57 protein-coding genes (2 of these 57 cut by a window edge) are annotated in these 57671 nt (G+C 61.5%); 42 read left to right on the forward strand and 15 right to left on the reverse strand.

Translation table 11 applies throughout. The annotated features are described in order from the left end of the window. The 32 genes from GPK94_RS09610 to GPK94_RS09765 all read left to right on the forward strand — a co-directional run. On the forward strand, positions 1–1156 hold the 3' portion of the coding sequence (locus GPK94_RS09610) for a bifunctional 4-hydroxy-3-methylbut-2-enyl diphosphate reductase/30S ribosomal protein S1 (RefSeq protein WP_101693135.1). Its footprint begins 800 nt before the window's first position; only the last 1156 of its 1956 coding nucleotides appear in the window; the start codon falls outside the window, past its left edge; the stop codon is at positions 1154–1156. A 209-nt stretch (positions 1157–1365) separates the two neighbouring features. Beyond that, positions 1366–1842 (forward strand): CarD family transcriptional regulator, encoded by a 477-nt coding sequence (locus tag GPK94_RS09615; RefSeq protein ID WP_101693134.1) that lies wholly within the window; start codon positions 1366–1368, stop codon positions 1840–1842. Between the two features lie 98 nt (positions 1843–1940). Continuing rightward, entirely contained in the window at positions 1941–2675 is a 735-nt protein-coding gene (gene ispD, locus GPK94_RS09620; protein WP_215655658.1) for a 2-C-methyl-D-erythritol 4-phosphate cytidylyltransferase, read from the forward strand. Further along, positions 2672–3142, forward strand: coding sequence for a 2-C-methyl-D-erythritol 2,4-cyclodiphosphate synthase (gene ispF / locus GPK94_RS09625; RefSeq protein ID WP_215655659.1), 471 nt, complete (start codon positions 2672–2674; stop codon positions 3140–3142). Before ispD ends, ispF begins: the two co-directional genes overlap by 4 nt. Before the next feature lie 57 nt (positions 3143–3199). Then, entirely contained in the window at positions 3200–3454 is a 255-nt protein-coding gene (locus GPK94_RS09630; protein WP_101693131.1) for a DUF3343 domain-containing protein, read from the forward strand. After that, positions 3451–4593 (forward strand): aminotransferase class V-fold PLP-dependent enzyme, encoded by a 1143-nt coding sequence (locus tag GPK94_RS09635; protein WP_193536785.1) that lies wholly within the window; start codon positions 3451–3453, stop codon positions 4591–4593. Before GPK94_RS09630 ends, GPK94_RS09635 begins: the two co-directional genes overlap by 4 nt. A 316-nt stretch (positions 4594–4909) precedes the next feature. After that, on the forward strand, positions 4910–5797 hold the full coding sequence (gene cdaA, locus GPK94_RS09640) for a diadenylate cyclase CdaA (protein WP_101693129.1): 888 nt from the start codon (positions 4910–4912) through the stop codon (positions 5795–5797). Further along, on the forward strand, positions 5775–7016 hold the full coding sequence (locus GPK94_RS09645; protein ID WP_215655660.1) for a hypothetical protein: 1242 nt from the start codon (positions 5775–5777) through the stop codon (positions 7014–7016). The genes cdaA and GPK94_RS09645 overlap by 23 nt, the downstream gene beginning before the upstream one ends. 77 nt (positions 7017–7093) lie before the next feature. After that, entirely contained in the window at positions 7094–7516 is a 423-nt protein-coding gene (locus GPK94_RS09650; protein ID WP_101693127.1) for a SoxR reducing system RseC family protein, read from the forward strand. 10 nt (positions 7517–7526) lie between these two features. Beyond that, the gene (locus GPK94_RS09655) at positions 7527–8414 is read left to right on the forward strand and encodes a DUF5685 family protein (protein WP_215655661.1); all 888 of its coding nucleotides are present in this window, start codon (positions 7527–7529) and stop codon (positions 8412–8414) included. After that, the gene (locus GPK94_RS09660) at positions 8411–9016 is read left to right on the forward strand and encodes a DnaJ domain-containing protein (RefSeq protein WP_186963816.1); all 606 of its coding nucleotides are present in this window, start codon (positions 8411–8413) and stop codon (positions 9014–9016) included. Before GPK94_RS09655 ends, GPK94_RS09660 begins: the two co-directional genes overlap by 4 nt. A 1-nt stretch (position 9017) precedes the next feature. Next, positions 9018–9545, forward strand: coding sequence for a hypothetical protein (locus GPK94_RS09665; protein WP_193536779.1), 528 nt, complete (start codon positions 9018–9020; stop codon positions 9543–9545). Positions 9546–9636: 91 nt separating this feature from the next. Further along, entirely contained in the window at positions 9637–10515 is an 879-nt protein-coding gene (locus tag GPK94_RS09670) for a YicC/YloC family endoribonuclease (protein WP_101693123.1), read from the forward strand. 15 nt (positions 10516–10530) lie between these two features. Beyond that, positions 10531–10800 (forward strand): DUF370 domain-containing protein, encoded by a 270-nt coding sequence (locus GPK94_RS09675; protein WP_101693122.1) that lies wholly within the window; start codon positions 10531–10533, stop codon positions 10798–10800. Then, positions 10797–11420 carry a guanylate kinase gene (gene gmk, locus GPK94_RS09680; RefSeq protein ID WP_101693121.1) on the forward strand — a complete coding sequence of 208 codons (624 nt, stop codon included), beginning with the start codon at positions 10797–10799 and terminating at the stop codon, positions 11418–11420. Before GPK94_RS09675 ends, gmk begins: the two co-directional genes overlap by 4 nt. Before the next feature lie 39 nt (positions 11421–11459). After that, positions 11460–11657: a DNA-directed RNA polymerase subunit omega gene (rpoZ, locus tag GPK94_RS09685; protein ID WP_101693120.1), complete on the forward strand. Its 198-nt coding sequence runs from the start codon at positions 11460–11462 to the stop codon at positions 11655–11657. An 84-nt stretch (positions 11658–11741) separates the two neighbouring features. Further along, a complete protein-coding gene (priA, locus tag GPK94_RS09690; RefSeq protein ID WP_215655662.1) occupies positions 11742–14216 on the forward strand; it encodes a primosomal protein N' in 2475 nt (824 codons plus the stop codon). A gap of 13 nt (positions 14217–14229) precedes the next feature. Then, positions 14230–14715, forward strand: coding sequence for a peptide deformylase (def, locus tag GPK94_RS09695; protein WP_101693118.1), 486 nt, complete (start codon positions 14230–14232; stop codon positions 14713–14715). Between the two features lie 4 nt (positions 14716–14719). Then, positions 14720–15643: a methionyl-tRNA formyltransferase gene (gene fmt / locus GPK94_RS09700; protein WP_215655663.1), complete on the forward strand. Its 924-nt coding sequence runs from the start codon at positions 14720–14722 to the stop codon at positions 15641–15643. A 40-nt stretch (positions 15644–15683) separates the two neighbouring features. Next, positions 15684–16373 carry a zinc metallopeptidase gene (locus GPK94_RS09705; RefSeq protein ID WP_215655664.1) on the forward strand — a complete coding sequence of 230 codons (690 nt, stop codon included), beginning with the start codon at positions 15684–15686 and terminating at the stop codon, positions 16371–16373. A gap of 3 nt (positions 16374–16376) precedes the next feature. After that, a complete protein-coding gene (gene rsmB, locus GPK94_RS09710; protein WP_215655665.1) occupies positions 16377–17708 on the forward strand; it encodes a 16S rRNA (cytosine(967)-C(5))-methyltransferase RsmB in 1332 nt (443 codons plus the stop codon). After that, the gene (gene rlmN / locus GPK94_RS09715; RefSeq protein WP_215655666.1) at positions 17705–18733 is read left to right on the forward strand and encodes a 23S rRNA (adenine(2503)-C(2))-methyltransferase RlmN; all 1029 of its coding nucleotides are present in this window, start codon (positions 17705–17707) and stop codon (positions 18731–18733) included. Before rsmB ends, rlmN begins: the two co-directional genes overlap by 4 nt. An 82-nt stretch (positions 18734–18815) precedes the next feature. Further along, positions 18816–19547: a Stp1/IreP family PP2C-type Ser/Thr phosphatase gene (locus GPK94_RS09720; protein ID WP_101693113.1), complete on the forward strand. Its 732-nt coding sequence runs from the start codon at positions 18816–18818 to the stop codon at positions 19545–19547. Between the two features lie 15 nt (positions 19548–19562). Continuing rightward, a complete protein-coding gene (gene pknB / locus GPK94_RS09725) occupies positions 19563–21686 on the forward strand; it encodes a Stk1 family PASTA domain-containing Ser/Thr kinase (protein WP_215655667.1) in 2124 nt (707 codons plus the stop codon). 2 nt (positions 21687–21688) lie between these two features. Continuing rightward, positions 21689–22570 carry a ribosome small subunit-dependent GTPase A gene (rsgA, locus tag GPK94_RS09730; RefSeq protein WP_186963823.1) on the forward strand — a complete coding sequence of 294 codons (882 nt, stop codon included), beginning with the start codon at positions 21689–21691 and terminating at the stop codon, positions 22568–22570. After that, positions 22555–23208, forward strand: coding sequence for a thiamine diphosphokinase (locus tag GPK94_RS09735; RefSeq protein ID WP_215655668.1), 654 nt, complete (start codon positions 22555–22557; stop codon positions 23206–23208). Before rsgA ends, GPK94_RS09735 begins: the two co-directional genes overlap by 16 nt. Before the next feature lie 97 nt (positions 23209–23305). Beyond that, complete coding sequence (locus GPK94_RS09740; protein WP_180956850.1) at positions 23306–23473, forward strand: hypothetical protein; 168 nt, start codon at positions 23306–23308, stop codon at positions 23471–23473. A gap of 427 nt (positions 23474–23900) precedes the next feature. Continuing rightward, complete coding sequence (locus GPK94_RS09745) at positions 23901–25433, forward strand: SPOCS domain-containing protein (RefSeq protein WP_215655669.1); 1533 nt, start codon at positions 23901–23903, stop codon at positions 25431–25433. A 181-nt stretch (positions 25434–25614) separates the two neighbouring features. Further along, on the forward strand, positions 25615–27093 hold the full coding sequence (gene spoIVA, locus GPK94_RS09750) for a stage IV sporulation protein A (RefSeq protein WP_346728011.1): 1479 nt from the start codon (positions 25615–25617) through the stop codon (positions 27091–27093). A 138-nt stretch (positions 27094–27231) separates the two neighbouring features. Then, positions 27232–27648 carry a hypothetical protein gene (locus tag GPK94_RS09755; RefSeq protein ID WP_101693107.1) on the forward strand — a complete coding sequence of 139 codons (417 nt, stop codon included), beginning with the start codon at positions 27232–27234 and terminating at the stop codon, positions 27646–27648. Continuing rightward, positions 27645–28529, forward strand: coding sequence for a DNA/RNA non-specific endonuclease (locus GPK94_RS09760; protein ID WP_215655671.1), 885 nt, complete (start codon positions 27645–27647; stop codon positions 28527–28529). The genes GPK94_RS09755 and GPK94_RS09760 overlap by 4 nt, the downstream gene beginning before the upstream one ends. Positions 28530–28702: 173 nt before the next feature. Continuing rightward, positions 28703–31489 (forward strand): FAD-dependent oxidoreductase, encoded by a 2787-nt coding sequence (locus GPK94_RS09765; protein WP_215655672.1) that lies wholly within the window; start codon positions 28703–28705, stop codon positions 31487–31489. 89 nt (positions 31490–31578) lie between these two features. On the opposite strand, the gene GPK94_RS09770 is transcribed toward GPK94_RS09765, so the two are convergent. Continuing rightward, positions 31579–32205, reverse strand: coding sequence for a Crp/Fnr family transcriptional regulator (locus tag GPK94_RS09770; protein WP_101693104.1), 627 nt, complete (start codon positions 32203–32205; stop codon positions 31579–31581). 113 nt (positions 32206–32318) lie between these two features. Here GPK94_RS09770 and leuC point away from each other — a divergent pair, with 113 nt between their 5' ends. From leuC to GPK94_RS09810, 8 genes are all read left to right on the forward strand, one after another. Beyond that, entirely contained in the window at positions 32319–33578 is a 1260-nt protein-coding gene (gene leuC / locus GPK94_RS09775) for a 3-isopropylmalate dehydratase large subunit (protein WP_101693103.1), read from the forward strand. Positions 33579–33610: 32 nt separating this feature from the next. Beyond that, entirely contained in the window at positions 33611–34096 is a 486-nt protein-coding gene (locus GPK94_RS09780) for a 3-isopropylmalate dehydratase small subunit (protein WP_186963826.1), read from the forward strand. 17 nt (positions 34097–34113) lie between these two features. Further along, complete coding sequence (gene leuB / locus GPK94_RS09785) at positions 34114–35196, forward strand: 3-isopropylmalate dehydrogenase (protein ID WP_186963827.1); 1083 nt, start codon at positions 34114–34116, stop codon at positions 35194–35196. Between the two features lie 101 nt (positions 35197–35297). Next, complete coding sequence (locus GPK94_RS09790) at positions 35298–36086, forward strand: type III pantothenate kinase (protein WP_101693100.1); 789 nt, start codon at positions 35298–35300, stop codon at positions 36084–36086. A gap of 231 nt (positions 36087–36317) precedes the next feature. Beyond that, on the forward strand, positions 36318–37508 hold the full coding sequence (locus GPK94_RS09795) for a pyridoxal phosphate-dependent aminotransferase (protein WP_235964215.1): 1191 nt from the start codon (positions 36318–36320) through the stop codon (positions 37506–37508). Positions 37509–37711: 203 nt separating this feature from the next. Then, positions 37712–38428 carry an N-acetylmuramoyl-L-alanine amidase gene (locus GPK94_RS09800; RefSeq protein ID WP_252192562.1) on the forward strand — a complete coding sequence of 239 codons (717 nt, stop codon included), beginning with the start codon at positions 37712–37714 and terminating at the stop codon, positions 38426–38428. 13 nt (positions 38429–38441) lie between these two features. After that, entirely contained in the window at positions 38442–39821 is a 1380-nt protein-coding gene (gene radA, locus GPK94_RS09805) for a DNA repair protein RadA (protein ID WP_101693098.1), read from the forward strand. A gap of 268 nt (positions 39822–40089) precedes the next feature. Continuing rightward, the gene (locus tag GPK94_RS09810) at positions 40090–41037 is read left to right on the forward strand and encodes a tyrosine recombinase XerC (RefSeq protein ID WP_252192563.1); all 948 of its coding nucleotides are present in this window, start codon (positions 40090–40092) and stop codon (positions 41035–41037) included. A gap of 54 nt (positions 41038–41091) precedes the next feature. On the opposite strand, the gene GPK94_RS09815 is transcribed toward GPK94_RS09810, so the two are convergent. Continuing rightward, positions 41092–41595: an amidase domain-containing protein gene (locus GPK94_RS09815; protein WP_215655674.1), complete on the reverse strand. Its 504-nt coding sequence runs from the start codon at positions 41593–41595 to the stop codon at positions 41092–41094. 122 nt (positions 41596–41717) lie between these two features. Continuing rightward, complete coding sequence (gene fba / locus GPK94_RS09820; RefSeq protein ID WP_186963831.1) at positions 41718–42683, reverse strand: class II fructose-1,6-bisphosphate aldolase; 966 nt, start codon at positions 42681–42683, stop codon at positions 41718–41720. Between the two features lie 183 nt (positions 42684–42866). On the opposite strand from fba, the gene GPK94_RS09825 reads away from it, so the two are divergent. Next, on the forward strand, positions 42867–44108 hold the full coding sequence (locus GPK94_RS09825; protein WP_186963832.1) for a 6-phosphofructokinase: 1242 nt from the start codon (positions 42867–42869) through the stop codon (positions 44106–44108). Positions 44109–44245: 137 nt separating this feature from the next. On the opposite strand, the gene pfkA is transcribed toward GPK94_RS09825, so the two are convergent. The 6 genes from pfkA to GPK94_RS09855 all read right to left on the reverse strand — a co-directional run bounded on the left by pfkA (position 44246) and on the right by GPK94_RS09855 (position 51018). After that, positions 44246–45253, reverse strand: a complete 1008-nt coding sequence (gene pfkA, locus GPK94_RS09830) for a 6-phosphofructokinase (protein ID WP_101693093.1) — start codon at positions 45251–45253, stop codon at positions 44246–44248. Between the two features lie 197 nt (positions 45254–45450). Then, complete coding sequence (gene purB, locus GPK94_RS09835; protein ID WP_215655675.1) at positions 45451–46887, reverse strand: adenylosuccinate lyase; 1437 nt, start codon at positions 46885–46887, stop codon at positions 45451–45453. Positions 46888–47019: 132 nt separating this feature from the next. After that, the gene (gene hydF / locus GPK94_RS09840; protein ID WP_215655676.1) at positions 47020–48219 is read right to left on the reverse strand and encodes a [FeFe] hydrogenase H-cluster maturation GTPase HydF; all 1200 of its coding nucleotides are present in this window, start codon (positions 48217–48219) and stop codon (positions 47020–47022) included. A gap of 18 nt (positions 48220–48237) precedes the next feature. Then, positions 48238–49656, reverse strand: a complete 1419-nt coding sequence (gene hydG / locus GPK94_RS09845; protein WP_215655677.1) for a [FeFe] hydrogenase H-cluster radical SAM maturase HydG — start codon at positions 49654–49656, stop codon at positions 48238–48240. A 71-nt stretch (positions 49657–49727) separates the two neighbouring features. Further along, on the reverse strand, positions 49728–50768 hold the full coding sequence (gene hydE / locus GPK94_RS09850) for a [FeFe] hydrogenase H-cluster radical SAM maturase HydE (RefSeq protein ID WP_215655678.1): 1041 nt from the start codon (positions 50766–50768) through the stop codon (positions 49728–49730). Beyond that, a complete protein-coding gene (locus tag GPK94_RS09855; protein ID WP_101693088.1) occupies positions 50761–51018 on the reverse strand; it encodes a TM1266 family iron-only hydrogenase system putative regulator in 258 nt (85 codons plus the stop codon). The genes hydE and GPK94_RS09855 overlap by 8 nt, the downstream gene beginning before the upstream one ends. 276 nt (positions 51019–51294) lie before the next feature. Here GPK94_RS09855 and GPK94_RS09860 point away from each other — a divergent pair, with 276 nt between their 5' ends. After that, complete coding sequence (locus tag GPK94_RS09860; protein WP_101693087.1) at positions 51295–51753, forward strand: YhcH/YjgK/YiaL family protein; 459 nt, start codon at positions 51295–51297, stop codon at positions 51751–51753. A 59-nt stretch (positions 51754–51812) separates the two neighbouring features. Here GPK94_RS09860 and GPK94_RS09865 read toward each other — a convergent pair whose 3' ends face one another. The 6 genes from GPK94_RS09865 to GPK94_RS09890 all read right to left on the reverse strand — a co-directional run. Beyond that, a complete protein-coding gene (locus GPK94_RS09865; protein ID WP_101693086.1) occupies positions 51813–52409 on the reverse strand; it encodes a manganese catalase family protein in 597 nt (198 codons plus the stop codon). Further along, complete coding sequence (locus tag GPK94_RS09870) at positions 52409–52909, reverse strand: spore coat protein CotJB (RefSeq protein ID WP_243207978.1); 501 nt, start codon at positions 52907–52909, stop codon at positions 52409–52411. Before GPK94_RS09870 ends, GPK94_RS09865 begins: the two co-directional genes overlap by 1 nt. 248 nt (positions 52910–53157) lie before the next feature. Beyond that, entirely contained in the window at positions 53158–55140 is a 1983-nt protein-coding gene (gene ligA / locus GPK94_RS09875; RefSeq protein ID WP_215655679.1) for an NAD-dependent DNA ligase LigA, read from the reverse strand. Positions 55141–55202: 62 nt separating this feature from the next. Further along, a complete protein-coding gene (gene yunB / locus GPK94_RS09880; protein WP_215655680.1) occupies positions 55203–55895 on the reverse strand; it encodes a sporulation protein YunB in 693 nt (230 codons plus the stop codon). A 52-nt stretch (positions 55896–55947) separates the two neighbouring features. Continuing rightward, positions 55948–57198, reverse strand: a complete 1251-nt coding sequence (locus tag GPK94_RS09885) for a methionine gamma-lyase family protein (RefSeq protein WP_101693083.1) — start codon at positions 57196–57198, stop codon at positions 55948–55950. 43 nt (positions 57199–57241) lie between these two features. Beyond that, positions 57242–57671, reverse strand: the final stretch of a protein-coding gene (locus GPK94_RS09890) for a M42 family metallopeptidase (protein WP_215655681.1). The gene runs 569 nt beyond the window's last position; the window shows 430 of its 999 coding nt (coding positions 570–999); its start codon lies off the right edge, out of view; it ends in the stop codon at positions 57242–57244.

Genomic DNA, 57671 nt, shown 5'->3' on the forward strand with positions numbered 1-57671 from the left:
GACACCCGGGTGGATTATAAAGGAGGTCTATGACAAAATGAGCGCAGAAAACATGGAGATCGAAGAATCCTTTGCTGAAATGCTGGAGAAGTCGATCAAAACTTTAAATACAGGGGAGAAGGTTACCGGCGTCGTCACTGGCATTACGCCCACCGAGATCTACGTCGATCTGGGTACCAAGCATGCCGGTTACATACCGGTGTCTGAGCTGACCGACGATCCCACTGTAAAGGTCGAGGACATTGTGAAGGTGGGCGACGAGATCGAGACCTACGTCATGCGTGTCAACGATCAGGAGGGTGTTGTCACCCTGTCCAAGAAGCGCCTGGATACCGTCAAGAGCTGGGACGATATCGAGCAGGCCAAGGACGACCAGACTGTGGTCGAGGGCGTCGTCACCGAGGAGAACAAGGGCGGCGTGGTCGTGAGCGTCAAGGGCGTTCGCGTGTTCGTGCCCGCTTCCCAGACCGGCCTGGCCCGCGATGTGGCCATGACCGAGCTGGTCAAGCAGCATGTCCGTCTCCGCATCACCGAGGTCAACCGTGCCCGCCGCCGCGTGGTGGGTTCTATCCGCGCCGTGGCCGCTGCCGAGCGCGCCGAGAAGGCCGCTAAGGTGTGGGAGGAGATCGAGGAAGGCAAGCGCTACACCGGCGTTGTGAAGTCCCTGACTTCTTACGGCGCCTTTGTGGACATCGGCGGCGTGGACGGCATGGTCCACATCTCCGAGCTCTCCTGGAGCCGCATCAAGCACCCCTCCGAGGTGGTGAAGGTGGGCGACACCGTCGAGGTCTATGTCATTGCCGCTGACAAGGAGAAGAAGAAGATCTCCCTGGGCATGAAGGACCGCACCGAGGATCCCTGGGCCAAGTTCACCGCTACCTATGATGTGGGCTCCGTGGCCAACGTCAAGGTGGTCAAGCTGATGACCTTCGGCGCCTTTGCCGAGATCGTCCCCGGCGTGGACGGCCTGATCCACATCTCTCAGATCGCCGATCACCGCATCGAGAAGCCCGGCGACGTGCTGAGCGAGGGCCAGATGGTGGACGTGAAGGTCACCGACATCGACTTCGAGAACAAGAAGGTGTCTCTGTCCATCCGTGCTCTGCTGGACGAGCAGGCCGATGCCGCTGAGGATGAGGACGGCTCCGCTGAGTAATTTCTCTATCTGATAAAAGCAGCTCGCTTTGAACAAAAGTGGGCTGCTTTTTTTGAAAACTGCTCATTTTCCTTGCAAAAGGCGGGGAAATGGTCTATAATACAATTAGTATTATGGGCTGTCTCCGACGCAGGGAACAAGCCCCATACCGAAATTGGCAAACAACGTGAGAATCATTCACAGGCTCAAACGGTTTGGGAGGTGGGATCATGTTTCAGGTAGGCGATAAAATCGTCCATCCAATGCATGGTGCTGGTGTCATTGACAGTATCGTGCAGAAGAAGGTCAACGGAGTGCTGCGGGAATACTATATCTTAAAGCTTCCTCTGAATGGGATGCTTGTCATGATCCCGACGCACAACAGTGAGGAGATCGGTGTACGTCCCATTGTGGAGGGGGAAGAGGCAGACCGTGTGATCGCGGCCATTCCCAGCATGGACGTGGAGATGGATTCCAACTGGAACCGGCGCTATCGGGAGAATATGCTGCGGCTGAAAAGCGGCGACCTCCTGGAGGTGGCCCGGGTGGTAAAGGGACTGGTGCGCCGGGACGGAGAGCGCGGCCTCTCCACCGGGGAGCGGAAGATGCTCCACTCGGCCAAACAGATCCTGATCTCGGAGATCGTCCTCTCCCAGAATTCCAGTTATGAAGCGGTAGAGGCCCGCATTGATTCTGCCCTGGCATAATAAGATGGGAGAGACGGCGACAGCGTGGACCCATCGAGCAAGAGGGAGCCTTCGGGCTCCTTTTCTTGTGGCCGGCAGAGGAAAGGAAGGAAACGAACATGGCAGAATGGCTCAAACGGCTGCTGAAGCGAAACCGGGAACAGCAGGCCTTTTGTACCGCGGTAGTCCCGGCTGCCGGATCCTCCACCCGCATGGGGGGACAGGATAAGATATTGCTTACGCTGGGGGATGTGCCGGTCCTGATGCACACGCTGCGCGCACTGGACAGCTGCCCCCGTATCCAGGAGATCGTGGTGGTCACCCGGGAGGATTTGATCGTGCCCATCAGCCAGCTCTGCCGGGAGGGTGGATTTACCAAGGTCAAATCGGTGGTCGTGGGCGGTGCCAGCCGGGCGGAATCCGTGCTGCGGGGCATCCGGGAGGCCAGCGAGGAGGCCGAGCTCATTGCCATTCACGACGGGGCCCGTCCCCTGGTCAGCCAGGCGGTGCTGGATGAGGTCATCCGCAAGGCGGAGGAGTGCGGCGCGGCGGCCCCCGCGGTGCCGGTCAAGGACACGATCAAGCAGGCAGTCGGAGGGATCGTGGAACGGACGCCCGATCGCTCAGAGCTCTTTGCAGTGCAGACGCCCCAGGTCTTTGATGCCGCGCTGATCCGGGGCGCGCTGGCTAAGGCGCTGGAGGAGGGGGCTGCCCTCACGGACGACTGCTCCGCGGTGGAGCGGATTGGAATGAAAGTCTCTCTGACCGGAGGGGACTATACGAATTTGAAGATCACCACGCCGGAGGACCTGGTCCTGGCGGAGGCGCTGTTGGAGTGGAGGGAGAAGCCGTGAGAATCGGACATGGTTATGATGTACATAAATTGGTGGAGGGACGCCGCCTCATCCTGGGCGGGGTGGAGATCCCCTATGAGAAGGGACTGCTGGGCCACTCGGACGCGGATGTCCTGACCCATGCGGTGATGGACGCGCTCCTGGGGGCCGCGGGGCTCTGGGACATCGGCCATGCCTTTCCGGACAGCGATCCGGCCTATGAGGGCGCGGACAGCCTGGTGCTGCTGGACCGGGTCATGGAGATGCTGCGTGGGAAAGGATACCGGGTGGGCAACGTGGACGCCACCATCCTGGCCCAGAGGCCCAAGCTGGCCCCCCACATTCCCCAGATGCGCGCCAATCTGGCCAAGCGTATGGGAATCGGGGAGGACCGGGTCAACGTCAAGGCCACCACGGAAGAGGGACTGGGCTTTACCGGCGCCGGCGAGGGCATGGCGGCTCACGCGGTGGCGTTGCTGGAGGAGTAGCCGTGGAACCGCACCTCCCGCCCCGGCATACGATGGGGCGAGAGGAGCGTTTGAACCATGGTCTATTATCTTATCGTCTGCCGTTCCCTGACCTATGCGCAGCGGACAGCCGCTGTGTTGGAGCGGGTAGGCATTACGGCGCATATCCTGCGTTCGCCGAAAGTGATTGCCGGAGAGGGATGCGGATACTCGGTCAAGGTGGCACAGCGAAACCTGTCCGACGCCCTGCGCATCCTGGTCCAAGCGGGATTGGGGCCGAAGCGGGTCTTTATTATGGAGAGCGACGGCAGCTATAAAGAGGTGCTGCTATGATTTACCTGGACAGTGCTGCCACCACGCTCCAAAAGCCGGACACCGTCGCAAGGGCCGTCGCACAGGCGGTCCATACCATGACCACCCCCGGGCGGGGCGGCTACCGCCCGGCCCAACGGGCGGCGGACACGGCATTCGCCTGCCGGATGGCTGCGGCGGAGCTCTTTGACATGCCGGAGCACCCGGAACGGGTGATTTTTACCAGCAATGCCACACATGCCCTCAATCTGGCCATCAAAACCCTGGTGCATCCCGGAGACCGGGTGGTCATTTCCGGCTATGAGCACAATGCCGTGACCCGGCCGCTGGTGGCCCTCGGCGCGGAGACACTGGTGGCGCAGGCCCCGCTCTTCCGGCCCGAGGTCCTGCTGCGGCAGATGGAAGAGGCGATCACCGACCGGACTGCGGCAGTCGTCTGCACCCACGTGTCCAATGTGTTTGGCTATGTGCTGCCGGTGCACGAGATCGCGGCCATCTGCCGGGAGAGGGGAGTCCCGTTTGTACTGGATGCCTCCCAGTCGGCCGGAGTGATCCCCATCTCCTGCAAGGAGCTGGGGGCGGACTTTGTCGCCATACCGGGACACAAGGGCCTCTATGGCCCCCAGGGGACCGGACTGCTGCTCTGCGCCCGGGAGGATGTGAACACCCTTCTGGAGGGCGGAACGGGCAGCGCCTCGGCGCTGCCGGGTATGCCCGAGGTCCTGCCAGACCGCCTGGAGGCGGGGACCCACAACATGCCCGGCATTGCCGGACTGCTGGAGGGATTACGCTTCGTGAAGCGGACCGGGATCGGCCGGATCCGCGCCCACGAGGAGCGCATGATCCGCACCGCGGTCCAGCTGCTGCGGGGGATGGACGGGGTGACCCTCTATGCCTCTCCCGACCCGGGACTGCAAACCGGCGTGCTCTCCCTGTGTATGGAAGGGATGGAGTGCGAACAGGTGGGAGAAGTGCTGGGGAAGCGGGGCGTGGCCGTGCGCGCCGGACTCCACTGTGCGCCGCTGGCCCACCGCACCGCCGGTACCTTTGAGACCGGGACCATACGGATGAGTGTTTCCGCCTTCACCATGGAATCGGAGATCCGGCGATTCGCCCACATGCTGCGGGAGATCCGGCGAAATGGGGCACAGGCGGTTTAAAAGGGGAGCTCCAGGCCCGGTGCGGCTTGGAGCTCCTTTCCTGTCATGATCGGATTGATATCACGCTAAAGAGAGGCGTGATGGGGAGAATTGGCCCCATCCTGCGAAAATAGGCGGGATGGGTCGGAAATGCTGTGAATAAATTGAAAATTATTTGTAAACAGACCGAAAGAACTAAAAGATTCCCGGCCTTACTTCTTGCCAATATTGCGGAAAGACAGTATAATAATGAAGTTAAAGGGCCCGGTATGTTTGTGTGAACGATCGGGTGAGCACAGGGCGCACACCATGCGTTCGACATGGGGAGTAGTGGGAAATGGAACATCTATACCAGTTTATGCAGGTTGTCCTCAATTATCTCCGTTTGATCCACGTCACCGATTTTATTGATATCGGCATCATGGCCTTTATCATCTACCGGGTGATCATTTTGATCCGGCGGAGCAGCTCCGGCCAGGTGGCCAAGGGAGTCGTTCTGATTCTGGCGGCCCTGTGGCTTTCACAGCTGCTGAAACTGAATACGGTGAACTACTTCCTGGGGAAGACGGTAGAGTGGGGCGTTCTGGCTCTGGTGGTGCTCTTTCAGCCGGAGATCCGGAAGATGCTGGAGCAGGTGGGCAACAGCCGCCTGGGAAATGTCTTTGGGAAAGCAGAGGCGCCGGATGAGATCGAGCATGCCATCCAGCAGACGGTGGAGGCCTATGCCTCTCTCTCCAAGAGCAAGACGGGCGCGCTCATGGTCTTTGAGCGGAAAAATCTCTTTGACGACTCCATCAAGACCGGCACTTCGCTGGACTGTTCGGTGAGCAGCGAGCTGCTGAAGAACCTCTTCTGGAACAAGGCGCCCCTCCATGACGGCGCGGTCATCGTCCGCAACGGGCGGATCGTGGGCGCCGGATGCGTGCTGCCCCTCTCCGGAAATGTGAACCTGTCCCGGGATCTGGGCATGCGCCACCGGGCCGGGATCGGCGCCAGCGAACATTCGGACGCGGTGGTGGCCATCGTCTCGGAGGAGACCGGCTCCATCTCGGTGGCGGTGGGCGGAATGCTCAAGCGCCATCTGGCCCCGGAGACGCTGGAGCGGCTGCTGCGCAATGAGCTCCTTCCCAAGAATGAGGAGGATGAGAGCCAGCGCTTCAAGCTCTTCAACCTGTTGAAAGCCATGAAAGGAGGTCAGCGTGATGGAGAACATAAGGGAGAGTAAGTGGCTCTATATCGTACTGTCTCTGCTGCTGGCCATCTTTCTCTGGCTCTATGTAGGCAGCGGAGAGGGCCGGGAGGAGATCAACACGATCCGCAACATTCCCGTGACCTTCACCAATGTGGAGACCCTGGAGGAGCGCGGCCTGATGATCTCGGAGGGCGCGGAGCAGACCATCACTCTGGAGATCAAATCCACCCGGAGCGTGGCCATGAAGCTGTCTGAGAAGGGGGCAGTCACCGCAGTGGTGGATGTCTCCAAGATCACCGCTCCGGGCTCCTATACCACGGGCTATCAGCTCAACACGCCCAGCAGCGTCAGCCAGATCAGCTACAGCGTGGTGGGCAATGTACAGAATATCTCCTACACCGTGGCCCGCCGCTCGGACCGGCAGGTTGAGGTGCGCGGCGTCTTCAACGGCGAGGTGGCCGACGGCTTCCAGCGGGGCGAATTCTCCATCACGCCGGGCAGCATCACGGTCAGCGGCGAGGAGGAAAATGTCAACCAGGTCGACTATGCCCTCGTGACGGTCACCCGGGAGGACGAGCCGCTCTCCGCCACCTTTACCGGAACCATGCCCTTCCAGCTGATCGGCTTTGACGGACAGGTGCTGGATGCCAAGGCGCTGAGACTGACCACCAATGTGGACATGGTGGACGTGACCCTCCCGGTGGTGAAGCTCAAGGAGATCCCGCTGACTGTGGATATCCTGCCCGGAGGCGGCGCCACTGCGGACAACGCAGAGGTCCACATTGAGCCGGAGACCATTACCGTTTCCGGAGATGAGGACGCGCTGGACTCCGTGACCAAGATCGTGTTGGGCCAGATCGACCTTCAGACGATCTTTGATCAGAACACGATCACCTTCCCCATCGACGTGGGCACCCATCTGGAAAATGTCAGCGGCGTGACCGAGGCCACCGTGACGGTCAAGATCACCGGACTGACCACCCGCACATTGGAAGTGGACAATATCAACTTCATCAATGTGCCGGAGGGATATACGCCGGAGAAGGTGACACTCTCCTGCCTGGTGCAGATCCGCGGGGAGGAAGAGGCCGTGAATGCGGTGATCCCGTCCCAGCTGCGGGTAGTGGCCGATCTGAAGGATGCCGGACCGGGCAGCCAGACGGTGAACGCCACGGTCTATCTGGACGGCAGCAGCAGCGTGGGCGTCGTCGGCGGAGACTACAAAGTGGTCGTCAATCTGCGGCGTAATTAAAGAAGCATACGAGAAACACGGTGGGACGGGCGCAATGCGTCCGTCCCACACAGCAACTAGGTAATAAGAGGTTAGATATGGAACAGATCGCAAGAGTAAATCGGGTGGTCAGCGACACCGTGGCAGAGATCGCTGTGAAGCGGAAATCGGCCTGTGGGCATGACTGCTCCCAGTGCGGAGGCGGATGCAGCGAGATGCTGGTACAGAGCGAAGTGACCGCCATGGCCTTTAATCCGCTCCACGCCAGGGCGGGGGACACGGTACAGGTAGAGAGTGAGACAAAACAGGTGCTCAGCATCGCGGCCATCGTCTATCTGGTGCCGCTGATCCTCTTTTTCCTGCTCTATGCCGTGGGGCGTATGATTGCACATGTGGAATCTGTCTCCATTGCGCTGGGCGGACTGGGCTTCTTTGTGGGGATCGCGGTTGCGGTCTATGCCAACAGCGTGGTCAAGCGCCGCCGGCTTACCTCCTTCCGGATCACCGCTATCCTGGACTGAGACAGAAGCGATGTTTGGATATGTCAGGCCGGTGCGGACGGAGCTGCGGGTATGGGAGTGGGAGCGGTACCGGGAGGCCTACTGCGGTCTGTGTGACACCATGGGCCGCCGCCATGGCTTTCTGGCCCGGATGTTCCTCAACTATGACTTTACCTTTTTGGCTATGCTGCTCCTGCCCGATCTGGGCCGGAGAGAGCGGAGCCGGTGCCGCTGTCCCGCACGGCTGTGGGTATGCCGGAAATCCTGTACGCCCCGGCATGAGATGATGGATCTGGCCGCCGATGAGAGCGTGATCCTCACCTACTGGAAGCTGCGGGACGGTGTACTGGACGGCTCCTTCTGGCAGCGGCAGGGAAGCCGGATCTTATCCCGCCTGCTGCGTCCGGCCTACCGGAGAGCACAGCGCGCCTGCCTGGGCTTTGCGGAGACCGTGGAGAACTGCCTGGAAGAGCTCCATGTACTGGAGCGGGAGCAGTCCCCCTCGCTGGACCGGACGGCTGATACCTTCGCCCGCATCCTGTCGGCCGCCGGGCCGAAAACGGGGCGTCCGGCGCGGGACCGGGCGATGGAGCAGCTGCTCTACCATGTGGGGCGGTGGATCTATCTGCTGGACGCCTGGGACGACCTGGAGGAGGACCGGCAGTCCGGACAGTATAACCCCATCTTGAAGCGCTTCCCGGACGGGGCACAGGACCACCGGGAGGAGATCGCGCGGACCTTGCTTCACTCCAGAAACCTGGCAGTATCCGCATATGCGCTGCTGGAGGCGGGCGACTGGAGCGGAATTTTAGAAAATATCCTTTACCTTGGCCTTCCCGCCATGGAGCGGAGCGTCTTTGCCCCATCCGACGGAGCGGGCCGACGGAATTCTTGCATGCATAGGAGAATGGACAGATGACGGATCCCTACCGTGTTTTGGGCGTGGAGCCCACTGCCAGTGACGACGAGATCAAGCGCGCATACCGGGAGCTGGCCCGGAAGTACCATCCGGACAACTATCAGAACAATCCTCTGGCCGATCTGGCGGAGGAGAAGATGAAAGAGATCAATGAGGCCTACGACCAGATCACGAAGCAGCGCGCCGGAGGGGGCGGGTACAATGCCTCCAATGCCGGCTACCAGCGACAGCAGAGCAGCTATCAGCAGCAGTCCTATTCCGGCGGAAGCGTGTACCAGCAGGCCCGGCAGGCCATCAACCTGGGCGACCTGGGCCGGGCGGAGCAGCTGCTGCGCACCGCGCCCGCCCAGAACGGGGAGTGGCACTTCCTGATGGGCAGCATCGCCTACCGGAAGGGGTGGCTGGACGAGGCCATGCAGCACTATCAGATGGCCTGCCGCATGGACCCCACAAACGGGGAGTACCGCCAGGCGCTGGCCATGATGCAGAACGGCGGGCAGGCATACCGTCCCTACGGATACGGGGGCGGCATGGACGCCTGCGACTGCTGTACCAGTCTGATGTGTCTCAACTGCCTGTGCGGCGGATGCGGAGGGTACTAAGGTGCCCCGCGCACGTTCCGGAGGCGCCAGGGAAGTGGCGCTGCCGGCGGTACTGGCCGCTCTTTCGCTGCTGCTGCTCTATGGGGCCTCCATTGCGCCCAGCGGGCGGATGGGCCTGGTAGCGCTCTCCGGTCTGGTGCCGGCCGCGGCGGTGGTCTCGGGCGGACTGCATGCCGGGCTGCTGTGCTATGGCGCAGCCGGGATCCTGGGTTTGCTCCTGGTGCCCGACAAGGGGAGTGCACTGCTCTATCTGCTCTTTTTCGGCCTATATCCGGTGATCAAGTCCCGGGCCGAGCGGCTGCGGACACGGCTGGCCGAGTATGGGCTGAAGCTGCTGTGCTTCAACCTGGCGCTGACCATTCTGTGGTTTGGCTTTCGGGGACTCTTTCTCCCGTTCCTGCCGGAGGCTTTGCGCATGACCGCGCTGGTCTACCTGGTGGGCAACCCGGTCTTTCTGGTCTATGATTTTGGATGCTCCAAGGTCATCAGCCTCTATGTGGCGCGCCTTGGCCGCCGGCTGGGGAAATGAGACTTTTCAAGCGGGAGAAATTCTGCTATAATATTCCGATGACTCTGTGTGATGCAGAGCCCCATTCTGAAGAGAAGCGAGGGGAAGCCCTTTGATTAAAAGTATGACCGGTTACGGAAGGGGAGAGGCGGTCCTCCACGGCCGTCCCATCACGGTAGAGCTGCGTTCCGTCAATAACCGCTATCTGGATTGCAATATCAAGCTGCCCCGTATCTATGTCTTTGCGGAGGACGCCATCAAGGCAAAGGTACAGGAGAGTATTTCCCGGGGCAAGGTGGACGTGTTCGTCACCATCGGGCCCTCTGAGGGGGGAGACGTCAACATCTCGGTCAACCGGCCGGTGGCCGACGGCTACTATAAGGCCCTGTGCGACCTGCGGGACAGCTATGGCCTGAAGGATGACATCTCGGTCTCGCTGCTCTCCCGCCTGCCCGACGTGTTCCTGGTGGAGAAGAACCAGGAGGACCTGGAAGCGGTGTCCGCCGACCTGTGCGAGGTGCTGGGCCTGGCCCTGAAGGACTTTGACGCCATGCGCGAGCGGGAGGGCGAGAAGCTGGTGCAGGATGTCCGCTCCCGGGCCGCCACCATCGCCGCCCTCACCGGGAAGGTGGAGGAGCGCTCCCCCGGGATCGTGGCCGATTACCGCGCCCGGCTGGAGTCCAAGATGGCCGAGGTGCTCCAGAATACCCAGATCGATGAGAGCCGCATCCTCACCGAGGCGGCCATCTTTGCGGATAAGGTCGCCGTGGATGAGGAGACCGTCCGTCTGCGCAGCCACCTCTCCCAGCTGGAGCATATGCTCTCCGGAGACGGCCCGGTGGGACGGAAGCTGGACTTCCTGATCCAGGAGTTCAACCGGGAGGCCAATACCATCGGCTCCAAGTGCAGCGATATCGAGACGGCCCGCTATGTGGTGGAGATCAAGGGCGAGATCGAGAAGATCCGCGAGCAGATCCAGAATATTGAGTAACGCGGAGGACGCGGTATGAAACTGATCAACATCGGCTTTGGCAATATGGTCTCCGCAGGACGTCTCATCGCCATTATCAGCCCCGATTCCGCCCCCATCAAGCGAATGATCCAGGAGGCCAGGGACAGCGGCTGTCTCATTGACGCCACCTATGGGCGGCGCACCCGGGCGGTGCTGATTATGGACAGCGACCACATCGTCCTCTCCGCCCTCCAGCCCGAGACGGTAGCGGGACGGCTGGCAGGGAAGGAGACCGGGCCTGAGCCGGAGGAGGATATGGAATGATACGAAAGAAAAAGAAGCGTGGACAGCTGATCGTTTTGTCCGGCCCCTCTGGCGTGGGAAAGAGCACCGTGATCTCCGAGCTGCTCAGTGAGCGCAGCGACATCCATTTCTCGGTCTCCTTCACCACCCGGCAGCCCCGGGTGGGCGAGGCCGACGGTGTGAATTACAATTTCGTCAGCCGGGAAACCTTTGAGGGGATGATCGCCCGGGAGGAGCTTCTGGAGCATGCCGAGTATGTGGGCAACTATTACGGCACCTCCCTCAAGGTCATCCAGGAGAAGCTGGACGCGGGCATCGACGTGCTGCTGGACATTGAGGTGCAGGGCGCGGCCAAGGTCCGGGCCAAGTGCCCGGAGGCGGTGCTGATCTTTATTATTCCGCCCAGCTTTGAAGAGCTCTCCCGCCGGCTCCACCGCCGGGCTACCGATCAGGAGGAGGTCATTCAGGGCCGCCTCCAGAAGGCCCGGGAGGAATACCGGCAGATTCCCAACTACGACTACATGGTGGTCAACGACAAGGTGTCCGAGGCTGCGGCCGAGATCATCGCCATCCTGACGGCCGAAGGTTGCCGTACCCGGAACCGGCTTCACCTGGTGGACGATGTCTCGCTGGACCGCTGAGACCACTGCTATACCAAAATAAAAGGAGTTTGATGCGTTATGATGCTCTATCCCCCCATGAATAAGCTGCTGGAGCAGGTGCCCAGCCGGTACATGCTGGTCAATGTGGTGGCCCAGCGGGCCCGCCAGATCGCCAGTGAGGCGGAGGAGAACGGAATCTCCCTGGACGATAAGCCGGTCACGCTCGCCATCCGTGAGGTGGCGGAGGGCAAGGTCACGCCCCAGGCCGCAGAATAACACGCACAGAAGGGCAAGCGTTGGGGCGGGAGCCCTGGCGCTTGCCTTTTCCCGGATTTGGGGCGGGGAGAAGGAGGAGAGAATATGGAGCAGTCTGTGGCGGCCCGGGTGGCCCTGTCCGCGGCTACCTACGCCATTGACAAGCCCTATACGTACCTGGTTCCCCCGGAGCTGCGGGAGACCCTGTCGCCCGGAATGCGGGTGATCGTGCCCTTCGGGGCGGGAAACCGGCGGACCGAGGGGATCGTGCTCTCCATCGATGAGATTGCCACGCCCGATCCGAAATGCAAACCCATTTTGACCCAGCTGGACGAGGAACCTGTGCTGGACGGAGAGGGGCTCCATCTGGCTATCTGGATGCGGGAGCGGTATTTCTGTACGGTCTATGACGCGGCCCGGGCCATGCTCCCGGCCGGACTGTACTTCTCCTTACAGGACCGCTACCGCCTGGCCCCGGGGATCGACCGGGAGGCAGCCTATGAGGCGGCCGGAAACTCGGAATATGCCCGCACCATTGTGGGGATGGTCTGTGCCTCCGGCAGCGCCGAGCTGGGACAGATCCGCGCGGTGTTCGGTACCCGAAACCCCGGACCTGCGCTCAAACAGCTGGTGGACCGGGGCATCCTGGTGTTGGAGACCAGCGCCTCCCGGGGCGTGGGGGACAAGACCGAGCGAGTGGCCGTCCTGGCCGTCCCGCCGGAGGACGCCATGGCACAGGTCACACCCCGCCGGCGGTCGGCCCCCATGCGCTATGCGGTGATGGAGCTGCTTTGCGCCATTGGAGAGGCCTCCACAAAGGAGCTGTGCTATTTTACGGGCGCCTCCATGGAGACCCTGAAATCCCTGCGCAAGAGCGGCCTGATCCGTCTGGAGGAGCGGGAGGCCTTCCGCCGGGTATCGGTGGAGCCCTGCGAACCAGCCGGGCCGGTCTATCTCAACGAGGAGCAGGAGGCCGCCTTTCAGGGACTGGACGCGCTGGCCCGGACCGGGACAGCGGCCGCGGCGCTCCTCTACGGAGTGACGGGCAGCGGAAAAACCCAGATCTACATCCGGCTCATTCAGGAGAGCCTGAAGCGGGGGAAGAGCGCCCTGGTGCTGGTGCCCGAGATCGCGCTGACGCCCCAGCTCCTGCACCACTTTTCCGCCCATTTCGGGGATGCGGTGGCGGTCCTCCACAGCTCGCTGCGGGCGGGGGAGCGCTACGACGAGTGGAAGCGGGCCAAAGCCGGGAAGGCACAGGTGGTGATCGGCACCCGCTCGGCGGTTTTTGCCCCCCTGCGCAATCTGGGACTCATCATCCTGGACGAGGAGCAGGAGGGGAGCTACAAATCGGAGCAGGTCCCCAAATACCATGCCCGGGATGTGGCGAAATACCGCTGTGCCCAGACCGGGGCACTGCTGGTCCTGGGATCGGCCACGCCGTCCATTGAGAGCATGTATCAGGCGAAACAGGGCGTGTACCACCTCTTCACGCTGCGGCGGCGCTACAATGAGCGGGCCCTTCCCCAGGTGCAGATCGCCGATCTTCGGGAGGAGCTGAAGGTGGGAAACGGCGGCTCCATTGGCCATGCCCTGCGGTCTGCCCTGGAGGAAAATCTCCGGCGGGGGGAGCAGTCCATTCTGTTCCTGAACCGGCGGGGGGCCAGCCGTATGCTCTCCTGCGGGGAGTGCGGCGAGGCACCCACCTGCCCCCGCTGTTCGGTGTATCTCACCTATCACTCCGCCAACGGGCGGCTCATGTGTCACTGCTGCGGCCACTCGGAGCGGGTCCCGGACGTCTGCCCCAATTGCGGCGGCACCTTCCATTTTATCGGGACCGGGACCCAGCGGGTCCAGGAGGAGCTGGAGGAGATGTTTCCCGGGGTAGAAGTGCTGCGGATGGATACCGACACCATTTCCGCGGTCCACTCCCATGAGAAGCTGCTCGCCCGGTTTGAACAGGAGCGGGTCCCCATTCTGGTGGGAACCCAGATGGTGGCCAAGGGGCTGGATTTTGAGAATGTGACCCTGGTGGGCGTGGTGGCGGCCGACCTGTCCCTCTATGTGGACGACTACCGGGCGGCGGAGCGGACCTTTTCCCTCATCACCCAGGTGGTGGGTCGGGCAGGCCGGGGCGAAAAGACCGGCCGGGCGCTCATCCAGACCTATACGCCGGAAAATGACGTGATTACCTTTGCGGCGGCGCAGAACTACGACGCCTTTTATGAACAGGAGATCGGCCTGCGGGAGCTGCGGGGCTGCCCGCCCTTCCGGGATCTCTTTGTACTCACCGCCTCGGGGACGACGGAGAGCGCCGTCTTACAGACCTGCATGCGCCTGCGGCGCAGTCTGGAGGAGTGGCTGCGCCAGCCGCCCTATGAGGGGTACCGCTCCCAGCTGCTGGGCCCGGCGCCGGCGGCCATCGCCAAGGTGAACAACCGCTACCGCTACCGCCTGACCCTGAGTACCCGAAATGACAAGCGCATGCGTGCGCTGGTGGCCCATCTGCTCTGCTGCGCACAGAAAGATAAAGAAAACCGGGGCGTATCCGTCTATGCGGATGTGAATCCCCTGGATTAGGAGGAAGATTACCATGGCACTGAGAACGATTCTGACAGACGAAGATCCGGCCCTGCACAAGGTCTGCCGGCCCTATACGGTTTTTGACGAGCGGCTGTGGTCCCTGCTGGACGACATGAAGGAGACCCTGGCCCACGCCAACGGTGCGGGACTGGCCGCACCCCAGATCGGCATTCTGCGCCGTGCGGTCATCGTGGTGGACGGCAACGACGAGATGCTGGAGCTGGTCAACCCGGAGATCATCTGGACCGACGGGGAGCAGGAGGGCTTTGAGGGCTGCCTGAGCGTCCCGGGCCGCTGGGGCGTGGTCAAGCGTCCCATGAAGGTGCGCGTCCGCGCCCAGGACCGCCACGGCAACTGGTTCGAGGCTGAGGGCGAGGAGATCGTGGCCCGCTGCTTCTGCCATGAGCTGGAGCATCTGGAGGGCCACCTCTTCACCGAGCGCAGTGACAAGCTCTATACCACGGAAGAGCTGGACGCCATGATGGAGCGTGAGTAAGAGTATGCGGATCGTTTTTATGGGTACCCCTGCATTTGCGGTGCCCTCTCTGGAAAAGCTAATCGAGGCCGGACATGAGATCGTCGGGGTCTTTACCCAGCCGGATAAACCCAAGAACCGGGGCATGAAGCTCCTTCCGCCGCCGGTGAAGGTGTGCGCGCAGGAGCACGAAATCCCGGTCTATCAGCCCACCAAGCTGCGGGACGGCACGGCGCTGGCCCAGATCCAGGCCCTCGCCCCGGAGCTTATCGTGGTGGCCGCCTACGGGCGCATTCTGCCCGATGAGATCCTGGATTACCCGAATCTGGGGTGCATCAATGTCCACTCCTCGCTGCTGCCCCGCTACCGTGGAGCGGCTCCTATCAACTGGGCCATCCTCAACGGGGATGAGAAAACCGGCGTGACCATCATGCACATGGCCACCGAGCTGGACGCGGGAGACATCATTACCCAGGCGGAGACCGCCATCGACCCGGATGAGGACGCGGAGACCCTCTATCAGCGTCTGGCTGACATGGGCGGCGCGCTCCTCATCTCCGCGGTGGAACAGCTTGCCGCCGGGACGGCCACCCGGACGCCCCAGGAAGCGGCGGGCGTGACCCTGGCCCCCATGCTGGGACGGGAGCTCTCGCCCATCGACTGGAAGCGCTCCGCCCAGGAGATCCACAACCAGGTACGCGGGCTGATCCCCTGGCCCACCGCCACCACGGACGCCATTACGGGCGACACCATGAAGATCCTGGTCACACAGCAGACCGGGGAGCAGACCGGCGCCCCTGCCGGAACCGTGGTGGCCGCCGGCAAGCAGGGCATCGACATGGCGTGCGGGGATGGGAAAATCCTGCGGATCGTGGAGCTCCAGGCAGCGGGCAAGAAGCGCATGAAGGCCGCAGACTACCTGCGGGGCAACCCCATTTCCATTCCCTGAGCGGGAACGGAGGCCGTATCCGGTCAGAAAGGAAACAGCCATGTTTTATTATGATCCTACCTATTGGAGCATCCTGGTCCCCGCCATGCTCATCGCGGCGTGGGCCCAGTGGCGCGTGAGTTCCACCTTCCGCCGGTTCTCCGGCGTCCGCGCCTCCCGGGGCTATACCGGGGCACAGGCCGCCGAGGCGGTATTGCGGGCCCACGGGGTGTACGATGTGCGCATCGAGCGGGTGTCCGGACGGCTCACGGACCATTTTGATCCCCGGAGCAATGTCATCCGCCTGTCGGACAGCGTATATGGCTCCAACAGCGTGGCCGCCATCGGTGTGGCGGCCCACGAGGCAGGGCATGCAGTACAGTATGCGGTGGGATACGGTCCCATCAAGCTGCGCAACGCCATCATCCCAGTGTGCAACCTGGGTTCTCAGCTCTCCATTGTCTTCATCCTGCTGGGACTGTTTCTCTATATCCAGCCCCTCTTTGCCGTGGGTATCCTGCTGTTCTCGCTGGCCGTGGTGGTGCAGCTGGTCACGCTGCCGGTGGAGTTCAATGCCTCCCACCGGGCGCTGGAGACCCTGAAGAGCACTCATCTCCTGGACGGAGAGGAGCTGAGCGGGGCCCGCAAGGTGCTGGGTGCGGCGGCCATGACCTATGTGGCGGCCCTTCTGGTCTCCCTGGCCCAGCTGCTGCGCTTCCTGCTGGCCTTTGCCGGACGTCGGAGGGACTAAGCGATGGCGCGAGAGAGAAAAAAGAGCGCCCGTGAAGTGGCTCTCCTGGCGCTGCATGCCTGTGAGCAGCAGGGGGCCTGGTCCGACGGCTTTTTGAAGAAGACCATCCGGGAGGCCGGGCTGGACAGCCGGGACGCCGGGTTCGCCTCCAGACTCTGTTTTGGAGTTTTGCAGAACCGGATGCTTCTGGATTTTTACCTGGGACAGTTTTCCAAGCTCCCGCTGGACCGGCTGGAGGCAAAGATCCGCTCCTGCCTGCGTCTGGGCGCCTATCAGATTTTGCTGCTGGACCGTGTGCCGGAGTCGGCAGCCGTCAATGAGTCGGTCAATCTGGCACGCCAGTACGCAAAGAATCCCAGAGCGGCCGGGATGGTAAACGGCATTCTGCGAAACCTGATTCGCAGCCGGGAAACCCTCGGCCTTCCAACCCAGCTGGACATCCGTTATTCCCATCCCGCATGGCTTGTAAAGGAATTTGACCTTGCACTGAATGGGGAGGGCGTGGAGGCCCTGCTGGAGGCCGACAACGCCATTCCGCCCACTATGGCCCAGGTCAACACCACCCACTTCTCCCAGGAGGAGGTCGTGGAGCTGCTGCGGCAGGAGGGGGTGGAGGTACAGCCCCACCCCTGGATTCCGGACTGCCTCCTCTTGCAGGGAACGGGAGATCTGGAGCGGCTGGAGAGCTTCCGCCGGGGTGCGTTCTATATCCAGGACGGCGCCGGAAAACTCTCTGTCCTGGCGGCCGACCCAAGGCCGGGAATGCAGGTGCTGGACGCCTGCGCCGCGCCGGGCGGCAAGAGCTTTGCTGCGGCCATCCGAATGGGCGGACAGGGGGAGATCTGGTCCTGCGACATCCACCCCCACAAGCGGGGATTGATCCAGGCGGGGGCCGAGCGGCTTGGATTTTCCGAGCTGATCCATCCCGCCATTCAGGATGGAAAGCAGTGCCGGGAGGAGTGGATCGGCCGGTTTGACCGGGTGATCGCCGATGTGCCCTGCTCCGGGCTGGGCATCATCCGTAAGAAGCCGGATATCCGCTATAAGGACCCGGAGCCCCTGGCAGGACTCCCCGCCATTCAGAGCGCGATCCTGGAGAATGTATCCCGCTATGTCAAGCCGGGCGGGGCGCTTCTCTACTCCACCTGTACCTTGCTCCGGCGGGAAAATGAGGGTGTGGTGGAGGCTTTCCTTGAAAAGCATTCTGACTTTACATTAGAGCGTTTTCAACTGCCCGGACCGGTTGGAGCGGTCGAGGGCGGCATGCTGACCCTCTGGCCGCACCTGCATGGGACAGACGGATTCTTCTTTGCGAAATTGAGGAGGGCGACATGACCGATATCAAATCCATGAATCAGGAGGAGCTGTCCTCCTTTCTCAAAGAGCTGGGGCAGCCGGCCTTTCGGGCCAAGCAGGTCTTCCAGTGGCTCCACCGGGGCGTCCGCTCCTTTGACGAGATGACCAACCTCTCCAAGGCCCTGCGGGAACAGCTGGCTCAGAGCTGCCTGCTCGCGCCTCCTACGGTAGAGCGCAAGCAGGTCTCCGCCCTGGATGGGACCATCAAGTACCTGTGGCGTCTGCACGACGGAAACTGCATCGAAACCGTTCTGATGCGCTACAAACATGGGAATACTGTGTGCATCTCCTCCCAGGTGGGATGCCGGATGGGATGCGCTTTCTGCGCCTCCACAATCGCTGGCAAGGTAAGAGACTTGACACCTGCTGAAATGCTGGATCAGGTCCTGTTCACCCAGATCGATTCGGGGGCACCCATCTCCAACATCGTGCTCATGGGCATCGGCGAGCCGCTGGACAATTTCGACACCGTCATGCGCTTTCTGGAGCTGGTCAACCACCCGGACGGGATGAACATCGGCATGCGCCATATCTCGCTGTCCACCTGCGGGTTGGTCGACCGGATCGATGAACTGGCCAAACGGCAGCTCCAGCTGACCCTGTCCGTCTCCCTCCACGCACCGGACGACGAGACCCGCTCCAAGATCATGCCGGTGAACAAAAGTGTGGGGGTGGAGCGGCTCTTTGCCAGCTGCCGGCGGTATTTTGAGCAGACCGGCCGGCGGATCTCCTATGAGTATGCCATGATCGACGGAGTCAACGACACGGACTGGCAAGCGGATCTACTTGTCAGCCATTTGAAGGGAACGCCGGGGCATGTGAACCTGATCCCGCTCAACGAGGTCAAGGAGAGCCCGCTGCGTCCCAGCCGCCGGGTGGCTGCATTCCAAAAACGTCTGGAGTCCCAGGGCGTGACCGTGACGGTACGGCGCAAACTGGGTGGCGATATCGACGCCTCCTGCGGGCAGCTCCGCCGCAAGCAGATGCTGGAGGAGCAGGCCTGAGAAGGGGCTGTGCGACGGGCTCATCCCGATCCGCATGGGATGGGCTGCGGAAAAATCGATGTGGAGAAGAAGGCTGTTTACTATGATAAAAGCATGGGGAATCACACATAAGGGCTGCGTCCGTCCGCAGAATCAGGATACTTACTACCTGGACGTTCTGTCGGAAGACCTGGCTGTGGGCCTGGTCTGTGACGGTATGGGCGGCGCGCGCGCCGGAAATATCGCCAGCATGCTGGCGGTGGAGGCATTTGTCGAGGCTTTGCAGGATCTCCCGCCAGGCACGCCGGAGGATCCGGAGGCCCTGCTGGCACAGGGCAGCGCCGGGGCCAACACGGTGGTGTACCACCGGGCCAGAAGGGACCCGGACTGCCATGGGATGGGGACCACCATGGTGGCAGCTCTGGTCCTGTCGGATATGGCGTACCTGTTGAACATCGGAGACAGCCGCGCCTATTACATCTCGGGGAACGGGATCGAGAAGGTGACCCGGGATCACTCCCTGGTGGAAGATATGGTCCGGCGGGGGGACATCACGCCGGAACAGGCGCGCAACCATCCGCAGAAGAACCTCATTACCCGCGCCCTCGGGACCGAGGAACATGTGAGGGCGGACTTTTACCGTAAGAAACTGGAAAGCGGAGACTCGCTTCTCCTGTGCTCGGACGGACTCTCCAACGTGGTCAGCGATCAGGAGATGCTCTATGAGGTACTCCACGGCGGTCCGGTGGGCGAATGCTGCCACCGGCTTTTGGACATCGCGTTATCCCGGGGCGCACCGGATAACGTGACCTGTGTCCTGTTTCAGTTTGAGTAAGGGAGGGTAATGACTATGGATCAATACATAGGGAAGTTACTCGACAACCGATATGAGATTTTGGAGCGGATCGGGACCGGAGGCATGGCGGTGGTCTATAAGGCCCGCTGTCACCGGCTCAACCGTCTGGTGGCCATTAAGATCCTCAAGGAAGAGCTGGCCCAGGACGCAGAGTTTCGCCGCCGCTTCCACGATGAGTCCCAGGCCGTGGCCATGCTCTCCCACCCCAATATCATGGCGGTGTACGACGTGAGCAAATCCGGCGACGTGGACTATATCGTCATGGAGCTGCTGGAGGGCATTACCCTCAAGCAGTATATGCAGAAGAAGGGCGGAAAGCTGAGCTGGAAGGAATCCCTCCACTTTATCATCCAGATCATGAAGGCTCTCTCCCACGCCCACAGCCGCGGCATCATCCACCGGGACATCAAGCCCCACAACATCATGGTGCTGCGGGACGGCAGCATCAAGGTGGCCGACTTCGGCATCGCCCGGCTGACCTCGGCCAGCCAGAATACCATGACGCAGGAGGCGCTGGGGTCGGTACACTACATCTCTCCGGAGCAGGCCAGAGGAAGCCACATCGACGCCCGCTCCGACATCTACTCCGCGGGCGTGGTGCTCTACGAGATGCTGACCGGAAGGCTGCCCTACGAGGGAGATTCCCCGGTGGCGGTGGCTATCCAGCACATCAACTCCATTCCGCTCTCGCCCCGTGAGCTGGAGCCCGGGATTCCGGAGGCGCTGGAGGCCATCACTCTGAAGGCCATGGCCTCGGATGTCAACCAGCGCTACATTTCGGCCGACGCCATGCTGGCCGACCTGGAGGAGTTCCGGAAGAATCCCAACATCAACTTTGAGTTCCGCCCGGAGGACGTCCGGCTGACCGACGAAGCGGATGAGCCAACCCAGATCATCGGAGCCAATACGCCCAGCGCCATGACCGGCGGACGCCGCCTGCCCCATCCGGGCGAGGCGGAGGATGCCACACAGCGCATTCCGCGCCACAGAGGGCCGGAGTCCGGGGTACGCCACAGCGGGGACACCGCGGGCAGCCGTCCGTCCAATCGTCCGTCCAGCCGCCGCAGCGAGGACTATTACGAGGAAGAGGAGGAGCCGGCCAGCAAGTGGCCCATTATTGCCGCGGTCGGCGCTATCCTGATCTTCCTGGTGGGTATCGGTATTTTTCTGGTCAGCATCTTCGGAAATGCCTTTCCCGAGACCCAGGACATCACCATTCCCGATGTAATGGGCTATACCCTGGAAGAGGCACAAGAACTGGATGCTGTAAAGGAAGGCGGCTTTACTATTGAGGAAGACGGAGAGGCCATAGAGAGCTCCTATCCGGAGGGGACGATTGCACACCAGTCGCCCGGCGCCAACACCACCCTGCGGGACACCACGGAAAATCGGGTCATCAAGGTCCAGCTCAGTGCCGGCAGTGAGGTCCCGAAAATGCTGGATCTGGTCAACCAGGAGCAGGCACTGGCCCAGCAGAAGCTGAAGAACCAGTTCCCTGACCTGAACTTGACTGTGGAGGTCGAGACGGAGCCCTCGGAAGAGGTGGAGTCCGGCTATGTCATCCGTACCGACCCGGAGGCCGAGAGTGAGCTGCGTGAGGGACAGACCATCACGCTCTATGTCAGCGAGGGCAAGCCGAGCAAGATGATCACCATCCCGTCTCTCATCGGGCAGACCCTGAACAAGGCCCAGGAGATGCTGAAGGAGTATAACCTGGTGGTGAAGGTCTCTGAGAAATATGACGATGTGGCAGAGGCCGGAATCGTCATCGATCAGTCCATCAACCCCAATGTGGAGGTGCAGGAGGGTGCGACCCTCACCCTCACGGTGAGCAAGGGACCGGAGCCCAAGCCTACCGACACGCCCACGCCGCCGGAGGTATCCGATGACCCGGGCGGAGAGACGCAGCCCTCCTCCCATACCATCACCATTTCGCTCCCCCAGGACGGCCGTGAGTATGTCATGGTCCGGGTCATGGTGGGCGACAGCGAGGCCTTTGGAGAGGAGGTTGCCACCAGTCAGGGGAGCATTCAGGTGCCTGTCACGGGAACCGGCTCTCAGGAAGTGGTGGTGTACATCGACGGACAGATCTCCAGCAGCGAGATCATTGATTTTTGAGTATGGCAGAAGGAACGATTTTGAAAGCCCTGAGCGGCTTCTATTACGTTGACACCGGTACGGCGGTGGTCACCTGCCGGGCCCGGGGAAAATTCCGCCACCAGAAGCAGACCCCTCTGGTGGGGGACCGGGTAGTCTTTACCGACCTGGGGGATGGGAGCGGCGCGCTGGATGAGATCCTGCCCCGCAGAAACCAGTTTTCCCGCCCGGCGGTGGCCAACATCGAGATGCTGGTGGTCATCGCCTCCGGCGCCATCCCGGTCACCGATCCCTTTTTGATCGACCGGGTGGTCTCCATTGCGGAGAGCCGGAACTGCGAGCCGGTGATCTGTATCAATAAATGCGATCTGGATGCGGCGGAGACCCTCTACCAGACCTATCTGGCGGCGGGCTTCACCACCCTCCGCGTGAGTGCCGAGACCGGGGAGGGGATCGACCGCCTGCGGGAGGTCATTGCCGGCAAGTCCTGTGCTTTCACCGGAAACTCCGGAGTGGGCAAGTCCAGCATCCTCAATGCGCTGGAGCCGGACTTTGGTCTGGAGACCGGTGCGGTCAGCGAAAAGCTGGGCCGCGGACGCCATACCACCCGCCATGTGGAGCTCTTCCGGCTCTCCAACGGGGCGGTGGTGGCAGACACCCCCGGCTTCTCCTCCTTTGACACCGAGCTGCACGAGCTTTGGCGGCCGGAGGACCTTCCCGGGACCTTCCGGGAGTTCCGGCCCTATCTGGACCAGTGCCGCTTTCAGGGGTGCGCCCACGTGAAAGAAAAGGGGTGCGCGGTCCGGCAGGCGGTCAAAGAGGGAAAGATCGCGCCCAGCCGGCACGCCAGCTATGTACGCCTGTATGAGCAGGCCAAGGAGGTGCCGGAGTGGAAGCGAAAGTAAAGCGTGCCCTGGTATTTGGCTCGGTCCCGTGCCGGGACTGGTCCTTTCTGGAGGCATACCGGCGACCGGACCAGCAGGTCTACTGTGCCGACGGCGGACTGAATAACGCCCTGGCCGCCGGCTGCAAACCGGACTTTGTGGTGGGGGATTGGGACTCCGGCGGAGCGCCCCGTGCCGATGTGCACAGCGTCACCCTTCCTGTCGAAAAGGATATGACTGATCTTCAGGCGGCGCTGCACCACGCCCTGGCCGCCGGCTGCACGGAGTTTCTCCTGTGCGGCTGTCTGGGTGGGCGCCGCCTGGACCACACGGCATTCAATCTGGTACTGCTGGAGTGGCTGAAAGCCCGGGGCGGGCAGGGCATCCTGATCGACGAGGACAATGAGGTGCGCCTGTTGGAGCATGAGACCGTCACGCTCCATCCGGAGGAGGGGCCCCGCTACCGCTACCTGTCCCTGCTCCCGCTGGACCGCACCGTGGAAGGGGTCTCCATCGACGGAGTGAAGTATCCCCTAACGGATGCAGCCATCCTGCGGGGGGATACTCTTACCGTGAGCAACCAGCCCGCAGGGCCGGTAGTTTCCGTTACTGTGGGGGATGGGCGCGCCCTTCTCATCCAGAGTGAGCGGGACGCATAGCATACTGTACCGGGCAGACCGGTGAGAAAAACAGGCACAGATGACCGCTCTCTGCGTATACTGGGGATAGAAGCCAGTTGCGAAGGGGGCGGTCATTTTGCCGCAATGGCTGAACAAACAGACGGTAGGGTGGGCAGCCGGTACGGCGGTCACGCTTGCGCTGCTGCTCTATCCGGCCAGTCTTGTGACCTTGGGGATCGGCGCGGCACTGGGATACCGGGGACGCGCTTGGCTGGAAAAAACCGAAAGGAGTGCTCCGTCTTGAAAATTGTCGTTGTGCGGTCTCCCAAAGCGTTTCGGGGGATCCTCCGTACGCTGTTCGGTCTGCGGTAAAGACCGAAATGCTGCTGTTACATCCCTCTGCCCTGGAGAGCGGCCGGAATATTCCGGCCGCTCTCAGTGATTTTATAAGGAAGGGCCTCGCAGAGTTCCGTCGTCCGAAGACGACGGAAGGGAATCAGAGTGTGTTTTCCGGCGGCGTGTACGTCGGAAAACACTCCTATCAGGCTACAAGTGTGCGAGCGCCAGCGAGTGCGCGCAGTAGCCTGTATCCTCTCTCAAAAATGCCTGCATTTTTGAGAAGCGTGTCGAAGCTTTTCGACACGGTGCGGCCGGAATATTCCGGCCGCTCTTTTCATATAGTGTTTCAAACACGAAGGCGAACGTGCCTTTGCCAAAGGGAGTGGAACACTATGGAACTGGAATTAGAGCGGACTGAGCTGAGCGGCTATGAGACAGTTTTGAACACCACACTGTTTCAGGAAGAGACCATGGAGATGATCGTACCGGACGCCTGCCCGGATATTCTGCGTATCCTGGATACCGAGGGCTGGGTGGAACTGAAAAGCCGGGAGGCATCGGAGGGGCATGCGGCCGTCTCCGGTACCATCCGGGCATGTGTGCTGTACCTGCCGGACGGAGAAGAGGGGATCCGCCGGCTGGACGTCTCCATCCCCTTCAGCGGCGGCGTGGACGGGGCCAGGCTGAACCACCGGTGCAGTCTCGTCTCTCTGGGCCGGATCGAGGGGGCGGAGACCCGTGCGCTCAATCCGCGCAAGGTACTGGTCCGGGTGGGGATCGCCGTGGAACTGCAGGGGTACGCTCCGCTGGAAGAGGCGGTGTGCTCCAGCGTACACGCCGAGAGCAAGACCGGGGTGGAGCAGCTCTGTGAGACCTGCCACACCTACGGCGTGGTGTGCGTACAGGAAAAGCCCTTCCAATTTTCCGATGAGGTGACCCTGCCGGGCAGCAAGCCCCAGGCCGCGGAGCTGCTCAAACAGCGTGTGACGGTGGTATGCACCGAGTCCAAGGTGATCGGGAATAAGCTGATCTTTAAGGGAAATGTGAATCTTCAGGTCCTCTATCGCAGTGTGGACCATCAGATCTGCGACAGCCTCTTTGAGCTTCCGTTCTCGCAGATCATGGAGGTCTCGGGCGGCGGGGAAGAGGCCGACTGTACCCTGGAGATTATGGCCACCGAGGTCCAGTGCAGTCTGGAGTCGGGGGAAGACGGAAGAATCATCCATGTTGCGCTGGAATTGCTGGCCCAGGCCGTCCTGCGGGCCGAGCGCAGTGTGGCGGTCCTGTGCGATCTGTACAGTACCTCTTATCTGCTGGAGGCGGATCGCTGCACCCACTCCATGGAGCATCTCATCGACCGCAGCGTCAAAACGCCCGCTCTGCGGGAGGTGGTGGAGTGCGGAGAGTCCATCGACAACATTCTGGACGCCTATCTCTCGGTGGGGCGGATGGCACAGAACCGGGAGGGAGAGCGGCTGGTGCTGGAGGCAGAGGTGCGCGCGACCATCCTTTACCGCACCGAGGGCGGAGAGTCGGGCAGTGTATCCCGCGTCTTCTCGGTGCCGTGTAGCCTAGAACTGCCGGATGGGTGCAGCTGTACCTGCGTGTGCCGCTGTCCCGAGCCCGTCTTTGCCACGCCCACCGCAGGCGGGATCGAGGTGCGCTTTGCCGTGGAATTTCGCTATATGGCCCTGCGCAACGAGCCCATCACCGGGATCTCCGCGGCCCGGCTGGATCCGGACTCGCCCAGAGACCGGGACCACCAGCCCTCCATCGTGCTGCGGATGGTCGGACGGGGAGAGCGGCTGTGGGACATTGCAAAGTGCTATGGGACCACCATGGCCGAGATCTGCCGGGCCAATGCATTGGAGGAAGAGCAGGCCCCCGGCGGGCAGCTTCTTCTGATTCCCCGGAAACGTGCCTGATGGATACCGCCGCCGCAGCGGCACAGACGGTGGGCTGCGGCGGCGGTGTACCCGGGGCGGGCGTCTGATTTTCTGCCCGGTGAGGTATAAGTCAGAGCTTATCCCCATAGCTATATAGGGAAAACGACCGGCACACAAGATGCGGGGGAGCCCTCGTATCCGGCCGAAGGAGGAATTGCAATTGGAAGAGCGCAAGATCTATGAGGATATTGCTCTGCGTACCGAGGGTGATATTTACATCGGTGTGGTGGGACCGGTGCGGACCGGAAAGTCCACCTTTATCAAGCGGTTCATGGAGACCATGGTCATCCCCAACATTGAGAACGTCTACCGGCGGGAGCGGGCCAGAGATGAGCTGCCCCAGAGCGGCTCCGGACGGACCATCATGACCGCCGAGCCGAAATTCGTACCCGAGGAAGCGGTGGAAGTCACCATGGAGAATGGGGCGGCTTTTTCCGTCCGGCTGATCGACTGCGTGGGCTATCTGGTCCCGGGCGCGGTGGGACAGATGGAGGACGACAGCCCCCGCATGGTGACGACCCCCTGGTACGACTACGAGATCCCGATGACCGAGGCCGCGGAGATCGGGACCCGCAAGGTGATCGCGGAGCACTCCACCATCGGGATCGTGATCACCACAGACGGCAGCATCACGGACATCCCCCGGGAGGACTATCTGGAGGCCGAGGAGCGGGTCATTTCGGAGCTGAAGGAGCTGGGGAAGCCCTTCCTGGTGGTGCTCAACTCCGCCTACCCGAATTCCGAGCGGGCGCAGGCCATCCGCGCGGATCTCTCCTCCCGGTACGATGTGACCTGTGTGGTGGCAAACTGCCTGGAGCTGGATGAGGCGGATGTCCGCGATATCATCAAGGGCGTGCTCTACGAGTTCCCGGTGAAGGAGCTGGACCTGTTCCTGCCCCCCTGGGTGGACGCACTGGACTATACCCATCCCATCAAGAGCAGTCTCTATGCGGCCATCCGGGAGGGTGCCAGTGGGATGCGCCGTATCCGGGACGTGGAACAGGCGGTCCACTCCATCGCCTCCTGCGAAAACGTCAGCAGCGCGCAGATCTCTGCCATCAGCCTGGGGACCGGCGTGGCGGCCGCCACCCTGGATCTGCCCCGGAGCTTGTTCTACGGGACTATCTCCGAGCAGTCCGGCTTTGCCATTCACGACGACGGCGATCTTTTGGGCCTGCTGACCGAGCTGTCCCATGTCAAATGTGAGTACGATAAGGTGTCCTCCGCCCTGGAGGACGTGAAGCAGACCGGCTATGGTATTGTGATCCCCAGCACGGATGAGTTGGTGCTGGAGGAGCCCGAGATCGTGAAGCAGGGCGGGCGATATGGGGTCCGTCTGAAGGCCTCCGCGCCCTCCATCCATATGATCCGGGCGGACATCGAGACCGAGGTCTCTCCCATTGTCGGCAATGAAAAGCAGAGCGAGGAGATGATCAATTATCTCCTCCAGGAGTTTGAGGGGGACACCAAGGCCATCTGGCAGTCCAATATCTTCGGAAAATCCTTCCACGAGCTGGTGAGCGAGGACCTCAATACCAAGCTCAAGCGGATGCCGGAGGATGCCCGCGGAAAGCTGCGGGAGACCCTCCAGCGGATCATCAACGAGGGGTCCGGCGGACTGATCTGTATTATTCTCTGAGTGTGATTGGGCATTCTTCCTGTCGCGGCCCGGGCCGACAGGAAGAATGCCTTTTTGCTGGCGTGAAAAGCACTTGCCTGGGGTGGACAAAGGGTGTTATAATCGGCACAAACCCTTTGGATGGGAGGCGGAAACGCGATGCATGTGATCGTTTGCCTGGATGACCGCGGTGGGATGCTCTTCCACCAGCGCCGTCAGAGCCGGGACCGGGCGGTTCAGAGCGATATCCTCCAGATGTGCCGGGGAGAGGTTCTATGGATGAACCGCTATTCCCAGGCCCTGTTTTCGGACGCGGAGGGAAATGCCATCCGGACGGCGGAGGATTTTCTGGAGCAGGCAGGAGCGGGCGAGTACTGCTTTGTGGAGACCTGTGCGTCCCTCCGGCCCTATGAGAAAAACATCGAGCATCTGATCCTGTACCGCTGGAACCGGCACTATCCCTCCGATGCCAGGCTCGATCTGGACCCGGCGGCCGAGGGCTGGCGGCAGATCGGCTGTACGGAATTTCCCGGCCACTCCCATGAACGGATTACGAAAGAGGTCTATACAAGATGAAACTGATCCACACGCTGTTCCTTCCAATCCTTCTGACCGGCAGCCTGCTTCTGAGCGGGTGTGAGACGGGCGGTCCGGCTGCCACGTCGGCCGGGTCCTTCAACCTGAGCGAAGTCCCGCCGTTTTCCGGCGAGCCCTATGTGGCCTTGAATGAGAACCAGCCCGATTTTCCCGAGGAGGACTTTACCACCAATTCCTTTGAGTCCTACGGGCCCCTGGACGAGCTGGGCCGCTGCACCACCGCCTATGCCAATATAGGGGTGGATCTGATGCCCACCGAAGAGCGGGGGAACATCGGACAGGTCAAGCCAACCGGGTGGCAGACCGTCAAATACGATATCGTGGACGGAAAGTACCTCTACAACCGGTGCCATCTGATCGGGTTCCAGCTCACGGGCGAAAACGCAAATGAGCAGAACCTCATCACCGGGACCCGGTATCTGAATGTAGAGGGGATGCTCCCCTTTGAAAATCTGGTGGCCGACTATGTGAAGGAGACCGAGCACCACGTGCTCTACCGGGTCACCCCCATCTATGAGGGGGACAATCTGGTGGCCAGCGGCGTACAGATGGAGGCCCAGTCGGTGGAAGATGACGAGGTCTGCTATAACGTCTATGTCTATAACTGTCAGCCCGGGATCGAGATCGACTATGCCACCGGGGAGAGCTGGCTGGCAGAGACGGCGGAAGAGCCGAGTCCCACCGAGAACACGGCTTCCGGGGAGGAGCGGTATGTACTCAACACCTCTTCCAAGAAGTTCCACAAGCCGGACTGCTCCGGCGTTCAGAGTATGAGCGAAGCAAACCGGCAGGACTATACGGGCGAGCGGGACGCCCTGTTGGAGCAGGGGTACCAGCCCTGCGGGATCTGCAAGCCATAAAGATAGCACACAGCGGCCTGTTTTTCGGGCCGCTGTGTGTGTTTTTGTGGGGAGTGGACCATACTAAGACCATACAAATGGCAGGAGCAGAGGGGAAATAGCTTGCACTTTTTGGTATATATAGTACAATAAACATGACCCACGCAAAATATGGTGGAAAAGGGGTGCCTCAAATGGAAGCATTCGAGTTAAAGCCGGGACTGTATTTTACAGGCGCGATCGACCATGACCTCCGGGTATTTGACATCATTATGTACACGGAGTACGGAACGACCTATAATTCCTATGTCCTGAAAACCCAGCACCACACGGTCCTCTTTGAGACCGCAAAGGCCAAGTGTCTGGAGAGCTGGCTCAAGAAGGTGGGGGAGATCACTCCCATTGAAGAGGTGGACTATCTGGTGGTCAGCCATACGGAGCCCGACCACAGCGGAAGCATCGAGCGGCTGCTGGAGCTCAATCCCCGCCTGAAGATCGTGGGGACAGGCTGTGCGCTGCAATTTCTCCGGGAGATCGTAAACCGTGATTTTTATTCCATTCCCATCAAAGACGGGCAGTCGCTGACGGTGGATGACAAGACGCTGGAATTTATCGTGGTGCCCAACCTCCACTGGCCGGATACCATGTATACCTATATCCCCCAGGATCGGGTCCTTGTCACCTGCGATTCCTTCGGCTCCCACTATGCCATGGACGGCGTGCTCCTCAGCTCGGTCACCGACCGGGAGGGCTACCGCCGGGCCGCCAAGTACTACTTTGACTGTATCATCGGACCCTATAAATCCTTTATGCGCAAGGCGCTCCAGCGGGTCAAGCCCCTTGCGGTGGACATGATCTGTCCGGGACACGGGCCGGTTCTGGATCAGGACATCGACTGGATGTTCCAGACCTATGAGGAGTGGTCTGCCGTCCGGAATCCCAACCCCAGACCGACGGTCATCATCCCCTATGTGAGCGCCTACGGCTATACCGGCATGCTGGCTCAGGCCATTGCGGAGGGCATCCAGGCAAGCGGCGCGGTGGATGTGCGCCTCTATGATATGGTAAAGGCAGATCCCGCTCAGGTGGGGGAGGAACTCCTCTATGCAGACGGAATTCTCTTTGGCACGCCCACCATTGTGGGGGAGGCCCTGCGGCCCATCTGGGATCTGACCAGCGGCATGTTCGCGGCCACCCATGGCGGAAAGCTGGCCAGTGCCTTTGGAAGCTACGGCTGGAGCGGCGAGGGCGTGCCCCACATCATGGAGCGCCTGAAGCAGCTGAAGCTAAAAACGGTGGAGGGCTTCCGGGTCCGCTTCAAGCCCAGCGAGCCGGAGCTGGAGCAGGCCAGGGAATTTGGCGTGCGCTTTGGTGAGACACTGCTGAAGCAGGCGGACGATGTGCCGCGGGCACCGGCGCGGAAGGTAAAGTGCGCCATCTGCGGCGCGGTCTTTGACGAGGGAACGGAGGTCTGCCCGGTCTGTAAGGTGGGCAAAGAGCATTTTGTGCCCCTGGCCGGAGAGGCCGCGGATCAGGAGAAGACGGAAAAGGTACGCTGCAAGATCTGCGGGGCCGTTTTCGACGGAGACAAGGAGAAGTGTCCGGTCTGCGGCGTGGGGCCGGAGTACTATGTCCCGGTCCGGGAGACCAAGCAGAAGGAGGAGAAGAAGCGGGGCCGCAAGCTGGTGAAATGTCTGGTCTGCGGCGAGATCTTTGACGCCTCCCTGGACACCTGCCCGGTGTGCGGCGTGGGCCGGGAGAAGTTTGTGGAGGTAGAGCTGGACGAGGTCACCTTCCGCAACGACACCCAGAACACCTATGTGATCCTGGGCAACGGCTGCGCGGGCGTCAACGCCGCGGAGGCCATCCGGGAGCGGGACAAGACCGGACGCATCCTGCTCCTGTCCGACGAGGGACCGTCCTACCAGAGACCCATGCTGACCAAGGCCATGCTCTCCGGCCTGAGCGAGGAGCAGATCGCCCTCCATCCCGCCGGATGGTATGAGGCCCAGCAGATCGTGCCCATCCTGCACCGCAAGGTCCTCTCGGTGGACACGAAGGGCAAGGAGGTCACCCTGGACGGGGATTACCGCCTGCCCTACACGAAGCTGATTTTTGCCCTGGGCAGCGAGAGCTTTATTCCGCCCATCCCCGGCCATGAGCAGGCGGGCGTGGTGGCCATCCGGCGCATCTCCGACGTGGAGAAGATTCAGACCATGGGGAACCAGCTCCGCCGGGCCGTGGTGATCGGCGGCGGCGTGCTGGGCCTGGAGGCCGCCTGGGAGCTGCGCAAGGCAAAATGCGAGGTGACCGTCCTGGAGCTGGCCCCCCAGATCATGGCCCGCCAGCTGGATGACCAGGCCGCCGAGCTTCTGCTGAAGCAGTGCGGCGGGCAGGGCGTGCGCGTGGAGACCGGTGTCAAGATCGCGGCCATCGAAGGGGATGGAGCGGTCAGCGGCGTGCGTCTGGAGAACGGGGAAGTCATCCCCGCGGACCTGGTGGTCATCTCCTGCGGCGTGCGGGCCAACACCGCCATTGCGCAGGAGGCCGGGATCACGGTGGACCGGGCCATCGTGGTCAACGAGTCCATGGAGACCAATGTGCCCGGCGTCTATGCCTGCGGAGACTGCGCGCAGTTCCAGGGCGTCAACTACGCCCTGTGGCCGGAAGCCCAGGCCCAGGGCAAGGTGGCGGGCGCCTGTGCCACCGGAGATCTGGTGACCTATCAGCCCATCACGCCGGTGCTGGCCTTCCATGGCATGGGGACGGAGCTCTTTTCCCTGGGAGACCCGGGCAAGACACCGGGTATATCCTATAAGACCGTGGAGATCCGCCAGGACACCCAGGGACATCTGGAGCGCTATTACTTTGCCAACGGCGCGCTGTGCGGCGTGATCCTGCTGGGAGATCTGTCCCGCATGGGCGAGATGATACAGGCCATCGAGGAGAAGCGGACCTTTGCTGAGGTCTTTCCCAGCTGAGTGACCGGATAACCGAATCAACCGATGAAAAAGACGCAGGTGAGGAGAGCATCCATCACCTGCGTCTTTCTTACGCCTTTCTTATCTTATCAGTGCGCTTCCTGGGAGCCGCGCTCCACCAGTTGTTCCAATGCCCGCCGGCGGAGGATCTGAACGGTGCGGTACCCGGTTTTGATCCAGCCCAGGCGGACAAATTCCCCCAGGACCCGGCTGACCGTCACCCGGCTGACCCCCACCGACGCGCCGATCTCCTCATGGGTACAGAGGATCTCCCCGCGGTCGGAAGCGGCGGAGAGGGAGAGCAGATGCCGTGCGATCCGCTGGTCCGCCTGGAGAAAGGTGCTGTCCACATGGACGGAGAGGAGCCGGACCGTCCGTGCCAGATACTCCAGCATGGGGATGGCAAGGTCCGGATGTTTTTCAAAGACCTGCTGAAGGTGTGCCCGGTCCACGACGACCAGGGAGCAGGGGGTGACCGCCACCGCAGAGGAGACCCGGGGCTGACGGTCGAAGAACGAGGCCTCTCCGATCAGCTCGCCGCCATAGTGAAAGGTCAGGATCCGCTCCTCTCCCGATTCTGCGCTCAGGAAGCATTTTACGGTCCCGTCCATGATGTAGTAAAATTGGGACGCTTCGGTCCCCTGTAAATAAATGAGTTGCCCCGGAGCGTAGAGCTGAGGCTTTTTGCCCTCGGCAAGAGGCGCCCATACATCCATATGCGAAGTCCTCCGATGTACTGTATTGTTTTAATTGTATCACAGTTTACATTCTTTCCGCAAGAAACCTGTCATAATAAAAAGCACAAAACCATACACAGGAGGAATGGATCATGGGAATGACAATGACCCAAAAAATCTTGGCAAAGCATGCCGGCGTATCCGCAGTGGAGGCCGGACAGCTGATTGAGGGGAAGCTGGATCTGGTCCTGGGAAACGATATCACGACCCCTGTGGCGATTACGGAATTTGAAAAGGCCGGCCTGACGCAGGTCTTTGATCGGGATAAGATCGCGATTGTTCTGGATCACTCCACCCCCTGCAAGGACATCAAGTCCGCGCAGCTGTGCGCCCAGGCACGCTCCTTTGCACAGCGCTTCCAGATCACCCACTTCTATGACGTGGGCCAGATGGGCGTGGAGCACGCTCTTCTGCCGGAAAAGGGCCTGGTCGCCCCCGGTGAGGTGGTGATCGGCGCCGACTCCCACACCTGTACCTACGGCGCGCTGGGCGCGTTTTCCACTGGTGTGGGCTCTACCGATATGGCGGCCGGAATGGCCACGGGCCTTGCCTGGTTCAAGGTGCCCTCCGCCATCAAGGTGACCCTGCACGGCTCCTTCCGCCCCTATGTGTCGGGCAAGGACCTGATCCTGCACCTGATCGGCATGATCGGGGTGGACGGCGCCCTCTACCGCTCGCTGGAGTTTACCGGCGACGGAGTGGCCGCCCTCTCCATGGATGACCGCTTCACCATTTCCAACATGGCCATTGAGGCCGGCGCGAAGAACGGCATCTTCCCCGTGGACGACACCACCCGAGCCTATCTCCAGGGCCGGGTCAGCCGGGAGTGGGAGGCCTTTGAGGCCGACCCGGACGCGGTGTACGAGCGGGAGATCGAGATCGATCTCAACACCCTCCAGCCTACGGTGGCGCTGCCCCACCTGCCCTCCAACACCCGCAGCGTGGACGAAGTGGCCGGGACCCCCATCCAGCAGGTCGTCATCGGCTCCTGCACCAACGGCCGTCTGGAGGACATGCGCAAGGCGGCCGAGGTCCTGAAGGGACGCAAGGTCCACGACGGCGTGCGCTGCATCGTGTTCCCGGCCACCCAGCAGATCATGCTGGACGCCATGGCCGAGGGTCTGATCCAGATCTTCATTGAAGCGGGATGCGCCGTCTCCACGCCCACCTGCGGCCCCTGCCTGGGCGGACACATGGGCGTGCTCTCCGACGGCGAGCGGGCCATCTCCACCACCAACCGCAATTTCGTGGGCCGCATGGGACCGGTGAGCTCGGAGATCATCCTGGCCAGCCCGGCGGTGGCCGCGGCCTCCGCGGTGGCGGGCTGTGTGGCAAATCCCCAGACGCTGTAAGCGCCGATACTGGAACAGAAAGGAAGTCAACCATGAAGGTCTTTAAATATGGCGACAACGTGGATACCGACGTGATCATTCCGGCCCGCCATCTGAACAATCCCGATCCCAAAGCTCTGGCCTCCCACTGTATGGAGGATATCGACGCGGACTTTGCCAAGACCGTGCAGCCGGGCGACATCATCGTGGGCGGTGCCAACTTCGGCTGCGGTTCTTCCCGGGAGCATGCGCCCCTCTCCATCAAGGCGTGCGGCGTGAAGTGCGTCATCGCGGCCTCTTTTGCGCGGATCTTCTACCGCAACTCCATCAACATCGGGTTCCCCATCATGGAGTGCCCGGAGGCTGCGGCCGAGATCCAGGCCGGCGATCAGGTCAAGGTGGACTTTGCCACCGGAAAGATCGTGGACGAGACCACGGGGAAGGAGTACCAGGCCGCGCCCTTCCCGGCCTTTGTCAGCGAGATCATTGACAACGGCGGCCTGCTCCGCTCCCTGAAGGTGCGCGGAGTGGCCAAATAAGAGGGGAGGACACAACAATGGACTTTAAGATCGCACTGATCCGCGGAGACGGCATCGGCCCCGAAGTGGTGGGCGAGGCTGTCAAGGTTCTGGATGCCGTGGGCGAGCGGTTCGGACATACCTTTACCTATACGGACGTCCTCCTGGGCGGCTGCGCCACCGATGCGGTGGGGAAGAGCTACCCGGACGGAACGGCGGAGAAATGCAAGGCCTGCGACGCAGTCCTTCTGGGCGCGGTGGGCGGACCCAAGTGGGGCTCGGACCGCCCGGCGGAGGAGCGGCCGGAGACTGCCCTGCTGGCCATTCGCCGGGACCTGGGGCTGTATGCCAACCTGCGTCCCGCGGCCCTGCGTCCGGCCATGGCGGACGCCTGCCCCCTGAAGAAGGAGACGGCGGAGCAGGGGATCGACCTGCTCATGGTCCGTGAGCTGACCGGCGGCATCTACTTCGGACAGCGGGAGAAGTACCAGACCGAGGACCGGGGGATGGAGTGCGCCGACCGCATGGCCTACTCCGAGATGGAGATCGAGCGCATCGGCCGCCGTGCCTTTGAGCTGGCCCGCCTGCGCCGGAAGAAGGTCTCCAGCGTAGACAAGGCCAATGTGCTGGAGACCTCCCGCCTGTGGCGCTCTGTGATGCACCGCCTGGCGGAGGAGTACCCGGATGTGGCCTATGAGGACGTCCTGGTCGACAACTGCGCTATGCAGCTGGTCCGTGCGCCGGGGCAGTTCGACGTGGTGGTGACCGAGAATATGTTCGGCGACATCCTCTCCGACGAGGCCAGCATGGTGACCGGCTCCATCGGGCTGCTGCCGTCGGCCTCCATCGGCGACAGCGCCCCCGGCCTCTATGAGCCCATCCACGGCTCTGCCCCGGACATCGCGGGCCAGGACAAGGCCAATCCCATCGCCACCATCCTGTCCGTGGCCATGATGATGCGCTACTCCTTCCACCTGGAGGCGGAGGCCAGCGCCATTGAGGCCGCTGTGGACGGCGTGCTGGCCGACGGCTGGCGGACCGCCGACATCGCAGAGGCCGGTGTCACCCCCATCGGTACCAAGCAGATGGGCGATCTGATCTGCCAGAAGCTGCGGGCATAAAAGGCACGGGCGAAAAATCCGTCTGCAAAAAAGGCCCATGCTTGTCAGAAAAACAAAAGTCTGTTACAATCGACATGGAATACGAAAGGGAAGTGACAGGCTTGGTTTTAACGATCGACGTGGGCAATTCCAATACCACAATTGGGCTGTTCCGGCAGGATGGGACGCTGGTATTTCGTTCCGTCCTGCCGACCTATAAAAGCGCGACTCAGGACCAGTGGGCCATCCAGCTTCTGGACGTCTTTCGGCTCCACGGGGCGAGTGTGGCGGACACCAGCGGGATCATGATCTCCAGCGTGGTGCCGCCCGTCACGGCGGCCATCTGCGGCGCGGCGGAGTTCGTGGCAGGGAAAAAGCCTATGGTCATGGGACCGGGGGTCAAGACGGGACTGAATATCAAGTCCGACCTCCATGCACAGCTGGGAAGCGACATTGTCGCCTTCTCGGTGGCCGCCATCGCGCGCTATCCCTCACCCCTGATCGTCATTGATATGGGAACGGCCATCACCATGTCTCTTTTGCAGGGGAACAGCTATGAGGGCTGCATCATCATGCCCGGCGTTCGGGTGGCGGTGGAGGCCCTGTCTCAGGCGGCGGCCGAGCTGCCCCACATCTCCATCGAGGCGCCCGAGAGTCTGCTGGGGCACAATACCGTCAACGCCATGCGCTCCGGCGTGGTCTACGGAAATGCCAGCATGATCGACGGCATGATCGATCGGATCGAGGCGGACAGCGGTATGTCCATTGCCTCCATCATCGCGACGGGAACCGCTGTGCCGGATATTTTGAAGCATTGCAGGCATTCCATCGTCTATAATGCAGATTTGCTTCTGGATGGACTCTTTCTCATCTACCAGAAAAATCAGGCGCTCCGGCACCGGCGTATGTGAAGGAATTCCGTATCGGCCGGGCAGAAATGACAGAAAACATGCAGAAACGGGGAAGGGCTTCCGGTTCTTTTGGAAAAAGGAACAAGAGGCCCTTCTTTTCTGCCCTGTAATCTGCAGGAAGCGATCGGTAAAATCAAATTTTGAAAGTTTTGAAAATCGTACTTGCATTTTTGAGGGAAGGAACATATAATAACATACAGAACGGAATTTTGGAGTTGGAGGAGATCCACATTGAAAGAGCTATCCCGAATTGCAGAGTCTGTCCAGGCTTCCACCACCATGGCCATCGATTCCCTGTTTAAGCAGATGAAGGCGGACGGCATTGATGTTATTGGCTTTGGTGCGGGCGAGCCGGATTTTAATACGCCGGACGAGATCAAGGCGGCGGGCATTCAGGCCATTGAGCAGAATGTGACCCGCTATACGCCTGCGGCCGGTACCGTAGAGCTGCGCCAGGCGGTCTGTGACCGCATCGCGGCTGACTGCGGCGTGCAGTATAAGCCCAACCAGGTGGTGGCGACCAGCGGCGCCAAGCATGCGGTCTATCTGGCGCTGCGCGCACTGGTCAACCCCGGCGATGAGGTCATCCTGCCCGCGCCTTACTGGGTCAGCTACATCGAGCTCATTCGGATGGTGGGCGGCGTGCCCGTGGTGGTGACGGCCACCGAGGCGGAGCACTTCAAACTGAGCAAGGAAAAGCTGGCCGCTGCCATCACGCCCAAGACCAAGGCCCTGATCCTGAATAACCCCTCCAATCCCACCGGTATGGCGTACAGCAGGGAGGAGCTGGAGGACATTGCCCAGGTCTGCGTTGCCAATGACGTGTATGTGATCAGCGATGAGATCTACTATGGCCTGCTCTATGACGGACGGAAGTTCACCAGCTTCGCCAGCCTGAGCCCCGAGGCCAAGGAGCTGACCATCCTCATCAACGGTGTGTCCAAGTCCTACGCCATGACTGGCTGGAGAATCGGCTATGCCTGTGCCAATGACCGGATCGCCAAGGTGATGGCAAACTACGTCAGCCACTCCACGGGCTCTCCCGTGGCCATCTCCCAGAAGGCGGCGGCGGTGGCGCTGTCCGGCCCCCAGGAGAAGATCGAGGAAATGCGCAAGGCCTTTGAGGAGCGGCGCAACTATCTGGTGGAGCGGATGAACCGCATTCCCGGGGTCAGCTGCCTGTGCCCGGAGGGCGCCTTCTATGTGATGATGAACCTGGAGCAGCTGATCGGTAAGACCATCCAGGGCGTGGAGATCACCGATGACGACGTATTCGCCGACGCCTTCCTGAAAAAGGGCCTGGTGGCGGTGGTGCCCGGCGCCGGATTTGGCGCCAAGAACTTCGTGCGATGGTCCTATGCCACCTCCATGGACAACATCCGGGAGGGCCTGGATCGTCTGGAGCGGTTCCTGGCAGAATAACTCAATTTACGTAATTCTACCTTATAATATAATAAGGAGAGCGCCCGGAACACAGAGAGATCTGTGCGCCGGGTGCTCTTTTTTGGGCAAAGAGGACAGCGCGTTCCGGGGAACAATTGCCTGCATGGAACATATGTGTTATAATCTACTTCACATAGTGGCCCTTCTGGTTGCATAAGATGGGACGGCAGGGGAGGGAGACTATGGATTGGATGAACTACATACGGAAAAAGCGGTGGACCGGGATCGCGCTGCTCTTGCTTTTGGCGGTGGCATTGCTTCCGAATCACTCGGAACGGGTTCCGGCTTTTGCGCCGGCCTCCGGGGACCCATCGGAGCTTCTGATCATCGACGCGGGACACGGTGGGGAGGATGGGGGAGCGGTCTCCCTCACCGGCACGCCGGAGAGTGGGATCAATCTGGCCATCGCATGCAATATGGAGGATATTCTGGCCTTCTGCGGGCAGCCGCCGCTGCTGCTGCGCCGTGATGACCGCTCGCTCCATGACAGCTCGGCCCAGAGCCTGCGGGAGAAAAAACGCTCTGATCTCCACAACCGTGTGGCGCAGATCGAGCAGTTTCCGGAGGCCACGCTCATGAGCATCCACCAGAATTCCTTTCCCAACGGGGCCTACCATGGCGCGCAGGTGTTCTATGCCAACGAGAACCTGAGTCTGCCCTTTGCGGAGCGGACGCAGACGCTGCTGCGGGAGACTCTGGATCCGTCCAATCAGCGGGCCGCCAAGCCCATTTCCAAAGATGTCTATCTCATGAATCATATTTCCTGCCGGGCCATTTTGGTGGAATGCGGCTTTCTGACCAATCCGGAGGAGGAGGCAAAGCTCCGCAGCAGCGTGTACCAGTGTCAGCTGGCCGTGGTGCTGTCGGGAGCCTGGCTCCAGGAACTGACGCAAATGTGAGGAGCTTATACAGATGAAAGCAAAGGTCCAATTTTATTGTACAGAGTGCGGAAACGAGCTGCCCAAATGGGCGGGGCAGTGCCCGGCCTGCCACGCATGGAACACCATCACCGAGCGGCCTGCCGAGAGCAAGCGAAAGGCCGCCGGCAGCAGCATGAGCGTATCCATGCGGGAGAGCGGACGCACGTCGCTCCGCCTGCCCAAGCAGATGAAGGAGATCGAGGCCACCCACGAGCTGCGCTTTGAGACGGGGATGAGCGAACTGGACCGGGTGCTGGGCGGGGGAGCGGTCAAGGGCTCCCTGGTCCTGGTGGGTGGCGCGCCGGGCATCGGCAAATCCACCCTCATGCTCCAGATCTGTGACCATCTCTGCCGCTTTTCCAAGGTGCTCTATGTCTCCGGGGAGGAGTCGGAGCGCCAGATCAAGCTGCGGGCGGAGCGCCTTCAGATCCACAGCGACGGACTTTATCTGCTCTCCGAGACCAATCTGGAGGAGGTGGTGGAGGCGGTAAACTCCTTGAATCCGGATATTCTGATCATCGACTCCATCCAGACCCTCTACAATGGAGATCTCTCCACCGCACCGGGAAGCGTCGGGCAGGTGAAGGAGTGCACCATGACCCTGATGCAGCTGGCAAAGGGGAGTGGTGTGACTATTTTCGTCATTGGACACGTGAACAAAGAGGGCTCCATCGCAGGTCCGAAAGTGCTGGAGCACATGGTGGACTGCGTGCTGTATTTCGAAGGAGAGCAGCAGATGGCCTACCGCATCCTGCGGGCCGCGAAAAACCGGTTTGGCGCCACCAATGAGATCGGGGTCTTTGAGATGGCCGACCACGGATTGTCAGAAGTTCCCAATCCGTCCGAGATGCTGCTGGACGGGCGCCCGCAGGACACGCCGGGCACCTGTGTGACCTGTGTGATGGAGGGCGTACGTCCGGTGCTGGCCGAGGTGCAGGCCTTGCTGGCGCCCACCAGCTTCAATGTGCCGCGCCGCACCTCCAACGGCTTTGATTTCAACCGGGCTGTGCTGCTGCTGGCCGTGCTGGAAAAGCGGGGCGGGCTGATGGTCAGCACCTGCGACGCCTATATCAACGTGATCGGCGGCCTGAGTCTGGAGGAGCCCGCCGCAGATCTGGCCATGATCATGGCGCTGGCGTCGAGTTTTCGGGATAAGCCCATTCCAAACGATCTGGCGGCCATTGGAGAGGTCGGACTGACGGGCGAATTGCGTTCGGTCAGCGCACTGGGCCAGCGATTGAGCGAAGTGCGCCGGATGGGCTTTACCAAGTGCCTGATCCCGGCGCGCAGCAGCGGCACGCTGTCGGTCCCGGATGGCTTGCAGCTGATCCGCGTCAAAAACATCCGGGAGGCGCTGGCTGCCATCCTGTAAGAGAAAAACAGACGTACAACACGAACTTTGCACATAGATAGATGTACAACGCGAAACCAACGATATGACACCCGAGAAAGGAGGACAGAATGGCGTTCGGGGAAGTGCCGATGGGCCCCTATTTACAACTCAACAAAATAAAAATTTTGTTGAGTTGAGTGGAGGGTTTTCCGGCTCTTCTCCGGTTTTGGCCCGATTTGGGCCCTGAAACCCCATTCGACGCACCTTGGACTACCGTACCGAAGCTCCGAAATTAATCCGTGATTTTTTGACGTATCATCGCACCATTCAGGGTCACTCTTTAAAAACGATCGACGAATATTATCTGGACCTGCGCACCTTTTTCCGCTTCATGAAGCTGCAAAAAAAATATGTGCCGGCCCAGACTCCCATGGATGAGATTTCGGTTTCCGATGTGGATCTCGCATTGGCGCGCAGCGTCACGCTGGCCGACGTCTATGCGTTTATGGATTACCTGGACCGGGATCGCAGCCTGAGCGCACCCACCCGTGCCCGGAAAGTCGCCACCATCCGCTCCTTTTATAAGTATCTGACCAGCAAGGCAAAATTGATCGAAGAAAATCCCATGAATGATCTGGATGCCCCGCGGCTGAAAAAAACGCTGCCCCGGTATCTGGACCTCCAGCAGTGCATCCAATTGCTGGAACACGTGGACGAGCCCAATCAGGCCCGGGATTACTGCATCCTGACCCTCTTTTTGAACTGCGGCATGCGGATTTCCGAGTTAGTCGCCCTGAACCTGACCGATGTGCGGGACAACCAGATCCGCGTGCTTGGCAAGGGCAACAAAGAACGGGTGCTCTTTCTGAACGACGCCTGCCGGCAGGCGCTGGATGACTGGCTGGAGGAACGCAGCCACTGTGCCTCGGCCGATCCGGACGCCCTGTTCATCACCCGAAAGCATACCCGCATGACCAAGGACGCGGTCCACTATATGGTCAAGCAGCGCCTGAAAAAGGCCGGCCTGGACAGTACGCTCTACTCCAGCCACAAGCTGCGGCACACCGCGGCCACTCTGATGCTGCAAAACGGCGTGGATGTGCGTACCTTGCAGGAAGTCCTGGGGCACGACAACCTGAACACCACCCAGATCTATACTCACGTGGACAATGAAAATCTGAGGACCGCCGCAAAGGCCAATCCTCTGGGCCAGATCCGGAGAAAAAAAGCGGAATCCTCTTCGGAAGAAGAATGAGTTTTTTGGGGCCTCCCCCCCTGCCCTCCTCCCTATTTTGGCCTGATTTTGGGATTAAATGAGGGATCTTACCCCTAATATGTGAATAAAGCGCACTTTTTCGTAAGAATAGGAGCGGAGCGGGCGGTAATCGGAATCCATGGAATGGGTGGCCACCAGAATATTCTGCGGGTTCGGACGCCTTCCCACGGCCACCACAATGGAAGTGTGACTGAAGCGGCCATATCCGAGATCCAATTGGACAAAATCGCCCGGCTTGATTTCCGCCATGGGGGCCTCTCTGCCGAAGGGGCCCTCATTCTCCTCTTCCCGCACCAAAAAATTCCGAAAATACTCCACGCCGCTCCATGCAGGCGCTTTATCGTTGGCATTGCGGTAATACCACCCAAACGTGGGCGTAAAATTCATGACGCCCGACCCGGCATAGAGGCATTGCGAGGCAAAATTGGTGCAGTCCCCTCCGATGTCCTGGTAGTCGTAGTAACGCGGGTTCCGGCGATAGGCCCACTGGTGCGCATAGGTCACGGCACGGACGCGATCGTATGGAAATGTCAGCATACAGCACTCCCCTTTCCAAAGCATTGTATGCCCGATTCCTCCGGATTGCGCCTGCGGAGAGCAAAAAATGCGATGTGTTCGAAAGGAACACATCGCATTTTTCAAGACTTGACTTGGATCGATTACGCCTTTCCGTCGCAGCCCAGGACGTTGATCAGCTTATGCTTGACCAGCTCCTTGATGTTGGCGCGGGCGGGCTTGAGGTACTCGCGGGGGTCGAACTTCTCGGGATGCTCGTTGAAGAACTGACGGATGGTACCGGTCATGGCCAGGCGCAGATCGGAGTCGATGTTGATCTTACAAACGGCGCCGCGGGCGGCCTGACGGAGCTGCTCCTCGGGGATGCCGACAGCGTCTGGCATCTTGCCGCCGTTCTCGTTGATCATCCGCACGAACTCCTGGGGCACGGAGGAAGAACCGTGGAGCACGATGGGGAAGCCGGGCAGACGCTTGACGATCTCGTCCAGGATGTCGAAGCGCAGCGGAGGGGGAACCAGCTCGCCCTTCTCATTGCGGGTGCACTGAGCGGCGGTGAACTTGTAAGCGCCGTGGCTGGTGCCGATGGCGATGGCCAGAGAGTCACAGCCGGTCTTGGAGACGAATTCCTCGACCTCCTCGGGACGGGTGTAGTGGGAGTCCTCGGCGGAGACGTTGACCTCATCCTCTACGCCGGCCAGAGCGCCCAGCTCAGCCTCGACGACGACGCCGTGGTCATGGGCATACTCGACGACCTTGCGGGTGATCTCAATGTTTTCAGCAAAAGGCTTGGAGCTGGCGTCGATCATGACGGAGGTAAAGCCGCCGTCGATGCAGGACTTACACAGCTCGAAGGAATCGCCGTGGTCCAGATGCAGGCAGATGGGCAGACCGGTCTCCTCAATAGCGGCCTCCACCAGCTTGATCAGGTAGGTGTGGTTGGCATAGGCGCGGGCGCCCTTGGAAACCTGAAGGATCAGGGGAGCATTGACTTCCTTGGCCGCCTCAGTAATGCCCTGAACGATCTCCATGTTGTTGACATTGAATGCACCAATGGCATATCCGCCGTCATAGGCCTTTTTGAACATTTCAGTAGTGGTAACGAGAGGCATAAGGCTCATCTCCTTTTTTAAATTACAAGTAGATTTTATCATTAGACATTGATAATTACAAGAGGGCATGATATAATAATGCGAAATTTAGATTTGAGTACATAAATATCTAAATTTCTCAGTTAAGAAAGGAAAAAACTGCACAAAAACAACGCAAAAAACACTTAACGGGAGGATTAAGCTATGAACGAACTCAAGGGCGCGTGCATTATTGGTCAATCTGGTGGTCCTACTGCGGTGATTAACGCCAGTGCGCTTGGCGTAATTCGCACTGCACTGGACAATGGGAACATCACTCGGGTGCTGGGAGCTGCCCACGGCATCAAGGGTGTGCTGGAGGACCGCCTCTATGACATGGGTCAGGAGGATGCCGCCGAGCTGGATTTGTTGAAATATACCCCCTCTTCTGAGCTGGGCTCCTGCCGCTACAAGCTGGCCGACCCCGACAAGGACGATACTGATTATAAGCGTATCCTGGAGATCTTCAAAAAATACGACGTTCGCTACTTTTTCTATAACGGCGGCAACGACTCCATGGACACCTGCAACAAGATCTCCAAGTACATGCAGAAGTCCGGCTATGAGTGCCGCATCATCGGCGTGCCCAAGACCATCGACAACGACCTGAACGGCACCGACCACTGCCCCGGCTTTGCCTCCGCGGCCAAGTTCATCGCCACCTCCTGCATGGAAGTGCACCGCGATGCCCACGTCTATGACACCGGCATGATCACCATCGTGGAGATCATGGGTCGCCACGCTGGCTGGCTGGCCGGCTCCGCCGCCCTGGCCACCTGGGCCGGCTACGGCCCCGACCTCATCTACCTGCCCGAGGTCGACTTTGACATGGACCGCTTCATCGCCGACGTGCAGGCCATCTACAACAAGACCGGCAAGTGCATGATCGCCGTGTCCGAGGGCATCCACTATGCCGACGGCTCCTTCGTGTCCGAGGCCAAGACCTCTGCCACCGACGGCTTCGGCCATGCCCAGCTGGGCGGCCTGGCTGCCATGCTGGCCGAGGTGGTCAAGTCCAAGACCGGCGCCAAGGTGCGCGGCATCGAGCTCTCCCTGCTCCAGCGCTGCGGCTCTCATGTGGCTTCCAAGACCGACATCGAGGAGGCCTTTGCCGCCGGTAAGGCCGCTGTGGAGGCCGCTGTCTCCGGCGTCACCGACAAGATGGTGGCCTTCAAGTGCAGCCGTGAGGGCGGCTATCACTGCGAGACCGTGCTGGAGCCCCTGGACATCGTGGCCAACTTCGAGAAGAAGGTGCCCCGCGAGTGGATCAATGCCGCCGGCAACGGGATCGAGCAGCCCTTCATCGACTATGTCCTGCCCCTGATCCAGGGCGAGGCCAACGGCCCCAAGGAGAACTCTCTCCCCCGCTTCGCCAAGCTGAAGAAGGTCCTCACCACCTCCATGTAATCGGCGTAATCGGCGCTTTCGCCATCAAAAATGAAAACACAGGGACGGGGGAGAACCCGTCCCTGTGTTTTTTTGCCCATTCCGAAGAAAAAATAGAAGCGCCCGACCGGTAATCCGATCGGGCGCTTTCTGGTTGCTTATTGATCCTTGAGGCGGACCTGCTCCATGCCGGTCAGTGCCCGCATCACGCTGTAAGTCTGCTGATCCAGGCTCTTTTTCATGGAAAGCGCATCCGCAATGTCAAAATCCACATACTGATCGTCCTGGAGGCAGATGACCCGGTTGCTCTCCCCTGCTGCCAGGAGCTTGACCGCCTCGTAACCCATGTAGGTGGCAGTCACCCGGTCCCGGGAGGACGGACGTCCGCCCCGCTGCACGTGGCCCAGAATGGTGACGCGGGTATCCAGCGCAGTGGCCTCCCGGATCTTCTCCGCGACGCCGTAGGCGCCGCCCTCCACGCCTTCCGCCACAATGACCATAAAATGCGTGCGTCCGCTCAGACGGGCCCGGCGGATGGGCTCCATCAGATCGTGCTCGTAGTCAATGTCCTGCTCGGGGACCACAACGGCCGTCGCGCCGCAGGCGACGCCCACATAGAGGGCCAGATGTCCGGCGTGCCGTCCCATGACCTCCACCACCGAGCAGCGCTCGTGGGACTGCATGGTGTCCCGCAGCTTGTCAATGGAGTCCAGCGCGGTATTGCAGGCGGTATCAAACCCGATGGTGTAGGAGGAGCAGGCGATGTCGTTATCGATGGTTCCGGGGATACCGACAACCGAGACCCCCAGCTTGGACAGCTCCAGAAGGCCGCGGAAGGTTCCGTCTCCGCCGATTCCCACCAGGCCGTCGATCCCCAGGAGCTTACAGGTGCCCACGGCTTTCTCTCTCCCCTCCGGGACCATAAACTCCTTGCTCCGTGCGGAGTAGAGCATGGTGCCGCCCTGACGGGAGATCCCGCTGACGCTTTCGAAATCCAAGGGGAGCACATCGCAGTTGATGAGACCATGATATCCGCGCCGGATACCGATACATTCGATCCCCATATGCAGCGCCGTACGGGCCACCGAACGGATCGCCGCGTTCATTCCGGGTGCATCACCGCCGCTGGTAAATACGCCGATCCGGCGTACTTGCTTTCTTTCCATGGAAAGAGCCTCCTTCTTACCGAGCATTTGCATCGTGATATTGCTATTATAGCACACTTATTGCCTTTCTACAATGTAATTTCAAGAAAAACAAGTCTCAAAAGACTTCATAAGAAAATTAATGTAAATATAAAACAGAAAACAGAAAAGAAAGAATGCAGTCCGCAAAATAATACGGACTGCATTCGTCTGCTATGTTATACCTTAAGCTCGGTTTCCTTCTGGCTCAAAGCGGCGGCGTGGGCCTCCAGAACGGGATTGACATACTCGTTCAGGAAGTCGGTCACCTGCTCGGGGCACCGGCCGATGTAGCGGCTGGGCTCCAGATGGGCGGTCAGCTCCTCCCGGCTCATGCCGAACATGGGGTCGGCCGCGATGAGATCGATCAGGTTGTTGCTCAGGCCCAGATCCTTGACGTTTCGGCCGGCCTCCAGGGAGTGGACGCGGATGCGCTCATGGAGCTCCTGGCGGTTTCCGCCCCGCTTGACGGCGTCCATCATGATGTTTTCGCTGGCCATGAAGGGCAGCTCCTCCAGCACGTGCTTCTCAATGACCTTCTCATGCACGACCAGGTTGGAGGCCACATTGCTGTAAATGTTCAGGATAGCGTCCACAGCCAGGAAGGCCTCGGGCACGGAGATGCGCTTGTTGGCGGAGTCGTCCAGGGTGCGCTCAAACCACTGGGTGGCGGCGGTGACCGCGGGATTGGCGGCGTCGGCGATCACATAGCGGGCCAGAGAGCAGATGCGCTCGCACCGCATGGGATTGCGCTTGTAGGGCATGGCGGAAGAGCCGATCTGATTCTTCTCAAAGGGCTCCTCCACCTCCTTGAGGTGGCAGAGCAGGCGGAGATCGGTGGCGAACTTGCTGGCGGACTGGGCGATGCCGGACAGGGTGGCCAGGACGGCCGCGTCCACCTTGCGGGAGTAGGTCTGGCCGGAGACCGGGGTGACGGCGTCAAAGCCCATCTCCCGGGCGATCTGGCGGTCCAGCTCCTTGCACTTCTCATGGTCGCCCTCAAAGAGCTCCAGGAAGCTGGCCTGGGTGCCGGTGGTGCCCTTGCAGCCCAGCAGGCGCAGGCTGGAGATCCGGTACTCGACCTCTTCCAGATCCATCAGAAGCTCGTTCATCCAGAGGGTGGCGCGCTTGCCCACGGTGACCAGCTGCGCGGGCTGGAAATGGGTAAAGCCCAGGGTGGGCAGCGCCTTGTACTCGTCCGCGAACTTGGCCAGATGGGCCAGAACCTGGACCAGCTTGTCCCGTACCAGCTCCAGACCCTCCCGCATCAGGATCACGTCGGTGTTGTCACCCACATAGCAGCTGGTGGCGCCCAGGTGGATGATGGGCATGGCCTTGGGGCAGATGGCGCCGAAGGCGTGGATGTGAGCCATCACATCGTGGCGGAGCTGACGCTCCTTCTCGGCGGCCAGATCGTAGTCGATCTCGTGGAGGTGGGCCTCCATCTCATCGATCTGGTCCTGGGTGACCGGAAGGCCCAGCTCCATCTCAGCCCGGGCCAGGGCGATCCAGAGCCGCCGCCAAGTGGTGAACTTTTTGTCGGGAGAAAAAATATATTGCATCTCATCGCTGGCGTAGCGCGAAGAGAGCGGACTCTCATATACCTGCTTACTCATTTCAGAAACCCCTTTGTGCGTCAGTTTCGGAGCGGGCGGGCGCATTCCGCCCCACTCCAACGACCTTATCTTAAAAAGTATAGCATAAAATGAAAATCCTCACAAGTCATTCCTTTTCTCCCGGCGCGACGGTCACAGCGGGGCGCCCGACGCAGCGAAGGGCTCCAGCGTGCGGGGCAGGATCCCGTTGAGATAGGCGATCAGAATGCCGTAGTTGGTGATGGGGACTCCCTGGTCGGCCGCCGTGCGCTGGCGGAACTTCATCTCCTTCTCCCCCAGCGTGCAGCCGCCGCAGTGGATGACCAGCTTGTACTCGCTCAGATCCTCCGGGAAATCCCGGCCGGAACAGAAGGTGAAGGCGGGCTCCACCCCGGTAAACTTGTGGACCCAGCGGGGCAGCTTGACCGTACCGATGTCCTCACACTGCCGGTGATGGGTGCAGCCCTCCGCGATCAGGACCTTGTCCCCGTCCCGCAGCTGGGACACGGCCTGGGCACCCTGGGTGGTGAGGGCCAGGTCCCCCTTATAGCGGGCCATCAGGATGGAGAAGGAGGTCAGCCACACCGAGGGCGGGACCATCTTGGACACCGAGGCAAAGACCTGGCTGTCCGTGATGACCAGCTTGGGGAGCTGACCCAGCTTGTCCAGCAGGAGGGGCAATTCGGTATCCCGGCACACCATGACGCAGGCCCCCGCCTCCAGGCAGTCCCGGATGGTCTGCTGCTGGGGCAGGATGAGCCGCCCCTTGGGGGCCGACCCATCCAGGGGAACCACCAGGACAACGGTGTCCCCCGTCTCCAGAAGATCGGCCACCAGGTGACGCTCCGGCTGCTCCTGCACTGCCGCCTTCGCGGCGGCCTCCCGGAGCTCGTGGATGTGCAGGCCGGTCTGCGCGCTGGTCCAGATCGCATGCTCTTCCGGGGGCGGGACGGCGGGGAGCAGATCGGCCTTGTTCCAGACTAGGAGGAAGGGGATCTGCCGCTCCCGGATCAGGGCGAGCCATTCCTGCTCCTGGGGGCCCAGGGGCTGGGTGGCGTCAGCCACCAGGATGGCGAGATCGGCCTTGTTGAGGACCTGTTTGGTCCGGCGGACACGCAGGGCGCCCAGCTCCCCCTCGTCGTCAAAGCCGGGGGTGTCGATGATCTGGACCGGACCCAGCGGCAAGAGCTCCATGGCCTTGTACACGGGATCGGTGGTGGTGCCCTTGGTATCCGACACGATGGACAGGTCCTGTCCGGTGAAGGCGTTGACCAGACTGGATTTTCCCACGTTCCGCCGGCCCAGAAAGGCGATGCGCAGGCGCTCGCCGGAAGGGGTGTCGTTCAAGCTCATATGTGTCCTCTCCCCGTCTTAGAACCGGAAGTCCCGCTGTCCCTGGGCGATCTGGGCCAGGTGCTCGGTGACGATCTCTTTTACCTTGGGATTCGTGATGTACTCCAGCTGCTTTGCGATGACCTGCTCGCCCGCTGCGCGGGTGGCGGGGGCGGCGTAGTCCTCCAGATACTCCTTGAGGGTCATCAGGGCGTTGGGGAGACAGCAGTTCTGGATCTGTCCCGCCTTGCACAGGGACATGAAGCGGTCTCCGGTCCGGCCCTCCCGGTAGCAGGCGGTGCAGAAGGACGGGACATAGCCCAGCTCCATGAGCCAGCGCACGATCTCATCCAGAGAGCGGTGGTCCGACACGTCGAACTGAGCGGAACTCTCCTCTTCGGGCTCCGCCTCCGCATAGCCGCCCACGCTGGTGCGGGAACCGCCGGAGATCTGGGAGACGCCCAGGCCCAGGACACGCTCCCGGACGGCCTGACTCTCCCGGGTGGAGATGATCATGCCGGTGTAGGGCACCGCCACCCGGATGCAGGCCACGATCTTGGCGAAAATATCGTCCGAGATGCCGTTATCGAAATCACCGGGGTCGATGTCATCGGCCGGGCAGACCCGGGGCACGCTGATGGTGTGGGGACCCACCCCGAAGACGGCCTCCAGATGCTCCGCGTGCATCAGAAGTCCGGCAAATTCATAGCGGTAGAGCTCCAGACCGAAGAGCACGCCCAGGCCCACATCGTCGATGCCGCCCTCCATGGCCCGGTCGTGGGCCTCGGTATGATAGGCATAGTTGCTCTTGGGCCCGGTGGGATGCAGCTTTTCATAGCTCTCCTTGTGATAGGTCTCCTGGAAGAGAATGTAGGTGCCGATGCCCGCCTCTTTCAGCTTCCGGTAATCCTCCACCGAGGTGGCGGCAATGTTGACGTTGACCCGGCGGATGGCGCCGTTCTTGTGCTGGATGGAGTAGATGGTGTGGATGGACTCCAGAATATACTCCAGCGGATTGTGGACCGGGTCCTCCCCTGCCTCCAGAGCCAGACGCTTGTGGCCCATCTCCTGGAGGGCGATGACCTCCGCCCGGATCTCCTCCTGGGTCAGCTTTTTGCGGGGGATGTGCTTGTTCTTGGCGTGATAGGGGCAGTAGAGGCAGCCGTTGACGCAGTAGTTGGACAGGTACAGGGGCGCGAACATGACAATCCGGTCGCCGTAGAAATCCTTCTTGATCTGCCGGGCCAGGGCAAAAATCTCCTGATTTTTGTCCTCCAGCTCACAGGCCAGCAGGACGGAGGCCTCCCGGTGGGTCAGGCCCTTGCGCAGCCGGGCCTTTTCCAGGATGGCGTCGATCACGGCCGCGTCTCTCTTATGGGCGTCGGCATAGGCGAGGCTATCCAAAATCTCCTGATGGTCGATGAATTCTTCTGCTTTTCTGGACTTGGGATTATACATGGATGATCTCTTCCTCTCTTCTGGGTCAGGAGACAGTCCCTTCCCCATTAGTTTTTATTTCTTGGGTGTTTCTAATTCCCCGGGAAATCTCCGCGGTGGACCGCCACCGTGCAGCCGATGGAGGCCAGGCGCCGTTTCAGGCCGGCCAGATGTTCTGCGGCCTCCTCCCCGGTGCAGAGCTTATGGTCGTAGAGCGTATATTTCTCCCGGGTGGCGGGGGGCGACAGGTTGGGCATGACCACGTTGGCCCCCGCCTTGATCCCCAGCTCCCGCCCCTGGGGGTGGATGGTACCCAGTGCGGTGGTGGCCGGAAGAAGGACCCGCGGCAGCAGCAGACGCACCAGCGCCAGCAGAATGAGGGTATCCTCCAGCGTTCCGGCCGTCTCTCCGCCAAAGGGGGTGTCCTTCTGGGGAATGAAGGGGCCGATCCCCACCATATGGGGCTGGAACTCCTGCAAGAAGCAGAAGTCGGCCGCAAGGGTGTCCGGGGTCTGCCCGGGAGAGCCCACCATAAATCCGGCACCCACCTGGTAGCCAATCTCCTTCAGGGTGCGCAGACAGTCCAGCCGATGGCCCAGGGCCATCTCCGGGGGGTGCAGCATGGCGTAATGGGCGGCGTCCGCCGTCTCATGGCGCAGCAGGTAGCGGTCCGCGCCGGCATCAAACCAGAGCTGGTAGATGGGTCGCTCATATTCCCCAAAGGAGAGGGTGACGGCGCAGTCCGGCCAGTTGGCCTTGATGGCCCCTACCCAATCCGCGATCTGGTCCGGGGAGAGGCCGGGGTCCTCTCCCCCCTGGAGCACGAAGGTGCGAAAGCCCCACTCATACCCCCGGGCGCAGCAGTCCAGGATGGTGTCCCGCTCCAGGCGGTAGCGGCTCACCGCGGGATTGCCCCGGCGAATGCCGCAGTAGAGGCAGTTATTCTTGCAGATGTTGGTGCATTCGATGAGACCGCGGACGTAGATGGCATCCCCATACCAGCGGCGCCGCTCCGCCTCAGCCCGGCCGAAGAGGAGCGCCTGGTCCAGGGACCGGCGCCGTGCCAGCAGCGCCCGCCACTCCTCCCGGCTCAGATGGTGCTCCTCGATCAGCTTTTCCAGCAGCTCATCCATTGGGCAGCTTGGAATAGATGGCCTTGCAGGTCACGCCGGGCAGCATGCCAACCTTCCCGGACAGCGCACTGATGGCGTCCGAGGGCGCATCCAGCACGATGGAGATGATGTTGCAGCCCCGCTGCCGGTAGGGCAGTCCCATCCGGCCGATGATATAGTCCTTGTATTGATGGAGCAGCTCGTTGAGCTTTTCCACGGAATCCGCATTCTCGACCACTACGCCGAGAAGGGCCACGCGCGATTCTTCCATAGATCAGTTCCTCCTTGTAACGCACGAAAAATGGACGCACCGAGAGAAGGTGCGCCCATACGGAAAACCAGTATTCTGCACAACCCTTCCCCGTCAGGGAGAATCTCCCTTTCGCGTCAGCGTTGCCTTGATTATACTGCTCATTTCAGTTTTTGTAAAGGCTTCTTTTTTTCGAAAATCTTTTTCATCCATGGCTGGATTTCCGGTTGAATTTATGCGCCAAAAGACGTACTATATAAGCGAAACGATTTGGAAAGCAAAAGGAGGAATGGAACGATGGTGATCGATCGGGTAAAGAATGCCGCCGTCTACTATGGCCTGGGGGAGCGCTTCCAGAAGGCGCTGGAATGGATGGTGCAGGCCGACCCTTCCAGCATGGTGCCGGGAGAGAAATGTACCATTGACGGGGAGAATATTTTTGCCACGCTCTTTGAGGTGGACACCCTGCCCCGGGAGGAGTCCCAGCTGGAGGGCCACAAGCGGTATGCGGACATCCAGTACCTCCTGGAGGGCAGCGAGTGCGTGGGCTACGCCCAGAACGGTACCGTACCGGTGACGGTCCCCTATGATCCCCAGAAGGACATCGGCTTCTGGAACGGGGACTGGGATACCCTGAAGCTGGAGGCCGGCATGTTCTATATCGTCTGGCCGGACGATCTCCATGCCCCCCGTGTGGCCTGCGGAGCGCCCGCTCCGGTCAAGCGCATGGTGGTAAAAGTGAAGCTGGACCCGTAAAAAATGCAGGACCCAAGTCGGAACAAAGACTTGGGTCCTGTTTTGCCGATGGATGGTCTCTATCGGTCCAGCACGGGGTTCATATAGTAGACATTCTTCTGGTTCATCTTGTCCTTGGCCAGCTGGATGGCCTCGCCAAAGCGCTGGAAATGTATGATCTCCCGCTCGCGCAGGAAGCGGATGACGTCGCTGACGTCGGGGTCGTCCGACTGCCGCAAGATGTTATCGTAGGTGACGCGGGCCTTCTGCTCGGCGGCCAGGTCCTCAGTCAGATCACAGATGATGTCGCCCTTGACTCCGATATAGGAGGCGGTCCAGGGCGCGCCGGAGGCCGCCGCCGGATATACGCTGGCCCCGTGGTCCGTGAAGTAGGGGGCGAAGTTCCCCATTCTGGGATCGTCCGGCGAGAGCTTCCGGGTGAGCTGATAGACGATGGTGCCCACCATCTCCAGGTGTCCCAGCTCCTCCACGCCGATGTCGGTGAGCAGTCCCTTGAGCTCGGGATAGGGCATGGAGTAGCGCTGGCTGAGATAGCGGATGGACGCGCCCAGCTCCCCGTCGGGTCCGCCGTACTGACTGATAATAAAGGAGGCCAGCTGCGGGTTGGGGTTTTCGATCTTGATGGGATATTGCAGCTTTTTCTCATAGACGAACATCAGCGCTTCCCTCCTTCCGCAAGGTTCCAGGGCCAGGGATCTTTCAGCCACTGGGTCCAGTTCTCGCTGGAGGCCGTGGCGGTCTGGCGAAGGGGTCCGTGGAGGGCCTCATACTGTCTGCGCCCCTCCTCCTCCATGGCGGCATACTGCTGATAGAGGGCAAAGGCCTCCTGGTCGCTCTGGTGGGTGTCCAGGTACTGCCCCAGCTCCACCAGGACGAATTCCAGGGCCTGGAGCTCAGCCAGGGGGCCGTTCACCACGTCGGCTGCCTCCGGCTTCAGGTGGAAGGGAAGATTCAGCCCCGGGAAGAGGGTTCCGTTGTTGAGGGCCTCCTGCCGGTTGTAGCGCTTGGAGTCGGTCTGCTGGAAGGCCACATAGGGGACCGCCAGCGGCGCACATTCGGGAAGCGGGCCGCAGCCGTCGGAGCAGCGGTCATTCTCCGCTCCGGGTGCCTGCTCCATGCGGCTGCCCGGGGCGCGGGAGTTGGTATCTGGATACAAGTGTGATTCCTCCTCAGATGGATTGGAGACAGGTGCGGGGGGACTTCTGCGTCTCCGGACCATCCTATGCGCCCCTCCCCCGGTCAGGAACGCCTTGCGGGGAGGGGCTCTCCGCTCCACAGCGGGTCCCTTTGCGAAAATGGACGGGTTCCCGCTCTCTTTTCGGTTCCGGACGGAGCAAAGGGACAAAAATAAAAATTCTGGCGGCCTCTGCTATGGTGATGCAGAGGCCGCCGGATTTCTTGTGATCAGGATTCCAACAGTCCGATCAGATCTTCTTCCGTCAGCACGGGGATGCCCAGCTCATTGGCCTTGCGCAGCTTGGAGCCGGCCGCCTCCCCCGCCACCACATAGGTGGTCTTTTTGGAGACCGAGCCGGAGACCTTTCCGCCCAGGGCCTCGATGCGCGCCTTGACCTCGTCCCGGGTGAAGTGCTCCAGCGTGCCGGTGAGGACAAAGGTCTTGCCCGCGAGCTGATCGCCGGCGGGGGCCTCCCGGCTCTCCAGATTGACGCCCGCCGCGCGGAGCGACTCGATCAGATGGCGGCTCTGGGGACTCTCGAACCAGGAGACGATGTTCCGGGCGGTGATCTCCCCGATGTCGGGGATGGCAGTCAGCTCCTCGATGGTGGCCGCCATCAGCGCGTCCAGGGTGCGGAAGTGGGCCGAGAGCACCTTGCCCGCCTTCTGCCCCACCTGCCGGATGCCGAAGGCGAAGAGGAGCCGGGAGAGGTCCCGCTCCTTGGAGGCCTCCAGGGCGGAAATCAGGTTTTCCGCGCTCTTCTGTCCCATCCGTTCCAGAGCGGCCACCTGCTCTACCTCCAGACGGTAGAGGTCGGCCGGGGACTTGACTAGCTCGGCCTTCACCAGCGCCTCCACCACCGCGGGGCCCAGACCCTCGATGTCCATGGCGTCCCGGCTTGCAAAGTGCACCAGATGCCGCAGCAGCTGGGCCGGGCACTCCGCGCCGGTACAGCGGATGTGGGCGCCGTCCTCATCCCGGACCACAGGGGCCCCGCAGACCGGACAGACCGAGGGCAGATGATAAGCCTGCGTCCCCTCCGGGCGCAGCTCGGGCAGGACCCGGACGATCTCGGGGATGATCTCCCCCGCCTTCTGGACCAGGACCGTGTCCCCGATGCGGATGTCCTTCTCGGAGATAAAGTCCTGATTGTGCAGCGTGGCGTTGGTGACCGTGGTCCCGGCCAGGCGCACCGGCTCGATGACCGCCTTGGGGGTGAGCACCCCCGTCCGACCAACCTGGACCACGATGTCCACGATCCGGGAGGGCTTCTGCTCCGGCGGGTACTTGTAGGCTGCCGCCCAGCGGGGGAACTTGGCGGTACTGCCCAGGAGGGTGCGGTCTGCGAGATCGTTGAGCTTGATGACCGCGCCGTCGATCTCAAAGGGGTAGTCCTCCCGCTCCTCCCCCATGCGGTCGATCTCCTGCCGGATCTCGTCGATGCCGGTACACAGGCGATAGGGGATGACCTTGAAGTGCTGCTCCCTCAGGTAGTCCAGGGTCTCGGTGTGGGTGGAGAAGGTCTTCCCCTCCGCCCGCTGGATGTTGAAGACCTGGATGTCCAGACGGCGCTCGGCCACGATCCGGGGATCGTGCTGCCGGAGAGAGCCGGCCGCGGCGTTGCGGGGATTGGCGAAGAGGGGCTTCCCCTGGATCTCCAGCGCGGCATTGAGCTGCTCAAAGACCTGCTTGGGCATATACACCTCCCCGCGCACGATGAGGCTGGGAAGCTTTTCGGGCAGCACCATGGGGATGGAGCGGATGGTGCGCAGGTTCTCGGTGACGTCCTCCCCCACCTGGCCGTCGCCCCGGGTGGCCCCCCGGACAAAGACGCCGTCCCGGTACTCCAGGGCCACCGAGAGGCCGTCCACCTTAGGCTCCACATCGTAGACCACCTGGTCCGCGCCCAGGCCCTCCTGCACCCGCACGGTGAAGTCGGCCACTTCCTCCCCGTCGAAGACGTCCTGGAGGCTCTCCAGCGGAACCGGATGGACCACGGGCGAAAAGCCGTCGGCCACGGTCCCGCCTACCCGCTGGGTGGGCGAGCTGGGGTCGGCGTACTCCGGGTGGGCCGCCTCCAGCTCCTCCAGACGGCGGAGCTTGTGGTCAAAGTCGTAGTCGCTCATACTGGGGCAGTCCAGTACATAGTATTCATAGTTGGCCTGTTCCAATTCCTGGCGCAGCTGCTGTATTTCCTGTTTTGCGTCCATAAGGGACCTCCCGTTGGAATGTTTCAGATGGTTGTTGTACTGGGTGTGCCCGTGTACCCCCCTCAATGGTTCTCCGTCCCGCCGGAGATGTGCACATAGGTCTGGGGGACCTGCCCCACCAGAATGGTCTCGGCCACACAGACCGGGACCTGGGCCTGGATGTCCAGGCTGTGCCCCGGCAGGACGAGGGTGGCGCTGGCCGTCACATCGAACCAGATCCGGTGGAGGGTCTGGTTGATCCCGGCCTCGGAGAACTCGTTGCGCAGCTCCGCCCCGGCCACCGAGACCGACAGGAGCTGCACCTGGATGGAGGGACCGTACCCGCCCAGCACGGAAACGCCGGTCAGATTGCCCAGGGGAAGGGACACCGTCATGGGCTCCATGGCGCGCAGACGGCGGCTGACCTCCTCCACCAGCTGGGCGCGGAGCTGATTGAGGGCAAAGGGGTCCGACGTGAGCGTCTGGACCGTGCCGTCCTCCCCCACCTGAAGGGAGACCAGGTTCTCGTAGGAGAGGGGGTACTCCTCCAGATGGTGGGCCACCGCGGCGTTCACCTCCTCCGAGAGAAGGGCCTGGACCTGGGCGGAGGCCAGGGCGAGCACCGATTGGGAGAGCAGCGCGTCCAGCGGAAGAATCAGCAGAAGGGCCAGCCCCACCCCGATCAGGGCGGGCAGGCCCTTCCCTCCCCTGCGGGGAACGGAGCGGCCGGGCCGGGCGGGCCGGCGCAGCCAGATATGTCGCATCCATCGCCGCATGGTATAGACTCACCTCACTTGAGGGAGTATATGCCGCCGCCGGCTTGGCCGATTACTCGCTCCGCAGCAGCTCCTCCACCGCCAGCATGACGCCCAGCTTGCCCGACTCGTAGGTCAGGCCGCCCTGGAGATAGGCGGTGTAGGGGGCGCGCATGGGCGCGTCGCAGGAGAGCTCAATGGAGGCGCCCTGGATGAAGGCGCCCGCCGCCATGATGACGGGGCAGTCATAGCCCGGCATGTCCCATGGCTCCGGAGTCACGTAGGAGTCCACCGGCGCGCCGAACTGGATGCCCTTGCAGAACTGCTTGAGGGGCTCGGGGGTGCCGAAGTGGATCATCTGGATGATGTCATGGCGCACCATGTCGGAGGTGGGCTCGGTGGCGTAGCCCAGAAGCTCCATCATTTTGGCGGCGAAGACCGCCGTCTTGACCGCCTGGGCCACCGTGTGGGGGGCCAGGAAGAGGCCCTGGTAGAGGGCGCGGTTTTGTCCCAGGGTGGAGCCGCACTCCCGGCCGATGCCGGGGACGGTGAGGCGCATGGAGGCCGCCTCGATCAGATCCTTCCGCCCGGCCAGGTATCCGCCCGTGGGGGCAAGACCCCCGCCGGGGTTCTTGATGAGGGAGCCGACCACCAGATCGGCGCCCACCTGGGTGGGCTCCTGCTCCTCCACGAACTCCCCGTAGCAGTTGTCCACCAGGATGGCCGCGTTGGGATTGTGCTCCCGCACCACGGCGCACAGGGCGCCGATCTCCTCCACCGAGAGGGAGGAGCGGGTGGAGTAGCCCTTGGAGCGCTGGATGAGCACCGCTTTGACCCGGGGGTCCTGCACGGCCCGGGCCAGGCCCTCGGGATCGGGGGCGTCGTTCACCAGCTCCACCTGCCGGTACTCGATCCCGTAGTCCTTCAAAGAGCCGGGGCCCTTGTCCACTACGCCGATCACGCCCAGAAGGGTGTCATAGGGGGCGCCCACGGCGGAGACCAAAATATCCCCCGGCTTGAGCGCCCCGAACAGGGCGCAGGAGATGGCGTGGGTGCCGTTCACAAACCCGATGCGCACCAGGGCGTCCTCGGTGCCGAAGATATCGGCATAGATCTCCTCCAGCTTGTCCCGGCCCAGGTCGTCGTAGCCGTAGCCGGTGGTGCCGGCAAAATAGCTCTCGGCCACATGGTGCTTCTGGAAGGCGGCCAGGACCTTCTGGGTGTTGACCTCCGCAATGGCGTCGATCCGGTCAAATTGTTCTCTCAATTCCGACTGAGCCCGGGCCGCCAGGCTCCGGACCCGCTCGCTGATCTGTAAAGACATCTCTCTCTTCCTATCCTATCTGAAATCTGAATCTATGGCGGGCTCAGCCCTCCAGGGCCGCCCCGGCGAAGGCCGCGGCCAGCTTGGCGCAGGCCTCCACATCCCGCAGGTCCACCATCTCCTGGGGGGTGTGGATGTAGCGGCAGGGGATGGAGATCCCGCCGGTATACACGCCCGCACGGCTCTGGTGGATGGCCCCGGCGTCGGTGCCGCCGGCCTTGATGATATCGCCCTGGACCGGAATGCCCTGCTCCTTAGCCAGTGCGTTGAGCTTCTGGACCATGCTGGGATGGCACAGGACCGAGCGGTCCATGACCTTGACGGCCGCGCCCGCGCCCAGCTTGCTGGTGGCGGTGTGCTTGCTCCCCAGCTCGTCGTCGGCGGAGGTCACGTCCACCGCGATGGCATAGGCGGGATCAATGGCGAAGGCTGCCGTCTTGGCGCCCCGGAGTCCCACCTCCTCCTGCACGGTA

Source organism: Pseudoflavonifractor sp. MCC625, from assembly GCF_018784545.1.
In the GTDB taxonomy this organism is placed as follows: Bacteria; Bacillota; Clostridia; order Oscillospirales; family Oscillospiraceae; genus Pseudoflavonifractor_A; species Pseudoflavonifractor_A gallinarum.

Coding starts and splice junctions, on each gene's coding strand:
- GPK94_RS09760 (WP_215655671.1), top strand. CDS start 27,645: ATGAAACTGATCCACACGCTGTTCCTTCCAATCCTTCTGACCGGCAGC.
- cdaA (WP_101693129.1), top strand. CDS start 4,910: ATGGAACATCTATACCAGTTTATGCAGGTTGTCCTCAATTATCTCCGT.
- leuC (WP_101693103.1), top strand. CDS start 32,319: ATGGGAATGACAATGACCCAAAAAATCTTGGCAAAGCATGCCGGCGTA.
- priA (WP_215655662.1), top strand. CDS start 11,742: ATGGAGCAGTCTGTGGCGGCCCGGGTGGCCCTGTCCGCGGCTACCTAC.
- radA (WP_101693098.1), top strand. CDS start 38,442: ATGAAAGCAAAGGTCCAATTTTATTGTACAGAGTGCGGAAACGAGCTG.
- GPK94_RS09635 (WP_193536785.1), top strand. CDS start 3,451: ATGATTTACCTGGACAGTGCTGCCACCACGCTCCAAAAGCCGGACACC.
- hydG (WP_215655677.1), bottom strand. CDS start 49,656: ATGTATAATCCCAAGTCCAGAAAAGCAGAAGAATTCATCGACCATCAG.
- GPK94_RS09780 (WP_186963826.1), top strand. CDS start 33,611: ATGAAGGTCTTTAAATATGGCGACAACGTGGATACCGACGTGATCATT.
- GPK94_RS09615 (WP_101693134.1), top strand. CDS start 1,366: ATGTTTCAGGTAGGCGATAAAATCGTCCATCCAATGCATGGTGCTGGT.
- yunB (WP_215655680.1), bottom strand. CDS start 55,895: ATGCGGCGATGGATGCGACATATCTGGCTGCGCCGGCCCGCCCGGCCC.
- hydE (WP_215655678.1), bottom strand. CDS start 50,768: ATGGATGAGCTGCTGGAAAAGCTGATCGAGGAGCACCATCTGAGCCGG.
- fba (WP_186963831.1), bottom strand. CDS start 42,683: ATGCCTCTCGTTACCACTACTGAAATGTTCAAAAAGGCCTATGACGGC.
- rlmN (WP_215655666.1), top strand. CDS start 17,705: ATGACCGATATCAAATCCATGAATCAGGAGGAGCTGTCCTCCTTTCTC.
- GPK94_RS09745 (WP_215655669.1), top strand. CDS start 23,901: ATGGAACTGGAATTAGAGCGGACTGAGCTGAGCGGCTATGAGACAGTT.
- hydF (WP_215655676.1), bottom strand. CDS start 48,219: ATGAGCTTGAACGACACCCCTTCCGGCGAGCGCCTGCGCATCGCCTTT.
- pfkA (WP_101693093.1), bottom strand. CDS start 45,253: ATGGAAAGAAAGCAAGTACGCCGGATCGGCGTATTTACCAGCGGCGGT.
- GPK94_RS09765 (WP_215655672.1), top strand. CDS start 28,703: ATGGAAGCATTCGAGTTAAAGCCGGGACTGTATTTTACAGGCGCGATC.
- gmk (WP_101693121.1), top strand. CDS start 10,797: ATGATACGAAAGAAAAAGAAGCGTGGACAGCTGATCGTTTTGTCCGGC.
- rsmB (WP_215655665.1), top strand. CDS start 16,377: ATGGCGCGAGAGAGAAAAAAGAGCGCCCGTGAAGTGGCTCTCCTGGCG.
- GPK94_RS09660 (WP_186963816.1), top strand. CDS start 8,411: ATGACGGATCCCTACCGTGTTTTGGGCGTGGAGCCCACTGCCAGTGAC.
- ligA (WP_215655679.1), bottom strand. CDS start 55,140: ATGGACGCAAAACAGGAAATACAGCAGCTGCGCCAGGAATTGGAACAG.
- rpoZ (WP_101693120.1), top strand. CDS start 11,460: ATGATGCTCTATCCCCCCATGAATAAGCTGCTGGAGCAGGTGCCCAGC.
- GPK94_RS09885 (WP_101693083.1), bottom strand. CDS start 57,198: ATGTCTTTACAGATCAGCGAGCGGGTCCGGAGCCTGGCGGCCCGGGCT.
- pknB (WP_215655667.1), top strand. CDS start 19,563: ATGGATCAATACATAGGGAAGTTACTCGACAACCGATATGAGATTTTG.
- def (WP_101693118.1), top strand. CDS start 14,230: ATGGCACTGAGAACGATTCTGACAGACGAAGATCCGGCCCTGCACAAG.
- purB (WP_215655675.1), bottom strand. CDS start 46,887: ATGAGTAAGCAGGTATATGAGAGTCCGCTCTCTTCGCGCTACGCCAGC.
- GPK94_RS09650 (WP_101693127.1), top strand. CDS start 7,094: ATGGAACAGATCGCAAGAGTAAATCGGGTGGTCAGCGACACCGTGGCA.
- GPK94_RS09860 (WP_101693087.1), top strand. CDS start 51,295: ATGGTGATCGATCGGGTAAAGAATGCCGCCGTCTACTATGGCCTGGGG.
- GPK94_RS09720 (WP_101693113.1), top strand. CDS start 18,816: ATGATAAAAGCATGGGGAATCACACATAAGGGCTGCGTCCGTCCGCAG.
- GPK94_RS09855 (WP_101693088.1), bottom strand. CDS start 51,018: ATGGAAGAATCGCGCGTGGCCCTTCTCGGCGTAGTGGTCGAGAATGCG.
- ispD (WP_215655658.1), top strand. CDS start 1,941: ATGGCAGAATGGCTCAAACGGCTGCTGAAGCGAAACCGGGAACAGCAG.
- GPK94_RS09630 (WP_101693131.1), top strand. CDS start 3,200: ATGGTCTATTATCTTATCGTCTGCCGTTCCCTGACCTATGCGCAGCGG.
- GPK94_RS09825 (WP_186963832.1), top strand. CDS start 42,867: ATGAACGAACTCAAGGGCGCGTGCATTATTGGTCAATCTGGTGGTCCT.
- rsgA (WP_186963823.1), top strand. CDS start 21,689: ATGGCAGAAGGAACGATTTTGAAAGCCCTGAGCGGCTTCTATTACGTT.
- GPK94_RS09815 (WP_215655674.1), bottom strand. CDS start 41,595: ATGCTGACATTTCCATACGATCGCGTCCGTGCCGTGACCTATGCGCAC.
- GPK94_RS09755 (WP_101693107.1), top strand. CDS start 27,232: ATGCATGTGATCGTTTGCCTGGATGACCGCGGTGGGATGCTCTTCCAC.
- GPK94_RS09675 (WP_101693122.1), top strand. CDS start 10,531: ATGAAACTGATCAACATCGGCTTTGGCAATATGGTCTCCGCAGGACGT.
- GPK94_RS09645 (WP_215655660.1), top strand. CDS start 5,775: ATGGAGAACATAAGGGAGAGTAAGTGGCTCTATATCGTACTGTCTCTG.
- GPK94_RS09800 (WP_252192562.1), top strand. CDS start 37,712: ATGGATTGGATGAACTACATACGGAAAAAGCGGTGGACCGGGATCGCG.
- fmt (WP_215655663.1), top strand. CDS start 14,720: ATGCGGATCGTTTTTATGGGTACCCCTGCATTTGCGGTGCCCTCTCTG.
- GPK94_RS09770 (WP_101693104.1), bottom strand. CDS start 32,205: ATGGATGTATGGGCGCCTCTTGCCGAGGGCAAAAAGCCTCAGCTCTAC.
- GPK94_RS09705 (WP_215655664.1), top strand. CDS start 15,684: ATGTTTTATTATGATCCTACCTATTGGAGCATCCTGGTCCCCGCCATG.
- GPK94_RS09655 (WP_215655661.1), top strand. CDS start 7,527: ATGTTTGGATATGTCAGGCCGGTGCGGACGGAGCTGCGGGTATGGGAG.
- GPK94_RS09865 (WP_101693086.1), bottom strand. CDS start 52,409: ATGTTCGTCTATGAGAAAAAGCTGCAATATCCCATCAAGATCGAAAAC.
- leuB (WP_186963827.1), top strand. CDS start 34,114: ATGGACTTTAAGATCGCACTGATCCGCGGAGACGGCATCGGCCCCGAA.